This window comes from Streptomyces sp. NPDC041129 (genome assembly GCF_055592265.1).
Window position 1 is genome coordinate 225921 of record NZ_JBVIYV010000007.1, and the last position, 56059, is coordinate 281979.

Genomic DNA, 56059 nt, shown 5'->3' on the forward strand with positions numbered 1-56059 from the left:
CGCCGAGCTGCTGCGCCTCATCGCGGCCGGTTACCGGCGCGAGGGCAAGCGGTACGTGACCATCGCCATCGGCTGTACCGGGGGCAAGCACCGCTCGGTGGCGATGTCGGAGAAACTCGCCGCGCGCCTCGTGGCCGAGGGCGTGGAGACGGTGGTCGTACACCGGGACATGGGACGGGAATGACGGCACGTACACGGCGGCTGAGCCGGCTGCGACGGATGGTGCCGGACAGCCGTTCCGGCCGCGCGACGGCCGACGGCGGGGCGGTCCGCCCCGCCGAGGCACGTGGCGGCCGGCCCCGCAGGCGCGGCGCCCAGCCCAAGGTCGTCGCCCTCGGCGGCGGCATGGGCCTGTCCGCCTCGCTCGCCGCGCTGCGCCGGATCACCGGTGACCTCACCGCCGTGGTCACGGTGGCCGACGACGGCGGCTCCAGCGGGCGCCTGCGCGACGAGCTGGGCGTGCTGCCGCCCGGTGACCTGCGCAAGGCGCTGGCCGCGCTGTGCGGGGACGACGACTGGGGCCAGACCTGGGCCCGGGTCATCCAGCACCGCTTCCAGTCCCAGGGCGACCTGCACGACCACGCGGTCGGCAATCTGCTGATCGTGGCCCTGTGGGAACAGCTCGGCGACCACGTCCAGGCCCTGGACCTGGTCGGCAGGCTGCTCGGCGCGCACGGGCGGGTGCTGCCCATGTCCGCCGTGCCACTGGAGCTGCAGGCCCTGGTCAAGGGGCACGACCCGGAGCGCCCCGAGGACGTGGACACCGTACGCGGCCAGGCGACGGTGGCCCTCACCCCGGGCGAGGTGCAGTCGGTGCACCTCGTGCCGCACGACCCGCCCGCCGTCCCGGAGGCCGTCGCCGCCGTCCTGGACGCGGACTGGGTGGTGCTGGGCCCCGGCTCCTGGTTCTCCTCGGTCATCCCGCATTTGCTCGTCCCCGAACTGCTGGACGCGCTGACCGCGACCAAGGCGCGCCGTGTACTGTCGCTGAACCTCGCCCCGCAGCCCGGAGAAACCGAGGGCTTCTCCCCGCAGCGTCATTTGGAGGTTTTGGGGCGACACGCCCCTAAACTCGCCCTGGACGTGGTGCTGGCCGACGAGGCCGCCGTGCCCGACCGCGACTCGCTCACCGAGGCCGCCAAGCGGCTCGGAGCCGCGGTCGAGCTGGCGCCGGTGGCCCGGACCGACGGAAGCCCCAGGCATGACCCGGAGCTGTTGGCCGCCGCGTACGACCGTATTTTTCGGATGCATGGAAGGATCGGCCCATGGCGATGACGGCAGCGGTGAAGGACGAGATCTCCCGGCTCCCCGTCACCCGGACCTGCTGCAGGAAGGCGGAGGTCTCCGCCATTCTGCGGTTCGCCGGCGGCCTCCACCTGGTGAGCGGGCGCATCGTGATCGAGGCGGAGCTGGACACCGCGATGGCCGCCCGCCGGCTCAAGCGGGACATCCTGGAGATCTTCGGCCACAGTTCGGAACTGATCGTGATGGCGCCCGGCGGCCTGCGCCGCGGCTCGCGCTACGTGGTGCGGGTGGTGGCGGGCGGCGACCAGCTCGCCCGCCAGACCGGCCTCGTCGACGGCCGCGGCCGTCCGATCCGCGGCCTGCCCCCGCAGGTGGTCTCGGGGGCCACCTGCGACGCGGAGGCAGCGTGGCGCGGGGCGTTCCTGGCGCACGGCTCGCTGACCGAGCCGGGCCGCTCCTCCTCGCTGGAGGTGACCTGCCCCGGGCCGGAGGCCGCGCTCGCCCTGGTCGGTGCGGCCCGCCGGCTGTCCATCGCGGCCAAGGCCCGCGAGGTGCGCGGGGTGGACCGGGTGGTCGTCCGCGACGGTGACGCGATCGGCGCCCTGCTGACCCGGCTCGGCGCGCACGAGTCCGTGCTGGCCTGGGAGGAGCGCCGGATGCGGCGCGAGGTGCGGGCCACCGCCAACCGGCTGGCCAACTTCGACGACGCCAACCTGCGCCGCTCGGCCCGTGCCGCCGTGGCCGCCGGTGCCCGGGTCCAGCGGGCCCTGGAGATCCTCGGTGAGGAGGTGCCCGAGCACCTCGCCGCCGCCGGGCGCCTGCGCATGGAGCACAAGCAGGCCTCCTTGGAGGAGCTGGGCGCGCTCGCCGACCCGCCGCTCACCAAGGACGCGGTCGCGGGCCGGATCCGCCGGCTGCTGGCGATGGCCGACAAGCGCGCCTCCGACATGGGTATCCCGGGCACCGAGTCCAACCTCTCGGAGGAACTGGCGGACAACCTGGCGGGCTGACCCGCTCCACGCCAACTCGCCGATGCCGGCGCCCATTTGGGCTGCCGGCACCGGCGTTCCCGTGTCTATGAGGCGCCCTTGACTCGATCATGGAGTGACATGAACCTGGCAGCCTGGTCGCCGCTGTGGCGGTCAGGCCCTAGGGGGGTTCATGAGACACAGAGCGAGATCGATCCTCGCTGTCGGCGCGCTTCTCGCCGGAGCCGCGAGCCTCACACCCATCGCCCAGGCGCAGGGCGGCGGTTCCGCCCCGTCCCGCCCCGACGAGGTGAAGGTCTTCCGCGCCCAGGTCACCCGCCAGCAGTTACCCCTGCTCCTCGCGGCCGGCCAGGACGGCCGGGAGCTGTCCGAACAGGTGACCGCCGGCGGCCGGACCGCGGTCGAGGTCTACCTGACCGAGCGGCAGGCGAGGAGGCTCGAGCAGCAGGGCGTCCGGCTCACGGAGCACACCCTGTCGGCCCGGACCGAGAGCCGCCTGGAGGGCGCCGCCCAGGGCGTGTTCCGCCCGTACAGCGGCGACGGCGGCCTGAAGGAGGAGATCCTTCGGACGGCGCGGGCCAACCCCGGCCTGACCAAGGTCGAATCCATCGGGAGGACCGTCGGCGGCCAGGACATCCTCGCGCTCAGACTGACCAGAAACGCCAGGAAGTCGAAGGACGGCTCCAAGCCCTCCGTGCTGTACATGTCCAACCAGCACGCGCGCGAGTGGATCACGCCGGAGACGACCCGCCGCCTGATGCACTACTACCTGGACAACTACCGGACCGACCGGCGGATCAGGAGGATCGTCGACTCGACCGAGCTGTGGTTCGTCCTCTCGGCCAACCCCGACGGCTACGACTACACCTTCAAGAGCCCCGGCAACCGCCTGTGGCGCAAGAACCTCCGCGACGTCAACGGCGACGGTGTCATCAGCACCGGCGACGGCGTCGACCTCAACCGCAACTTCGCCTACAAGTGGGGCTACGACGACGAGGGTTCGTCCCCCAACCCCACCAGCCAGACCTACCGCGGCGCGAGCCCCGGGTCCGAGCCCGAGACCGCAGCCCTCGACGCCCTCGAGAAGCGGGTCGGCTTCAAGTACGCCGTCAACTACCACTCCGCCGCCGAACTCCTGCTGTACGGCGTCGGCTGGCAGGTGGCCACGCCCACCCCCGACGACGTCCTCTACCGGGCGCTCGCCGGCACCCCCGCCGAACCGGCGATTCCGGGGTACCACTCACAGCTCTCATCGGAGCTGTACACCACCAACGGCGAGGCGGACGGCCATGCCTCGAACGTCAACGGGGTCTCGATGTTCACCCCCGAGATGTCGACCTGCCAGACCGCCTCGGACGTCGATCCGGACGACGCCTGGAAGCCCCAGGACTGCCAGTCGGTGTTCAACTTCCCCGACGACGAGAAGCTGATCCAGGAGGAGTTCGCGAAGAACGTCCCCTTCGCGCTCTCCGTCGCCGAGACCGCCGCGCACCCGGACCGGCCGGTGTCCGCGGTCGGGCTCGACGCCGCCGACATCACCCCGGCCGCGTTCACCACGTCGTACTCCCGGGGCGCCGGCCAGGAGGTCTCGGCCGTCGTCCGCAGGGCGGTCCGCGACAAGAAGCTCAAGTACCGCGTCAACGGCGGCCGTACGCACGAGCGGCCGCTGCGGCCCTGGAAGGGCGGCCGGACCTACGGCGGTGAGGACAACCTCTACTTCGACGAGTACCGGGCCACGGTGCGCGACGGCAGGCCGGGCGACCGGGTCGAGGTGTGGTTCACCGGCGAGGCCGGCAAGGGCGGGAAGGTGACGGGCCCGCACTTCACGTACACCGTCGCCGACCGCTCCCGCGCGGACACCCTCGTCGTCGCCGAGGAGGGCGCGACCGCCGCCGAGGCACGGAAGTACGTGGACGCGCTCCGGGCGGCCGGGCACCGGGCGATCGTGTGGGACGTGGCCGGCCGGGGCGCCCCTGACGCCCTCGGCGTGCTGAAGCACTTCCGCACCGTCGTGCACTACTCGGGCACGGGCGGCCCGGGCAACGCCACCCAGCTCCAGCTGCGGGCCTACCTCAACGAGGGCGGGAAACTGATCGAGGCCGGCGAGCTGGCCGGCGGCAGCGTCGACCTCGGCGACGGCACCCTCTCGAACGACTTCAGCCAGTACTACCTGGGCGCCTACAGCCGTACCTCGACCAAGGGGGCCACCGGCTTCACCGGCTCCGGCGGCCTCGACGGCTACAGCGGCGCCCTCGGCGACGCGCCCGGCAACCCGCTGGACCGGGCCGGCACCTACGGCGTCACCTCCGACGAGCTGCCCCCGTCCACCTATCCGCAGTTCAGGAGCGAGGGCGCGGGCCGGTTCGCCGGCACCGTCAACCCCTACGGCCCGTACAGCGGCTCCGCCATGGCCGCCGCGGTGCACACCGACGACGCCTACAAGCGCCTCACCCGCACCATCGACCTCACCGGTGTCACCGCGGCGGAGCGGCCCACCCTCTCCACCCGCCTGCTGTGGGACACCGAACCCGGCTACGACCACGCGGTGATCGAGGCGCACACCGCGGGCGCCGACGACTGGACGACCCTGCCGGAGACGGGCGGGGCCACCACCGACTCCGTACCGGCCGATTGCGGGGCCGGCTTCCTGATCGGCGAGCACCCGTGGCTCGGGCACTACCTGACACTCGCGGACAACACCTGCGCCGCGACCGGGACCACCGGCTCGTGGCACAGCCTCACCGGCAGCTCCGGCGGCTGGCGGCAGACCGGCTTCGACCTCAGCGCCTACGCCGGGCGGACGGTGGAGGTCTCCATCGCCTACGTCACCGACCCGGGCAGCGGCGGACACGGCGTCCTCGCCGACGACGCCTCCCTCGTCGTCGGGGGCACGGCGAAGGACACCGAGGGATTCGAGTCGTCCCTCGGAGCCTGGAAGGTGTCCGGACCGCCCGCGGGCAGTCCCGCGGTGCTGAAGGACTGGACGCGGACCGGAACCCTGTTCCAGACCTACGGAGCGGTCACCACCGACGACACGGTGCTGCTCGGATTCGGCCTGGAACAGGTGCCGTCGGCCGCGGATCGGACAGCCGTGGTGAGGAAGGCGCTGGCCGCACTCGACAGGTGAGCGGAGCCCCCTCTCAACAGTGCGGCGGAGCTTGGTCATCAGGTGAGCCGACCCGCTCACGAACGAGTGAAAAAGGCTCCATCGGGCACTCGCATTCCGTAACAAATGAGAGTGAAACGAATGCCGATCCGGGCGGGTCCGTACCCTACTGACGGGTACGGACCGCCTGCCCGTGTATGCGGCATCTCGATGTCACCTCAGCTCCCCCAGAGGGGTAGGGTCGGGGGTGGTCGGGGACATCCCAAATACAGCTCGCCGGCACCGCATGGCCGGCGTACCAACGAGGAGATCGGTTCGTGACGATCCGCGTAGGCATCAACGGCTTCGGCCGCATCGGGCGTAACTACTTCCGCGCACTGCTGCAGCAGGGTGCGGACATCGAGGTCGTGGCCGTCAATGACCTGGGTGACACCGCGACCACCGCGCACCTGCTGAAGTACGACACGATCCTGGGCCGCCTCAAGCAGGAGGTCTCGCACACCGCCGACACGATCACCGTCGACGGCCACACCATCAAGGTGCTGTCGGAGCGCAACCCGGCCGACATCCCCTGGGGCGAGCTGGGCGTCGACATCGTCATCGAGTCGACCGGCATCTTCACCAAGAAGGAAGACGCCGCCAAGCACATCGCCGGCGGCGCCAAGAAGGTCCTCATCTCGGCTCCGGCCAAGGACGAGGACATCACCATCGTGATGGGCGTCAACCAGGACAAGTACGACCCGGCGAACCACCACGTCATCTCCAACGCCTCCTGCACCACCAACTGCGTGGCGCCGATGGCGAAGGTGCTCGACGAGAACTTCGGCATCGTCAAGGGCCTGATGACGACGGTGCACGCGTACACGAACGACCAGCGCATCCTTGACTTCCCGCACAAGGACCTGCGCCGCGCCCGTGCCGCCGCCGAGAACATCATCCCGACCACCACGGGCGCCGCCAAGGCCACCGCGCTGGTCCTGCCGCAGCTCAAGGGCAAGCTGGACGGCATCGCGATGCGCGTGCCGGTTCCCACCGGTTCCGCCACCGACCTCGTCGTGCAGCTCCAGCGCGAGGTCACCAAGGACGAGGTCAACGCCGCGTTCAAGAAGGCCTCCGAGGACGGCGACCTCAAGGGCTTCCTGGCCTACACCGAGGACGAGATCGTCTCCTCGGACATCGTCGGCGACCCGGCCTCCTGCACCTTCGACTCCTCCCTGACCATGGTTCAGGACGGCAACTCGGTGAAGATCCTCGGCTGGTACGACAACGAGTGGGGCTACTCCAACCGCCTCGTCGACCTCACGGCCTTCGTCGGCGACCAGCTCTGATCGCCCAAGATCACAGCAGCAGGACCTTGAAGTGAGAGCAGGGCTCGGGCAGCGCACCGTCGCGCTGTCCGGGCCCTGTCTCGCGTACGGACCACGCCCTCATACGATCAGGGGCATCAAGAGCCCTCCTCAGGAGTCCACCCCATGAAGACGATCGACGAACTTCTCGCCGACGGCGTGAGCGGAAAGCGGGTCTTCGTCCGCGCCGACCTCAACGTGCCGCTCGCCGACGGGACCATCACCGACGACGGCCGCATCCGCGCCGTCCTGCCCACCGTGAAGGCCCTCGCGGACGCGGGCGCCAAGGTGGTCGTCGCCTCGCACCTGGGCCGCCCCAAGGGCGCCCCGGACCCCGCCTTCTCCCTCGCCCCGGCAGCCTCCCGCCTCGGTGAACTCCTCGGCTCCGCCGTGGCCTTCGCGGCCGACACCGTGGGCCCGTCCGCCCAGGACACGGTCGCCGGTCTCGCCGACGGCCAGGTCGCCGTCCTGGAGAACCTCCGCTTCAACCCGGGCGAGACGGCCAAGGACGACGCCGAGCGCGGCGCGTTCGCCGACAGCCTCGCCGCCCTCGCCGACGTGTACGTCGGTGACGGCTTCGGCGCCGTGCACCGCAAGCACGCCTCCGTGTACGACCTCCCGGCCCGCCTGCCGCACTACGCCGGCTACCTCATCGCCACCGAGGTCGGCGTCCTGAAGAAGCTCACCGAGGACGTCAAGCGCCCCTACGTCGTCGCGCTCGGCGGCGCCAAGGTCTCCGACAAGCTCGCCGTCATCGACGAACTGCTCGGCAAGGCCGACCGCCTCCTCATCGGCGGCGGCATGGCCTACACCTTCCTCAAGGCCAAGGGCTACGAGGTCGGCATCTCCCTCCTGCAGGAGGACCAGATCCCGGCCGTCACCGAGTACATGGAGCGTGCGGAGAAGCAGGGCGTCGAGCTGCTGCTTCCCCTCGACGTCGTGGTCTCCCGGGAGTTCCCGGACCTCAAGGCCAAGGCCCCGACCGAGCACAGCGTGGTCGACGCGGACAAGATCCCCGCCGACCAGGAGGGCCTGGACATCGGCCCGAAGACCCGAGAGCTCTACGCCTCGAAGCTCGCCGACGCCGCGACCGTCTTCTGGAACGGTCCCATGGGCGTCTTCGAGCACCCCGACTACGCCGAGGGCACCAAGGCGGTCGCCCAGGCACTCGTGGAAACCGGCGGCTTCACCGTCGTCGGTGGCGGTGACTCCGCCGCGGCCGTGCGTACGCTCGGCTTCGACGAGAACGCATTCGGCCACATCTCGACCGGTGGCGGCGCCTCCCTCGAATACCTCGAGGGCAAGACGCTCCCCGGCCTCGCCGCACTGGAGGACTGAACCCGATGAGCACGCGCACGCCGCTGATGGCGGGCAACTGGAAGATGAACCTCAACCACCTCGAGGCCATCGCACACGTCCAGAAGCTCGCCTTCGCCCTGGCCGACAAGGACTACGAGGCCGTCGAGGTCGCCGTCCTGCCGCCCTTCACCGACCTGCGCTCCGTGCAGACCCTGGTCGACGGCGACAAGCTCAAGATCAAGTACGGTGCCCAGGACCTGTCGGCACAGGACTCCGGCGCCTACACCGGCGAGATCTCCGGCTCGATGCTGGCCAAGCTGAAGTGCACGTACGTGGCGATCGGCCACTCCGAGCGCCGGCAGTACCACAACGAGACCGACGACGTCGTCAACGCCAAGGTCAAAGCCGCCTACAGGCACGGCCTCACCCCGATCCTGTGCGTCGGCGAGGAGCTGGACGTCCGCGAGGCGGGCAACCACGTCGCTCACACCCTCGCCCAGGTCGAGGGCGGCCTGAAGGACCTCCCGGCCGAGCAGGCCGAGACGATCGTGATCGCCTACGAGCCCGTGTGGGCCATCGGCACCGGCAAGGTCTGCGGCGCCTCGGACGCCCAGGAGGTCTGCGCCGCCATCCGCGCCAAGCTCGCCGAGCTGTACTCCCAGGAGCTGGCCGACAAGATCCGCATCCAGTACGGCGGCTCGGTGAAGTCGGGCAACGTCGCCGAGATCATGGCGCAGGCCGACATCGACGGCGCCCTGGTCGGCGGTGCCTCGCTGGACGCCGACGAGTTCGTGAAGATCGTTCGGTTCCGCGATCAGTGATCCCTGCCGTGAGTAGGCGGTAACGGCGATTCGTCGTACCCTTGCGGGGGCACGGCCCCGGTGCTGTGCCCCCGTCGTCCATCCGATTCCGAGGAAGTTGGTCCAGCCGTGGTTCTGGGGTTCTCGATCGCCCTGATCGTCTTCAGCCTGCTGATGATGCTGCTGGTGCTGATGCACAAGGGAAAGGGCGGCGGCCTCTCCGACATGTTCGGTGGCGGCATGCAGTCCTCCGTCGGCGGCTCCTCGGTCGCCGAGCGCAACCTGGACCGGATCACCATCGTGGTCGGGCTCCTGTGGTTCGCCTGCATCATCGTCCTCGGCCTGCTGATGAAGTCGAACGGCTGATCCGCACCGCCCAGGTACATCCATTCCGTACGTAAGGCCCCATGTTCGGTACGCGCTCCTGTGCGCGGCCTATCATGGGGCTTGCGTCTAGGTGCGGGGCCGGTAACTCCAATCACTGGACGCGCGTTGGGCCTTACGTAGACTGAGGCGCTCGCAGCGAAGCGAAACGCCGACTCGCTTTGTGGCACCATCACGCAGGGAGTTACGACCGTGGCAAGTGGCAACGCGATCCGAGGTAGCCGGGTCGGGGCGGGGCCGATGGGCGAGGCCGAGCGCGGCGAGTCCGCGCCGCGTCTGCGCATCTCCTTCTGGTGCTCCAACGGGCATGAGACCCAGCCCAGCTTCGCCAGCGACGCGCAGGTGCCCGAGACCTGGGACTGCCCGCGCTGCGGCTTCCCGGCCGGCCAGGACCGGGACAACCCGCCGGACCCGCCGCGCACCGAGCCGTACAAGACGCACCTCGCGTACGTACGGGAGCGGCGCAGCGACGCGGACGGCGAGGCGATCCTCGCCGAGGCCCTCGCCAAACTGCGCGGCGAGATCTGAGACCTGCGACCGGCCGGGTGCCCATGGGCGCCCGGCCGCAGCCATAGCGGGGCCCTGCGCACGGCCGCCTTCCGCTCTCCCGTCGCCGTCGTGCTGACACCTGCCCGCAAGCGGGACGTACCTGTTGTTGCCCGCATGGACGTGCCACGAGCGCTCGTCCCCGGTGCTGATCAACTAGGTTGGGACCGGCAGCGGGGCAAGGTACACAGCAGGACAGGTCGCAGGAGAGAAGGCTGACGTCGATATGAACGCAGACGGCCGTACCAGGCTCAACCAGACGCCCGAGTGGAGCGCTCTCGCCAAGCACCGGGAGGAGCTGGCCGACACCCATCTGCGGGATCTGTTCGCCGCCGACCCGGAGCGCGGCGCCGGGTACACGCTGCGGGTCGGCGACCTGCACATCGACTACTCCAAGCACCTGGTCACCGACGACACGCTGCGGCTGCTGCGCGAGCTCGCCGCCGCGACGGACGTCTTCGGCCTGCGGGACGCCATGTTCCGCGGCGAGAAGATCAACACGACCGAGGACCGGGCGGTGCTGCACACCGCGCTGCGGGCCGCGCCGGACGCGGTGATCGAGGTCGACGGCGAGAACGTCGTACCGCGGGTGCACGCCGTGCTGGACAAGATGGCGGGCTTCGCCGACCGGGTCCGCTCCGGCGAGTGGACCGGCCACACCGGCAGGCGGATCCGCAACGTCGTCAACATCGGCATCGGCGGCTCCGACCTGGGCCCCGCCATGGCCTACGAGGTGCTGCGCGGCTTCACCGACCGCGACCTCACCGTCCGTTTCGTCTCCAACGTGGACGGCGCCGACCTGCACGAGGCGACCCGCGACCTGGACCCCGCCGAGACGCTGTTCATCATCGCCTCCAAGACGTTCACCACCATCGAGACGATCACCAACGCGACCTCCGCGCGCGCCTGGCTGCTGGACGCGCTCGGTGACGACTCCGCGGTGGCCCGGCACTTCGTCGCCCTGTCGACCAACGCCGAGAAGGTCACCGGGTTCGGTATCGACCCGGAGAACATGTTCGAGTTCTGGGACTGGGTCGGCGGCCGGTACTCCTACGACTCGGCGATCGGCCTGTCGCTGATGATCGCCATCGGCCCGGACCGGTTCCGCGAGATGCTCGACGGGTTCCGCCTGGTCGACGAGCACTTCCGCACCGCGCCCGCCGAGTCCAACGTCCCGCTGCTGATGGGCCTGCTGGGCATCTGGTACGGCAACTTCCACGACGCCCAGTCGCACGCGGTGCTGCCGTACAGCCACTACCTGTCGAAGTTCACCGCCTATCTCCAGCAGCTCGACATGGAGTCCAACGGCAAGTCGGTGCAGCGCGACGGGAGCCCGGTGCGGTGGCAGACCGGGCCGGTCGTCTGGGGCACGCCCGGCACCAACGGGCAGCACGCCTACTACCAGTTGATCCACCAGGGCACCAAGCTGATCCCGGCGGACTTCATCGGCTTCGCCCGCCCCGTCGACGAGCTGAGCGGTGAACTCGCGGCGCAGCACGACCTGTTGATGGCGAACTTCTTCGCCCAGACCCAGGCCCTCGCCTTCGGCAAGACCGCCGACGAGGTCCGCGCGGAGGGCGTGCCGGACGAACTCGTCCCGCACAAGACCTTCCCGGGCAACCGGCCGACGACCACCATCCTCGCCCGCGAGCTGACCCCGTCCGTGCTCGGCCAGCTCGTCGCCCTCTACGAGCACAAGGTGTTCGTGCAGGGCGCGGTGTGGAACATCGACTCCTTCGACCAGTGGGGCGTGGAGCTGGGCAAGGTCCTCGCCAAGCGGGTCGAACCGGCCCTGACCGAGGGCGCGGAGGTCCCCGGCCTGGACGCCTCCACCCAAGCGCTCGTCGCCAAGTACCGGGAACTGCGCGGCCGTAGCTGAACCGTGCGGTCCGCCGGCCGGAGGCGCGCCTTCGGCCCGGCGGACCGGCTCCGGTGCTCAGGCCACCGCGCTCAGCGTGTCCGCCTGCCGCCGGCGTGCCGCCCGGACGGCGGGCAGCGCGGTGAGGGCGGCGGCCCCCAGCACGGCGCCCGCCCCCAGCGCGAGCAGCAGACCGGGCGAGGGCGACTGGGCGATACCGGCGCCGATGCCGCTGGAGTCGCCCTGGGCGTCGATCAGCCGGTGCGCCAGCGGCAGCCCCAGCGCCGTACCGGCGACCACCGCCGCCAGCGCCGTACAGGTGGTCGCCGTGACGTTGATCGCGCCGATCTGCCGCGGTGACATGCCGATCGCCCGCAGGGCCAGCACGTCCCGCTCGCCCTCCCGGACGCCGCCGCCGATCGCGGTGAGCAGCTCGACCAGACCGATGAGGGCGAGCACCGCGACCAGACCGGCGACGACCGCGCGCAGCGGAGACAGGCCGTCGGCCGGGTTCGGCACGGCTGCCACGTCCAGGTGGCCGTGCCCGGCCGCGGCGAGGGCGGCCGCGACCCGCTGCGGATCGGCGCCGGGGCGCAGCCGGAGCTGGTAGAACGCGGGGGACAGGGCGGGGTCGTTCTCGCGCAGGGTGTCCACGGAGGTCGTCACGACCCGGCCGGCGTTCTGCGGTTCGAGGCTGCGGCCCACGATGTGCAGGATCTGCGGCCGCTCGCCCACCGTCATCCGCACCCAGTCACCGACCCGTACGTGCAGCAGGTCGAGCAGACCCTGACCGGCCACCGCCTCGTCCGGTCCGCGCGCGGCCCGGCCCTCGGCGAGCGCGTAGGGGTAGGGCCTGTCGTGGGTGCCGAGGCCGCGCAGGGCGATCGTCCCGGTCTGGCCGGGCACCAGCGCTGCCACCTCGACCCCCGGGTAGGCGGTGGCCACCCGGCGGTCGGCCGTCAGCACCGCCCGCACGCCCGCGTCGCCCAGGGCGCCGTCCGAACGGACCGCCAGGGCGGCCGGCAGCCCCACCCGCTCCGGGCTGCTGTGGAACCGGTCGATGGTCGTCCAGGCGCTGAGCGCCACCACGATCAGCGTCAGCGGCAGCGTCAGCCGGGCCACGCCGGCCAGCGACCGGCCGCGGCCCGCGAACGCCTTGTGGCAGCCGAGGACCAGCGCCGCCGGCAGCCGCAGCCCCAGGGCGCCGCGTGCCAGGCCGGTCAGCCGGCCGCCCGCCGGAGCGGACGGCCGCGGTACGGGCACCGGCGGCACCCGGCCCGCCCGCCAGGCCGCGAGCCCCGTCGTCAGGCCGATGAACAGCACCGCGCCCACGGGTACGGCGGACAGTGCCACGGTGTGCCCGGGCAGTGTCTGCCACACGCCCACCGCGTCGCCGAGCCGCCCCGGGACCAGGCTGCCGCACCCCTCGGTGAGCGCCGCCGCGGCCACCGCGCCGAGCGCCGCGTACGCCAGGTGCTGCAGCAGGAAGACCCGCACCACCTGGCCGGGCGTGAAGCCGATCGCCTTCAGTACCGAGATGTCCCGCAGATGGCCGCGGATACGGGTGCCGATCGCGCCGTGCACGGCGAACCCCGCGGCCGCCAGGGCGCCCAGCCCGAACAGGCCGAGCACCTGGCCGAGCAGCCGGTTCTCGCCCTGCGCCGCGGCCCGCGCCTGCTGCCAGGTGGAGACCTCGCCGACCGCGCCCGCGCCGAGCACGGTGACGGCGCGCTGCACCGCGTAGTCGGTGTCGGCCGGGTCGCCGAGGCGCAGCCCGGTCACCTGGCCGCCGGGGGCGCGCACGGCGGACGGCAGGGCCCAGACCAGGCCGGGCTGGGAACCGGGGCTGTATCCGGGCTCGGCGCTGTCCGCGATGCCGGCCACGGTGAGTGTCCGGGCGGTGCCGGGCAGCGTGAGGGTGTCGCCGGGCTCGGCCAGCAGCGCCCGGGCCAGACGGCTCTCCAGGACCACGCCGTCCGGCCGCCCGGGGTCCAGCCAGTGGCCCGCGGTGAGCACCGGGCGGCCGACCGAGGGCGGCCGCGGGGTGCCACGCAGCTCCACGGCTGCCCGGGTGCCGCGGCCGGCGACGGTGGCGGACTCGGTGGGGTAGGGGCCGGCGACGGACTCGACACCGTCCAGCCGGGCGAGCTCGCGGGCGTCCGCCGAGGCGGCGGTGTGGATCCACACATGGGCCCCGTGGGCCTGGGTGAAGGTCCGCTGCCAGGGGTTGGTGGCGTAGCCGAAGAGGGCGGCGGCGAGCAGCAGGGAGGCGACGATGCCGGCGGTGGCGAGCGTGATGAACAGCGCCTCGCCGCGGTGGGTGCGCAGATCGGAGTGGGCCCAGCGCAGGGTGGCTCGCACGGCTCAGTCCCCGGTCCCGTGGCCGTGCGGCCGGTGCGCCGCCGGCCGGTGGGCCGTCGGTCCGTGCGCTGTCGGTCGGTGCGCCATCAGTCCCTCAGCTCCAGCACGCCCGCCGTCCCGGGCTTCCGGGGCGGGGCGCCGGCGCCGTCCAGGACGGCGTCGTCGGCTATCCGGCCGTCGAAGAAGCTGATCACGCGGTCGGCGGCGCTGGCGAGCCGGGCGTCGTGGGTGACCAGGACGATGCTCTGCCCGCGTCCGTGGAAGCGGGACAGCAGCCGCATCACCTCGCGGGTGCCCTTGCTGTCCAGACTGCCGGCGGGCTCGTCGGCCAGCAGCAGCGGCGGATGGTTGACCAGGGCGCGGGCGAGCGCGACCCGCTGCTGCTCTCCGCCGGACAGCTCGCCGGGCATGCTGCGTTCCTTGCCCGCGAGACCCAGCTCGGCGAGGAGTTCCCCGCACTCGGCCCGGGCCCGCTTCGGGGGCACGCCGGCGAGCAGGGCGGGCAGCTCCACGTTGTCCGCGACCGACAGGTTCGACACCAGGTTGAAGAACTGGAAGACGATCCCGATGGCCTTGCGGCGCTCCACCGCCCAGCGCGCCTCGCTGAAGGAGTCCGTGCACCGGCCGTCGAGCCAGATGCTGCCCTTGTCCGGCCGCTGCAGCCCGCCGAGCAGGTGCAGCAGCGTGGACTTGCCGGCTCCGGACGGCCCGGTGATCGCCACGAACTCGCCGCGCGCCACGTTCAGGCCGACCCCGCGCACGGCGTGCGCGGGCGCGCCCTCGCCGTGGTGGGTCTTCACCAGTCCCTCGGCGCGCAGCAGCGGAACGGAGCCGTCGTTCACTCCAGTTCCTCCAGTTCCTCCTGGCACCGCTCCAGCCAGTCGAGGTCGGCCTGCAGATGCAGCATCGCGCCCTCGATGAGCAGCTGGGCGATTCGGTTGTCCCGGCTCTCGGCCGCGGCCAGTTTCGACAGATCGCGCATGGTGTTGAGGTACTGGCGCCGCTGCCTGTTGATGAGTGCGATCTGGTCGGCGAGACCGGTCCGCGGGGCCAGCGCGAGCTTCATGAAGAACTCGTCCCGTACCCGCGGCTCGTTCTCGGTCTCCTCGAACCAGGCGTGCAGCGCCTCCCGCCCGGCGTCGGTGAGGTGGTAGACCTTCTTGTTGGGTCGGCTCGACTGCTCGACGTCCTCGCCCTCGATCAGTCCCGTCTTCTCGAGGCGGCCGAGGGTCACGTAGATCTGGCCGACGTTCGGCTGAGGGTACGCGGAGCCCAGCAGTTGCTCAAGGTCCTGCTTCAGCTCGTAACCGTGGGCGGGGCCACGCGCGAGGAGTGCCAGGAGGGGCAGGCGCACTCGTGCTCTCCTCCAGTCTCCGGCAATGTGCTCCAGGCCCTAGTATCGCCCATACCTAACAGGTATACATGGCCTCTGACTCCCGGGCGAGGGCGCCCGGAGCCGGGTGTACGTGTTCAGGGAGGAACCTATGCGGTGGATGCGCGCCGCCGGTAGGGGGCTCCTGGTTCTCGCCGTGGTCCTGTCCGGGTACGTGGCCTCCGGCGCCCGCGCCGGCCAAGGCGGCACCGGCGGGCGCGGACCGCTCACCCTGGCCACCGCCGGCGACCTGACCGGTTACCTCGGCCCGCTCCTGCGGGGCTGGAACCGCACCCACCCCGGCGAGAAGGTGACCCTCGTCGAACTGCCGGACTCCGCCGACGAGACGTACGCGCAGATGACCACCGACCTGCGCGGCGGCGACCGCGGCCGGTTCGACGTCCTCAACATCGACGTCAACTGGACCGCCGAGTTCGCCGCGGCGGGCTGGATCCGCCCGCTGCCCGGCGACCGCTTCCCGCTCGGCAGCTTTCTGAGGCCGGTGGTGAGAACCGCCAAGTACGACGGGCGGCTGTACGCCGTCCCGTACGTCACCAACGCCGGGCTGCTGCTGTACCGCAAGGACGTCCTCGCCAAGGCCGGGGTGCCGCCGCCGCGCACCTGGGCCGAGCTGGAGCGCGACGCCAGGACCATCGCGCCCAGGTACGGGCTGGACGGCTACGCGGGCCAGTTCCTGCCGTACGAGGGCCTCACGGTCAACGCCGCCGAGGCGGTCTACTCGGCGGGCGGCACCATCCTCGGCGACGAGGGCACGCGCGTCACCGTGGACTCCGACGCGGCCCGCGAGGGCATCGCCTTCCTCGCCCGCGGCCTGCGCGAGGGCTGGATCCCCAAGGCGGCGCTGACGTACAAGGAGGAGGAGTCCAAGGAGGCCTTCCGGGACGGCAGGCTGCTCTTCCTGCGCAACTGGCCCTACGCCTACGCGGCCGCCTCGGCCCGGGGCTCCAAGGTCGCCGGCCGGGTCGGCGCGGTACCGCTGCCGGGACCCGACGGGCCGGGCAAGAGCGTCCTCGGCGGGTCCAACCTGGCTGTCAACACCCATGCGCGGCACCCGGATTCGGCCGCGCGTCTGATCGCCTACCTCACGAGCGAGCGCGTCCAGCGCCAGGTGCTGACGCGGGGTGCGCTGCCTCCCGTGCGCGCCGCCCTCTACGACGATCCGGCCCTGGTCGCGCGGTTCCCCTATCTGCCGACCCTGCGCGCCGCCGTGATGTCGGCCGAGCCGCGCCCCACGAGCCCGCACTACGACCAGGTCAGCCTGGTGGTCCAGGCCGTGGTGCACGACGCGCTGACCGGGCGGCAGACGCCCTCGGCCGCGGTGCGCCGACTGGCGCGGGAACTCGACGCCGTCGCCGGACGGTAGTCGCGTACTAGTTACTCGTTAAGTAACGCCAGCATCTCAACTGTTCTCAAGATGCCCGAATAGCTCCCTGTTTGCACACCCAACTCCACGGTAGCTTGCGTTCTTTTCATTGACACCCTCGCGACATGCCTACCTAACATGCATGCATAACTGCTGCCCTTCACAGAGACAGGCCCCAGGGTTGAACAGGCATCATTGGTGGCGTGACGCGGTGATCTACCAGGTCTACGTCCGCAGCTTCCTCGACAGCACCGGCGACGGCATCGGCGACCTGGCCGGCGTGCGCGCCGGACTGCCGTACCTGAAGAAGCTCGGCGTCGACGGGATCTGGCTGAGCCCGTTCTACCCCTCGCCCCAGCACGACCACGGCTACGACGTCGCCGACTACCGCGACGTCGACCCGCTCTTCGGCGACCTCGCCGAGTTCGACCTGCTGATGGCGGCCGCCCGGCGACTCGGGATCAGGGTCCTGCTGGACATCGTCCCCAACCACTGCTCCAGCGAGCACCCGTGGTTCCGCGAGGCGCTGGCCTCCGCGCCCGGCAGCCAGGCCCGTGCCCGCTTCCACTTCGCCGACGGGCGCGGCCCCGACGGCGGCGAACCGCCCAACAACTGGCACGCCATGTTCGGCGGCCCGGCCTGGACCAGGGTCACCGAGGCGGACGGCCGGCCCGGCCAGTGGTACCTGCACATGTTCACGCCCGAGCAGCCCGACTGGAACTGGCGGAACCCGGAGACGCCCGCGGAGTTCGACCGCACCTTGCGCTTCTGGCTCGACCGCGGCGTGGACGGCTTCCGCATCGATGTCGCCGCCGGACTGTTCAAGCACCCCGGGCTGCCCGACTCGGACGACCCGGAGGCCGACGCCCGCACCCGCGACTCGGTCAACCCGCTGGCCTGGAACCAGCCCGAGGTGCACGACGTGTGGCGGCAGTGGCGGGCCACCTGTGAGGAGTACACCGCCCGCGACGGCCGCGAGCGCCTGCTGGTCGGCGAGGTCTCCGTGCCCACCGCCCGCGAACACGCCCAGTACGTCCGCCCCGACGAACTCCACCAGGCGTTCTTCTTCGACCTGCTCGGCGCTCCCTGGGACGCCGACGCCTTCCGCAAGGTCGTCTCCGAGGCCATGCAGGACATCGCCGGCACCGGTTCGACCGTCACCTGGGTCCTCAACAACCACGACCAGGTGCGCACCGTCACCCGCTACGGCGAACCCGCCACCGGGGGCAGCGGCCTCGGTCCCGCCCGTGCCCGCGCCGCCGCGCTGCTGATGCTGGCCCTGCCCGGGGCCGCGTACATCTACCAGGGCGAGGAACTGGGCCTGCCCGAGGTCGTCGACCTGCCCGACGACGTGCTCACCGACCCGATCTTCCACCGCACGGGAAGCCGGGCCCGCATCCGCGACGGCTGCCGGGTGCCCCTGCCGTGGTCCGGGCAGGCCTCGCCGTTCGGCTTCACCTCCGGCGCTCAGAGCGCCAAGCCCTGGCTGCCGCAGCCGGAGTACTTCGCCGAGTACGCCACGGACCGCGCCCTCGCCGACACCCGCTCCTTCTGGCACCTGTACCGCGACGGCCTGCAACTGCGTTCCTCGCTGCCCCAGTTGGGCGAGGGCACGCTGTGCTGGCTGGACACCCCGCCCGGCGTCCTCGGCTTCGTCCGCGGCGACGGCCTGGTCTGCGCCGTCAACTTCACCGCCTCTCCCACGCCCGCACCGGCCTCCGGCACACCCCTGCTGTCCAGCGGGCCCTGCCCGGCCGGGGTGCTGCCCGGCTCGACGGCCGCCTGGTGGCTCACCGACCTCTGACCTCCCCCCGGCTCCACGTCAACTCCCACCTTTCCGAAGGGACATCAACGATGATGCGACGACGTACCACCCTGCTCACCAGCTGCACCGCCCTCGCCCTGGCCCTCGGCGCGACCGCCTGCGGCGGCGGCCCCGTCTCGGCCGGCGGCGGCGACAAGGCGCTCAGCGGCCAGACGGTCACCGTGGCCGGTGTCTGGTCCGGCAGCGAACAGAAGAACTTCCAGAAGGTGCTGGACGCCTTCACCGCGAAGACCGGCGCCAAGACCCAGTTCGTCTCCACCGGCGACAACGTCTCCACGGTCGTCGGCAGCAAGATCGAGGGCGGCAACGCGCCCGACGTGGTGATGGTCCCGCAGGTCGGCGTGCTCCAGCAGTTCGCGAAGAAGGGCTGGCTCGAGCCGCTGTCCGCCACCACGGGCAAGTCCGTGGACGCGGGCTACGCACCCGTGTGGAAGAAGTACGGCAGCGTCGACGGCACCCTCTACGGCCTCTACTTCAAGGCCGCCCACAAGTCGACCGTCTGGTACAGCCCCGACGCCCTCGCCCAGGCGGGGGTGAAGCCGCCGAAGACGTACGACGAGATGCTCAAGGCCGGGCACACCGTCTCGGACTCAGGCCTCGCCGCCTTCGCCGTCGCCGGGCAGGACGGCTGGACCCTCACCGACTGGTTCGAGAACATCTACCTCTCCCAGGCCGGCCCCGAGAAGTACGACGCCCTCGCCACGCACAAGCTGAAGTGGACGGACGCCTCCGTCGTCCGGGCGCTCGGCACCCTCGGCAAGCTGTTCAAGGACAAGCAGCTCATCGCGGGCGGCCAGAAGGGCGCCCTCAACACCGACTTCCCGGGCTCGGTGGAGAAGGTGTTCGGACCCGAGCCGCAGGCCGGCCTGGTCTACGAGGGCGACTTCGTCGCCGGTGTCGCCCACGACCAATTCCAGCGGACCATCGGCAAGGACGCGGACTTCTTCCCGTTCCCGGCGGTCGGCGGCGGCAAGGCACCGGTGGTCAGCGGCGGTGACGCGGCCGTCGTGCTCAAGGACGGCAAGAACGCGAAGGCCGGCATGAAGCTCCTGGAGTACCTGGCGACCCCCGAGGCCGCGGCCGTGTGGGCGAAGGCGGGCGGCTTCCTGTCCCCGAACAGGAAGCTCGACCTCGCCTCTTACGGTGACGACGTCACCCGCGCCACCGCCAAGTCCCTCGTCGGCGCCGGTGACTCGGTCCGCTTCGACATGTCCGACCAGGCCCCGGCGGCCTTCGGCGGCACCAAGGGCACCGGCGAGTGGAAGCTCCTGCAGGACTTCCTGCGCGACCCGTCCGACCCGAAGGGGGCCGCGGCGAAGCTCGAGGCCGCCGCGGCCAAGGCCTACCAGGACTGACCGGACCGATGACCGCCACCACACTCGTGTCCGAGGAGGCGGCCCCGCGCGCCGCCGGCGCGGCCCGGGGGCGCCGCAGCCGGCGGCGCGCCCGGACCGTCGCCCTGCTCTTCGTCTTCCCCGCCCTGCTCCTGCTCGGCGCGCTCGTCGTCTACCCGGTGCTGTTCTCCGTCGGCCGCAGCTTCTTCGACGCCTCCGGCACCCGGTTCGTCGGCGGCGGCAACTACGCCGAGATGTTCCGCGACCCGGCGACGCTGAAGGCCATCCGCAACTCCACCATCTGGGTGGTCGTGGCCCCGGCCCTGCTCACCGGCCTCGGCCTGATCCTGGCCGTCCTGGTGGAGAAGGTCCGCTGGGCCACGGCGTTCAAGCTGCTGCTGTTCATGCCGATGGCGGTCTCCTTCCTCGCCGCCGGCATCATCTTCCGGCTCGCCTACGACGAGGACCCGGACAAGGGCGTCCTCGACGCCGCCGTGGTCTCCGTGCACGACGCCTTCAAGGGGACCTCGTCGTATCCGACGGCACGGGGCCGCGAGGGGCTGCTGGACCAGGGCCGCGACGGGTCCTACCTCAGCCACGCGGCCGTCTCCCCGGGCGACTCGGTCACGCTGCCCATGGTCGGCGTGCTGCCGGGTGACCTGCCGCGGGACGCCTCAGCCGCCCGGCCGGCGGCGCGGCGCGGGGCCACCGCCGGTGAACTGCGCGGCGTCGTCTACCTGGACTTCACGCCCGGCGGGGGAGGGAAGCAGGGCCGGGTCGACCCGAGGGAGAGCGGCCTGCCCGGCATGAAGGTCGAGGCGCTCCGCGACGGAAGGACGGTCGCGAGCACCACCTCCTCCTCCGACGGCTCCTTCCGCTTCACCGGACTCCACGAGGGCTCGTACACGGTGAAGCTGCCCGCCTCCAACTTCGCGCCGCCCTACCAGGGAGTCTCCTGGCTCGGCCCGACGCTGGTCACCCCGGCGATCATCGGCGCCTACCTGTGGATCTGGACGGGCTTCGCGATGGTGCTGATCGGCGCGGGCCTGTCGAGTCTGCCCAGGGACGCGCTGGAGGCGGCGCGGATGGACGGCGCGAACGAGTGGCAGATCTTCCGCCGCATCACCGTGCCGCTGCTCGCCCCCGTGCTGACGGTCGTCTTCGTCACCCTCGTGATCAACGTGATGAAGGTGTTCGACCTCGTCTACATCATCGCGCCGGGACCGGTGCAGGAGGACGCCACCGTGCTCGCGACCCAGATGTGGCTGGTGTCGTTCGGCGGCGGCAACAACCAGGGGCTCGGCAGCGCCCTCGGTGTGCTGCTGCTCCTGCTGGTGATCCCCGCGATGGTCTTCAACGTCCGCCGCTTCCGAAGGAGTCAGCGATGAACGCGGTCAGGCGCGGCCTGGGCAACGGCCTGGTCCAGGCGTTCCTCGTGGTGATCGGCCTGGTCTGGGTGACCCCGCTCGCGGGACTGTTCCTGTCCTCCCTGCGCTCGGCCCGGGACACGGCGACGGGCGGCTGGTGGACGGCGCTGGCCAGCCCGGGGCAGCTGTCCTTCGACAACTACTCGGCGCTGCTGAAGAACGCCGGCATCACCCAGGCCTTCTGGAACACCGTGCTGATCTCGGTGCCGACGACCGTCCTGGTCGTCGTCATCGCGGCCCTCGCCGGATACGCCTTCGCCTGGCTGGACTTCCCGCTGCGGGAGCCGCTGTTCCTGCTGGTGGTGGCTCTGCTGGTGGTGCCGGTGCAGATCGGCCTGCTGCCGGTGGCCAAACTCTTCGGCCAGCTCGGCCTGTTCGGCACGATCCCCGGCGTGGTCCTCTTCCACGTCGCCTACGGCCTGCCCTTCGCGGTGTTCCTCCTGCGCAACTACTTCGCGGAGATGCCGAAGGAGATGCTGGAGGCGGCGCGGATGGACGGCGGCAGCGAGTGGCGCATCTTCACCCGCCTGGTCCTGCCGGTCGGGCGTCCCGCCATCGCCTCGCTCGCCATCTTCCAGTTCCTCTGGGTCTGGAACGACATGCTGGTCGCGCTCCTCTTCGCCGACAGCTCCTCCCAGCCCCTGACCGTCCAGCTCCAGTCCCAGATACGCCAGTTCGGCAGCAACATCGACGTTCTGGCTCCGGGCGCCTTCCTCTCCCTGATCGTCCCGGTGATCGTCTTCTTCGCCTTCCAGCGCCACTTCGTCCAGGGCGTGATGGCGGGCTCGGTCAAGTGACCCCACCTGACGGGGACGACGGAGGCGGCCGGCGACCCGGCCGCCTCCGTCGTGTGCGGGTCCGCCCCGGCGTCAGCCGTGGAAGGTGATGTAGCCGTTGCCGTCGCGGTCGTTGCCGGACCTGGTGTAGGCGTGGGTGTCCGCGTGGGCGCCGGAGGACTTGTACAGGCGGATGGTGTCCTTGTCGTTGTTCCAGATGAAGTTGCAGTTCTGGCGGTAGACGACGTTGCCGGCGTCCGAGTCGGTGCCGCGGCCCCCGCGCAGCTTCACGTAGTCGCCGGGCTCGAGATAGTGGTTCTTCGAGAAGGTGAACTTGTTGCTGCTGGTGGAGTCCCTGACCACGTAACCCTTGAGGTTCACGGTCGCGGTGCGCGAGTAGTTCCTGATCGTCACGTACTCGCTCCGGGTGTTGCCGGAGGAGCAGCTGTTGGAGTCCCGGCCCGGAGCGTCGTACTGGACGCCCTTGATCTTCAGGGCGGAGGAGTACTCGGCGGCCTGGGCCGGGGCGGCGACGGTGACGGCGAGCGCTCCGGCCGAGACGGTTGCGGCCAGCACGAAACGTATACGCATGAGGTCCCCCCTCAATGGTGCGAGTGATGCGGCCAGGAGCTTACACAAAAGATGACCGGTACATGTACGACCGGTGCAGAAAGTGTGAAAGCCGCAGTTGAGGGAGGGTCAGAAAGTGAAGGGGGCGGCGGGGAGTTGAATTCTCCCTGCCGCCCCCGTCCGTCACCGAGGGGCGAGCCTCACGGCGACGCCGGTGGATACATCGACCGCGGCAATCGCGAGGCCGCCGCGGAGTCCAGGAGCCACAGCGTCCGGCGCCGGCCGCGGGCGCCCGCCGCCGGCGCCTGCACCTCGCCCGCGCCCGACAGGGCGATGGCCACGGCCTGAGCCTTGTCCTCGCCGGCCGCTAGCAGCCAGACCTCGCGGGCCGAGCGGATCGCGGGAAGGGTCAGCGAGACCCTGGTCGGCGGCGGCTTCGGCGCGCCGTGCACACCGACCACCGTGCGCTCCGTCTCGCGGACCGCGGGCGACTCCGGGAAGAGCGAGGCCACATGGGTGTCCGGACCGACACCCAGCATCAGCACGTCGAAGGACGGCACCGGGCCGTGGTTCTCCGGCCCGGACGCCTTGGCCAGTTCCGCCGCGTAGGCCTCCGCCGCCGCCTCCACGTCCGTACCGTGGGGACCGTCGGACGCGGGCATGGCGTGCACGCGCTCCGGGTCCAGCGGTACCGCGTCCAGCAGCGCCTCGCGGGCCTGCGTGACATTGCGCTCGGGATCGCCCTCGGGCAGGTAGCGCTCGTCGCCCCACCACAGGTCCAGGCGGCCCCAGTCGATGGCGTCCCGGGCCGGTGCCGCCGCCAGCGCGGCCAGCAGGCCGTTGCCGTTGCGGCCGCCGGTCAGGACCACGGACGCGGTGCCCCGGGAGGCCTGCGCGTCCACGATCCGGGTGATCAGGCGGGCCGCGGCGGCCTGCGCCATCAGTTCCTTGTCGTGGTGCACGACCAGCTGCGGAGTGCTCACTTCGCCGCCGCCTTCTTCGCCGGAGCCTTCTTGGCGGCCGCCTTCTTCGCGGGCGCCTTCGCGGCCTCCTCCACCGGCCCGGCGACCGCGGCCGGCTCCGCCGCCGCGGGTTCCGGCACGGTGTTCAGCCGCTCCACGCCGTAGGCCAGCGCCGAGGCGTAGGTGTCGTCCGGGTCGAGCCGCCGCAGCTCCTCCGCGATCAACTCGGCGGTGTCCCGCCGCTTCAGCGCCACCGCACGGGCCGGCTGACCCTCGATGGACAGGGTGGCGAGCGAGCCGTCCGCCCGGTCCAGGGTGATGGGACCCTCGCTGGTGTCCATCCGCACGGCCGTCAGCCCCGGCCCCGCGGACAGCGAACGCCGGACGGGAACGTCCAGCCGGTCCGCGAGCCACATCGCCAGCAGCTCACAGCTCGGGTTGAACTCCTCGCCCTCCACCTCGACGGCCTTCACCTCGCACACCACCTGGTCCAGGGCCGCCGCGAGCATCGAGCGCCACGGCGTGATCCGGGTCCAGGACAGATCGGTGTCGCCGGGGGCGTAGGTCTCGGCGCGGGCGGACAGCTCCCGCACCGGCTGCTCGGCGGCGTAGGTGTCGGTCACCCGGCGCTGGGCCAGCGCGCCCAGCGGGTCGCCCGCCGGGTCCAGCGGCGCGTTCACCGGCCACCAGACCACCACCGGGGCGTCCGGCAGCAGCAGCGGCAGCACCACCGAGTCGGCCTGTTCGGACACCTCGCCGTACAGCCGCAGGACGACCGTCTCGCCGGTGCCCGCCTCCGCGCCCACCCGCACCTCGGCGTCGAGGCGCGAGGACGTGCGGTCGCGAGGGGAGCGGGAGACCCGCTTGATGACCACGAGCGTGCGCGAGGGGTGCTCGCGCGAGGCGTCGTTGGCGGCCTTGAGGGCGTCGTAGGCGTTCTCCTCGTCGGTGACGATGACCAGGGTCAGCACCATGCCGACGGCGGGGGTGCCGATGGCCCGGCGGCCCCGGACGAGCGCCTTGTTGATCGCGCCGGCGGTGGTGCCGGTCAGGTCTATCTTCATGGCCGGCGCCAGCTCCGTCCGTCTCGTGCCAGCATCTCGTCCGCCTCGACGGGCCCCCAGGTGCCCGACTTGTACTGCGCGGGCCTGCCGTGCCGGTCCCAGTACTCCTCGATCGGGTCGAGGATCTTCCAGGACAGCTCGACCTCCTCCGTGCGCGGGAACAGGTTGGCGTCGCCGAGCAGCACGTCCAGGATGAGCCGCTCGTACGCCTCCGGGCTGGATTCCGTGAACGACTCGCCGTAGGCGAAGTCCATGGACACGTCCCGGATCTCCATCGAGGTGCCCGGCACCTTGGAGCCGAAGCGGACCGTGATGCCCTCGTCCGGCTGCACCCGGATGACGACCGCGTTCGAGCCCAGCTCCTCCGTCGCCGTGTGGTCGAAGGGGGAGTGCGGGGCCCGCTGGAAGACCACCGCGATCTCGGTGACCCGGCGGCCCAGGCGCTTGCCGGTGCGCAGGTAGAAGGGGACGCCCGCCCAGCGGCGGTTGTCGATGCCCAGCTTGATCGCGGCGAAGGTGTCGGTCTTCGACTTTCCGTCGATGCCGTCCTCTTCGAGGTATCCGATGACCTTCTCGCCGCCCTGCCAGCCCGCCGCGTACTGCCCGCGCACGGTGCTGCGGCCCAGGTCCTTCGGCAGCCGTACGGCACCGAGCACCTTGGTCTTCTCCGCCGCCAGCGCGTCCGCGTCGAAGGAGGCGGGCTCCTCCATGGCCGTGAGGGCCATCAGCTGCAGCAGGTGGTTCTGGATGACGTCACGGGCGGCGCCGATGCCGTCGTAGTAGCCGGCGCGGCCGCCGACGCCGATGTCCTCGGCCATGGTGATCTGCACGTGGTCCACGAAGGACCGGTTCCAGATCGGCTCGAACATCGTGTTGGCGAAACGGAGCGCCAGGATGTTCTGGACGGTCTCCTTGCCGAGGTAGTGGTCGATCCGGAACACCTGGTCCGGCTCGAACACCTCGTGCACGACCTGGTTCAGCTCCTCGGCCGACTTCAGGTCGTGGCCGAACGGCTTCTCGATGACCGCGCGTCGCCAGGAACCGGAGGACTGGTCGGTCAGACCGTGCTTCTTCAGCTGCTGGATGACCACCGGGAAGGAACGCGGCGGCACCGACAGGTAGAAGGCGAAGTTGCCGCCCGTCCCCTGGGCCTTGTCCAGCTCCTCGATGGTGCCGCGCAGCCGCTCGAAGGCGTCGTCGTCGTCGAAGGTGCCCTGGACGAAACGCATCCCCTGGATGAGCTGCTGCCAGACCTCCTCACGGAACGGGGTCCGGGAGTGCTCCTTGACGGCCTCGTGGACCTCGGCGGCGAAGTCCTCGTGCGCCCACTCGCGCCGGGCGAAGCCGACCAGCGAGAAGCCCGGCGGCAGCAGACCCCGGTTGGCGAGGTCGTACACCGCGGGCATCAGCTTCTTGCGGGACAGGTCGCCCGTGACGCCGAAGATCACCAGGCCCGACGGCCCCGCGATGCGCGGGAGCCGTCGGTCGGCGGGGTCACGAAGCGGGTTCGCTCCGGAACCGGGAAGGCGTGACAACTCAGCCCTCCGAGGGGGCGAGGCGCTCGAGCTCCGCCTGGGTCGACTTCAGCAGGTCGTTCCAGGACGCCTCGAACTTCTCGACGCCCTCGTCCTCCAGCACCCGCACGACGTCGTCGTACGCGATCCCGAGCCGCTCCAGGGCGTCCAGGTCGGCACGCGCCTGCTCGTAGGTGCCGGCGACGGCGTCGCCACGGATCTCGCCGTGGTCCTCGACGGCCTCCAGGGTGGCCTCCGGCATGGTGTTGACCGTGTTCGGCGCGACCAGGTCGGTGACGTACATCGTGTCCTGGTACGCCGGGTCCTTCACGCCGGTCGAGGCCCACAGCGGACGCTGCCGGTTGGCGCCGGCGTTCTCCAGGGCGCTCCAGCGCTCGGAGCCGAACACCTCCTCGTACGCCTGGTAGGCGAGCCGGGCGTTGGCGACGGCGGCCTTGCCGCGCAGGGCCTTGGCCTCGTCGGTGCCGAGGGCGTCCAGCCGCTTGTCGATCTCGGTGTCCACGCGGGACACGAAGAACGACGCCACGGAGTGGATCTTCGACAGGTCCAGGCCGCGCTCCCTGGCCGTCTCCAGGCCGGAGACGTACGCGTCCATGACCTTGCGGTAGCGCTCCAGCGAGAAGATCAGCGTGACGTTCACGCTGATGCCGTTGCCGATCGTCTCGGCGATCGCCGGCAGACCCGCCTCGGTGGCCGGGATCTTGATCAGCGTGTTGGGGCGGTCCACCAGCCAGGCGAGCTGCTTGGCCTCGGCGATGGTCGCCTTGGTGTTGTGCGCCAGGCGCGGGTCGACCTCGATGGAGACCCGGCCGTCCTGGCCGTTCGTGGCCTCGAAGACCGGGTGCAGGATGTCGGCGGCGTCGCGGACGTCCGCCGTGGTGATCATGCGGATGGCCTCTTCGACGGTGACCTTGCGGGCGGCGAGGTCCGACAGCTGCTGGTCGTAGCCGTCACCCTGCGAGATCGCCTTCTGGAAGATCGTCGGGTTGGTGGTGACGCCCACGACGTGCTGCTGGTCGATCAGCTCGGCGAGGTTGCCGGACGTGATCCGCTTGCGCGACAGGTCGTCCAGCCAGATCGCCACGCCCTCCTCGGAGAGGCGCTTCAGTGCGTCTGTCATGGAATTACATCTCCTACGTGTCGTATATGAGCGTCAGCGCTGGGCGGCGGCCAGGGATTCCCGGGCCTTGGCGGCCACGTTCTCGGCGGTGAAGCCGAACTCGCGGAAGAGCACCTTGCCGTCGGCGGAAGCACCGAAGTGCTCCAGTGAGACGATGCGGCCGGCGTCCCCGACGTACTTGTGCCAGGTCAGGCCGATGCCCGCCTCCACGGCGACACGAGCTTTCACGGACGGCGGCAGCACGGAGTCCCGGTACCCCTGGTCCTGCTCCTCGAACCACTCCAGGGAGGGCATGGACACGACCCGCGTGGGCACGCCGTCGGCCTGCAGCCGCTCACGGGCCTCGACGGCCACGTGGACCTCGGAACCGGTGGCGATCAGCACGACCTGCGGCTCGCCGCCGTCGGCCTCCATCAGGACGTAACCGCCGCGCGCGGCCTCGTCGTTGGGCTCGTAGATCGGCACGCCCTGCCGGGTCAGCACCAGACCGTGCGGCTGCCCCTTGCCGAACTCCTTGGTGTAGCGCTTCAGGATCTCGCGCCAGGCGATCGCGGTCTCGTTGGCGTCCGCCGGGCGGACGACGTTCAGGCCGGGGATCGCGCGCAGCGAGGCCAGGTGCTCGACCGGCTGGTGGGTCGGGCCGTCCTCGCCGAGGCCGATGGAGTCGTGCGTCCACACGTACGTCACCGGCAGGTGCATCAGGGCCGAAAGACGCACCGCGTTACGCATGTAGTCGGAGAACACCAGGAAGGTGCCGCCGTAGACGCGGGTGTTGCCGTGCAGGGTGATGCCGTTCATCTCCGCGGCCATGGAGTGCTCGCGGATGCCGAAGTGGATCGTGCGGCCGTACGGGTTCGCCTCCGGCAGCGGGTTGCCCGCCGGCAGGAAGGAGCTGTCCTTGTCGATGGTCGTGTTGTTCGACCCGGCGAGGTCGGCGGAACCGCCCCACAGCTCCGGGATCACCGCGCCGAGGGCCTGCAGCACCTTGCCGGAGGCGGCACGCGTCGCGATGCCCTTGCCCGGCTCGAAGACCGGGAGCTTCTCCTCCCAGCCGACCGGCAGCTCGCCCTTGGCGATGCGGTCGAAATCGGCGGCGCGCTCGGTGTTGCCGTCCCGCCAGAGCTGCAGCGACTTCTCCCACTCGGCCTTCGCCTGCGCGCCCCGCTCCAGCGCCTTGCGGGTGTGCGCGAGGACCTCCTCCGCGACCTCGAAGCTCCGCTCCGGGTCGAAGCCGAGGACGCGCTTGGTGGCCGCGACCTCGTCGTCGCCGAGCGCCGAGCCGTGCGCGGCCTCGGTGTTCTGGGCGTTCGGGGCCGGCCAGGCGATGATCGAGCGCATCGCGATGAAGGACGGCCGGTCCGTGACCTGCTTCGCGGCCTCGATGGCGTCGTAGATCGCGTGCGGGTCGAGGTCGCCGTCCGGCTTCGGGGCGACCCGCTGCACGTGCCAGCCGTAGGCCTCGTACCGCTTGGCGGTGTCCTCGGAGACGGCGGTCTCGGTGTCGCCCTCGATCGAGATGTGGTTGTCGTCCCACAGCAGGATCAGGTTGCCGAGCTTCTGGTGACCGGCCAGTGAGGACGCCTCGGCGGAGATGCCCTCCTGGAGGCAGCCGTCACCGGCGATGCAGTAGATGAAGTGGTCGAAGGGCGACTCGCCCTGCGCGGCCTCCGGGTCGAACAGACCGCGCTCGTAGCGGGCGGCCATCGCCATGCCCACCGCGTTGGCCACACCCTGGCCCAGCGGGCCGGTCGTGGTCTCCACGCCCTTCGTGTGCCCGTACTCCGGGTGGCCCGGGGTCTTCGAACCCCAGGTGCGGAAGGACTCGAGGTCCTCCAGCTCCAGGCCGAAGCCGGCCAGGTAGAGCTGCGTGTAGAGGGTCAGGGACGAGTGGCCGGCGGACAGCACGAAGCGGTCGCGGCCCACCCACTCCGGGTCGGCCGGGTCGTGCCGCATCACCTTCTGGAAGAGGGTGTACGCGGCCGGGGCCAGGCTCATCGCCGTACCGGGATGGCCGTTGCCGACCTTCTGTACGGCGTCGGCGGCCAGGACCCGGGCGGTGTCCACGGCCCGCTGGTCCAGCTCGGTCCACTCAAGGTCTGTGGTGGTCGGCTTGGTGCTCACCCTGGGTCAGGGCTCCTCTCCACATGTCGGTCGCCGGCCCTGGGGGCATGCCCCCTCCCGGCCGCCGGTGTGCACTGACTGCCCACCGGCCGTCTCGAGCCTACCCCCGTAAGGACGTGCGTTTTTTCGAGTCATTACAGACTGCCGGGACTCTCGGACATCCGCCTCCCGACTGGCCGACAGCGCATTTGGCAGATGAATACGGAGCCGCTCATCCGACTGCTCAATCGAGCCCCACCCCACCTCGGACGCGCGGTCCGCCAACACGACCCCACCCCCGCGAAGGCCGGGGTATGGGCAACGTCTAAAGTGGCGTGGTACGCGCGAGCCTTTACCCGGCCTTCACGAGGGGAGGCTCGCTGGGAGTCTCTGTCAGGGGTGTGCGTGACGGCCGTCGAATCCCGTCCAGCGGGTGCGCTCGGTGCGAGCCAAAGCCCGGTTCACCGGCCGTTCGGGGCCCGTGTCAAGGCGTTCGTGGCGCTGACCAAGCCGCGGATCATCGAGCTGCTGCTCATCACCACCGTTCCGGTGATGTTCCTGGCTCAGCAGGGTGTGCCCGACCTGAAGCTGGTGCTGCTCACCTGCGTCGGCGGCTACCTCTCGGCGGGCGGCGCCAACGCGCTGAACATGTACATCGACCGGGACATCGACGCCCTGATGGACCGCACCTCGCAGCGGCCGCTGGTGACCGGCATGGTCAGCCCGCTCGAGTGCCTGGTCTTTGGCATCACCCTCGCCGTCGTCTCGACGCTGCTGTTCGGGCTCACCGTCAACTGGCTGTCCGCCTGGCTGTCACTCGGAGCGCTCCTCTTCTACGTCGTCGTCTACACGATGATCCTCAAGCGGCGCACCTCGCAGAACATCGTCTGGGGCGGTATCGCCGGCTGCCTGCCGGTACTGATCGGCTGGTCCTCGGTGACGAACTCGATGTCCTGGGCGCCGGTCGTCCTCTTCCTCGTCATGTTCTTCTGGACGCCGCCGCACTACTGGCCGCTGTCCATGAAGGTCAGGGAGGACTACGCGCGCGTGGGCGTGCCGATGCTCCCGGTCATCGCCTCCAACAAGGTGGTCGCCCGGCAGATCGTCATCTACAGCTGGGTGATGGTCGCCGTCTCCCTGCTGCTCACCCCCCTCGGCTACACCGGCTGGTTCTACACGGCGGTCGCCCTCGCGGCCGGCGGCTTCTGGCTGTGGGAGGCGCACGGGCTGCAGAACCGGGCGAAGGCCGAGGTCACGGGCGTGAAGCTCAAGGAGATGCGGCTGTTCCACTGGTCCATCACCTATGTCTCCATCCTGTTCGTCGCGGTCGCCGTCGACCCGTTCCTGCGCTGACCCGCGCCGGGCGTACGTCACAGGGCCCTGCTCTCGCCAGTCGATCTACCCGTGAGTAGCATCCTGTCCATGGCAGACACGCAGCAGGTTGACCCCAAGGACGAGCGCAGGGCGGCGAAGCTGGCCCGGCAGATCGGCGCCTTCGCCAAGGCCCACGGCGGCGCCGAGGGCCAGTTGGCCCACATCGGCGAGCGCGGCGCCCGCATCGTGCTCGTCGGCGAGGACGGCGGCTGGGGCGACCTGGTGGCGCCCAGCACCGCCGTCGCCGAGCAGGCCGTCGAGAAGGCGGGCATCACCGTCCACGAGTCCTTCGACGGCGAGTTCGCGGCGAAGGTGACCACCGGCCGCTACGAGTGGAGCCGGATGGCGGGCATCCAGGTCGGCGGCCCGGCCAACGGCTGACGTCTGGGGCCTTGAGTTCGAAGGACCCCGAGGCGGCACCGGATCCCGGGTTCACCCGTTAGGCCCTGCAAGAAGCGCAGCGCCTCCCCGGGGAGCCCGCATGATCGAAACGCCGTCCCTCGTGGACCAGTACTGCCACGGTGTACTGCGCACCGAGCTGGGCCTCGGCACCTTCGAGGCCCAGCTCGCGCGGACCGCGGGGCCGCCCGCGCCGGGCACCACCCTCTTCGACACCCAGACCGGCTTCGCCGTACGCCGCTGGTGCCCGCCCCTGCTCGGCCTGGAGCCGCACTGCCCGCCCGCCCGGTACCTGGCCCGGCGCCGGGAACTGGGCGTGCTGGAGGCGGGCCGTCGGCTGCTGCGGGGCAGCGGTATCACCACCTACCTGGTCGACACGGGCCTGCCCGGCGACCTCACGGGCCCGGCGGAGCTGGCGTCCGCGGGCGACGCCGAGGCCCACGAGATCGTCCGCCTGGAACTCCTCGCCGAGCAGGTCGCGGACACCTCGGGCACCGTCGAGTGCTTCCTCGCCAACCTCGCCGAGTCCGTGCACGGGGCCGCCGCGCAGGCGGTCGCCTTCACCTCCGTCGCCGGTCTCCGACACGGCCTGGCCCTCGCCCCCGAGCCGCCCGGCCCGGGCGAGGTGCGGGGCGCGGCGGGCCGCTGGCTGGCCGGACGGCGGGTGGGCGGGGCGCTGACCGACCCGGTGCTGCTGCGGCACCTGCTGTGGATCGCGGTCGCCTCGGGCCGGCCCCTCCAGCTCCACGCCGGGCTCGGCGAACCCGGCTCGCGGATCGACCGCACCGACCCGGTGCTGCTCACCGACTTCGTGCGCGCCACGGCCGGGCTCGGCACCGACCTGATCCTGCTGCACGGCTACCCGTACCACCGGCACGCCGCCCACCTCGCCGGAGCCTTCCCGCACGTGTACGCCGACTCCGGCGCGGCCCTCGTGCGCACCGGCGCCCGAGCGGTCACGGTCCTCGCCGAGATCCTCGAACTGGCGCCCTTCGGCAAGATCCTCTTCTCCAGCGGCGCCCACGGCCTGCCCGAGCTGCACGTCGTCGGCGCCCTGCTGTTCCGTGAGGCCCTGGGCCGGGTGCTGGGCGCCTGGGTCGCCGAGGACGCGTGGTCCCTGGACGACGCCCAGCGGGTGGCCCGGATGGTCGCGGCGGACAACGCGCGGCGTGTCTACGCGCTGGACTGAGGGGTGTCCGGCGGCGCGGGCCCCGTAGAAGACTGCTGCCATGCCGACCGAAGCGCTCCTCGCCCGTTTCCTGCGTGGCCTCGCTCCGCTGCGGCCGCTGGCCCTCTGGGCGCACGGCTCCCTGGCCGGCGGCGACTACCAGGAGGGCCGCAGCGACCTCGACCTGATCGCGGTGCTCCCGGACCCGATCGGCCTGGGCACCGTACGCGGGGTGATCCGCACGCACCGCCGGCTGCGCACCGAACCACTCGCGGCCGGGCTGCACTGCACCTATCTCACCCCGGCCGACGCGGCGGACCCCGGCCGGTCCCATCTGACCTGGGCGCACGGCCATGCGATGCGCCGGCCGGTCACCCCGGTGACCCGGCGCGAACTGCACGACTTCGGCCGGGTACTGCACGGCGCGCCGGCGGCCGTGCTGCTGCCGCCGGTGCCGGACCGGCAGCTCACGGAGTTCGTCGTACGGGACCAGCGGGACTACTGGCGGTTCCACGTGGACCGCGCACGGCTGTGGCGGCAGGACGTCTGGGTGGACCTCGGCCTGCTCACCTTCGCCCGCGCAACCGTCACCCTGCGCGACGGACGGCTGATCACGAAGCGGGAGGCACTGACCGAACTGACCGCTCTGGGCGCGCCCGACGAGGTCGTCGAGGACATCACCCGCCGGCGCTACGGCGCTCCCGCCCCGCGGGACGAGGCCTGGCTCGCCCGCCGCGCCGGGCTGACCCGGGCCTACCTGGGGCCGGGGATCGACGCCCTGGTCAGCGCGTACGCGTGACTCACGCGTGCGTGCCCACGGTCACCCCGGCCGAGGGGCCGGGCAGGTCGAGGGCGGCCCCGGGGCGCTCCCGGAGCGACAGCAGCACCCGCAGCACCCCGATCCACACCAGGCACGAGCCGAGCATGTGCACAGCGACGAGGACCTCGGGCAGGTGCGTGAAGTACTGCACGTAGCCGATGACACCCTGCCCGAGCAGGATCAGGAACAGCTCCCGGGTGCGTGCCAGGGGTCCGCCGGGCGCGTCCACCGCCTTGAGCACGAACCACAGCGCGAACGTCAGCGTCACCACGATCCACGCGAGCACGGCGTGCAGCTTGGAAACCGTCTCCCAGTCGATCGGGATCCGCTCGACCTCCGAGGAGTCCCCCGCGTGCGGGCCGGCCCCGGTCACCACCGTGCCGACCGCGATGAGCAGCACGGACGCGGCCACCAGGAACCACACGAGCTGCTGCACCGCCTTGCCGACCAGCGGTCGCGGCGTCCCGTCGCCCTCGCGGGCACGCTGCCACATCACCGTGGCGATGGCGATCAGCGCCGAGGAGAGCAGGAAGTGCGCGGCGACCGTGTACGGGTTCAGGCCGACCAGGACGACGATGCCGCCGAGCACCGCGTTGCCCATGACCACCCAGAACTGCGCCCAGCCCAGCCGGGTCAGGTTCCGCCGCCGCGGCTTCTCGGCACGCGCGGCGATGATCGCCCAGCCGACGGCCGCGCACAGCACGTACGTCAGCATGCGGTTGCCGAACTCGACGATCCCGTGGAAGCCCATGGCCCGGGTGGTGGTCAGCGAGTCGTCGGTGCAGGTCGGCCAGGTCGGGCAGCCGAGGCCCGAGCCGGTGAGGCGGACCGCGCCGCCGGTGACCACGATGATCACCGACATGACGAGCGCGGCGAGCGCCGCCCGCCGGACGGTCCGGGGATCCGGGGTCCAGCGGCCGGCGATGAAGGCGAGCGGGTTGCGCAGCGCCGCGATGGCTTCGGCGCGGGTCAGCTTTGGCACGTGCACCATGGTAGGCCGCCGCTTGTGCACGCTTTCACGAGGGTCCACCGCGGCCTCACTCCCAGCGGAAGAACTTCCCCGCCGCGGCCAGTCCCAGGACCGCCCACACCGCGAGGATCCCCAGGTCGCCCCAGGGCACCCCGGCCCCGTGCTGGAGGACGTCCCGCAGGCCGCCGGAGAGCGCCGAGATCGGCAGCAGCCCGAGCACGTGCTGACCGGCCGCGCCGAACTTCTCCAGCGGGACGACGACCCCGCCGCCGACGAGCAGCAGCAGGAAGACCAGGTTGGCGGCGGCCAGCGTGGCCTCGGCCTTCAGCGTGCCGGCCATCAGCAGGCCGAGCCCGGAGAAGGCCGCCGTGCCGAGGACCAGCAGAAGCAGTACGGCGAACGGGTTGCCGTGCGGTGACCAGCCGAGGGCGAACGCGATCGCGGTCAGCAGGATCACCTGGAGGATCTCCGTGACCAGCACCGACGCCGTCTTCGCCGCCATCAGGCCCCAGCGGGGCAGCGGCGAGGAGGCCAGCCGCTTGAGCACGCCGTAGCGGCGCTCGAAGCCCGTCGCGATGGCCTGCCCGGTGAACGCCGTGGACATCACGGCGAGGGCGAGGATGCCGGGCGCGAGGAAGTCCACGGCCTCGCCCTTGCCGGTGTCCACGATGTCCACGGAGCTGAAGAGCACCAGCAGCAGGGTCGGGATCACGACCGTCAGCAGCAGCTGCTCGCCGTTGCGCAGCAGCATCCGCGTCTCCAGCGCCGCCTGCGCCGCGATCATGCGGGGGAGCGGCGCCGCGCCCGGCTTGGGGGTGTAGGTACCCGACGCGGTGGTCATGAACGCAGCTCCTTGCCCGTGATCTCCAAAAAGACGTCCTCGAGGGTGTGCTGCTCCACCGAGATCCGGTCGGGCATCACCCCGTGCTGGGCGCACCACGAGGCCACCGTGGCCAGCAGCTGCGGGTTCACCTTGCCGGCGACCCGGTAGGCGCCCGGGGTCAGCTCGGCGGCCGTGCAGTCGGCGGGCAGCGCCTTCAGCAGCGAGGCCACGTCGAGGCCGGGGCGGCCGGTGAAGCGCAGGGTGTTCTCGGCGCCGCCCCTGCACAGCTCCTCCGGGGAGCCCTGGGCGATGACCCGGCCGCCGTCGATGATCGCCACGTCGTCGGCGAGCTGCTCGGCCTCTTCCATGTAGTGGGTGGTGAGGATCACCGAGACGCCGTCGGCGCGCAGGTCCCGCACCAGGTCCCAGGTGGCCCGGCGGGCCTGCGGGTCGAGGCCCGCGGTCGGCTCGTCCAGGAACACCAGCTCCGGGCGTCCGACCACGGCCATGGCGAGCGCGAGCCGCTGCTGCTGGCCGCCGGACAGCCGCCGGTAGGAGGTCCGGCCGCAGGAGCCGAGCCCGAGGCGCTCGATCAGCGCGTCCACGTCCAGCGGGTGCGCGTGCAGCTTCGCGACGTGGCGCAGCATCTCGTCGGCCCGGGCACCGGAGTACACGCCGCCGGACTGGAGCATCACGCCGATCCGGGGGCGCAGTTCCGCGGACTGCCGGACCGGGTCGAGGCCCAGGACGCGCACCGTGCCCGAATCAGGCTTCCGGTACCCCTCGCAGGTCTCGACCGTGGTCGTCTTCCCCGCCCCGTTGGGGCCGAGTACGGCGGTCACTCCCGCCCGGGCCACCAGGTCCAGCCCGTTCACCGCGGTCTTGTCGCCGTACCGCTTCATCAAGGCCTCGACCTGGACCACGGGCTCACTTCGCATGAACCCAGAGTCTAGGGACGCCGCCGGGCGTTCAGACGTGGGGGTGCTGGAACTCCTCCTCACGGGGCCGGTGCACCGGGAGCCACCGCTGCGCGTAGGCCACCGCGTCCGCCACCGGGAACAGACGTGCGTCGGCCGCGCCCACCTTCCCGCGGACGACGGGCCGGTCCCGTTCGAAGTCGTGGCCCAGTTCGGCGAAGCGGTCCGAGGTGATCGACACCTCGGTCACCGTCTCCCAGCCGCCGCCCGGCGCCGGCCGCCCGACGCTCACCAGCGGCGACGGTGTGCGGTACTCGGCCAGGTGGAAGCTGGTGCAGGCGTCGTAGCCCGCGCCGAGCAGCAGCACCCGGGCGCCGAGCCGCTCCAGCCGGGCCAGCGGGCTGCGCTCGCCGAGCCGGCAGTCGCGGGCGTGGCCGTCGACGATGCCGGCCGCGCGGGGGCCGAGGGCCGCGAAGGAGGTCTGCGGATGCGCGCTGCGCCGGGCGCCCGGCCAGGTCCGCACGGTCTCCGGTATCACGCCGACCCCGCGCGAGGGCGTGGTCGCGGGATCGTACGGGGGCATGGTGGCGCGGATGCGGTCCCACCACTCCTCGGGCACCGGCGGGTTCCCCCACACCGCCGGGTCGGACTGGTCGCCGGACTGGGTGGGGACGACGAGCGTGCCGGACGGGCCGAGCGCGTCGAGGAGCGCCTGGACGACGGCGACGGCGCCCCCGTTCACCCAGCCGAGGGAACTCAGCGAGGAGTGCGCCAGGAGGGTCTCGCCGCGCTCGACACCCAGTCGGCGCAGCTCCTCGGCCATGCTGTCCCGGGTGACGAGAGGGCCGGTCGGAGGGGGTGCGGACATGGTCCCGGAGTCTCCCCGACCAGGGGGTCCGGCGCCAGCGAATTGGCTGGCCGGGGCGGCTGGAACGATCGATCAGAAGATCGTTTCCGCAGGTCGGATTAGGTATGCCTAAGTGACGCAGGGCACCGGCGGGTGATCCGGACGGCGCTTGTCAGTCTCCGAGGAATTACGCAACAATGGCGTTGTGAAAAACGTCGGCGAGGCTCGGGAGACCCCGGTGGGGACCCCCCAGGAGGAACTCGCGACCGGGGAGCGCTCGACGCGCAACCGGGTCGCGCGGTCCATCCTGGACCACGGCCCGTCGACCGTCGCCGAGCTGGCCGGACGGCTGGGCCTGACCCAGGCCGCGGTACGCCGCCACCTGGACGCGCTCGTCGCCGACGACGTCGTCGAGGCCCGTGAGCAGCGCGTGTACGGCGCGCGCACGCGTGGCCGGCCCGCCAAGGTGTTCGCGCTCACCGACTGCGGCCGGGACGCCTTCGACCAGTCGTACGACAAGCTCGCCGCGGACGCGCTCCGCTGGATCGCCGAGCGGGAGGGCGGCCCGGAGGCGGTCGCCGCCTTCGCCCGGGCCCGGTTCGCCGCGCAGGCGAGGGCCTACCGCGAGGCGATCGAGAGCGTCGGCCCCGAGCTGCGCGCCGAGGCACTGGCCAAGGCCCTCACCGCGGACGGGTACGCTGCTGCGGCGCGCAGCGCGCCCCTCCCGCAGCAGGGTGAGCAGCTCTGCCAGCACCACTGCCCGGTCGCCCACGTGGCGGAGCAGTACCCGCAGCTGTGCGAGGCGGAGACGGAGATCTTCGCCGAGTTGCTGGGTACCCATGTGCAGCGGCTGGCGACCATCGCGCACGGCGACGGCGTCTGCACGACGTTCATCCCCAAGATTTCGAAGTCCGATCACCAGAGCCATCAAGCATCTGCAAGCACGGCCGGGAGGAACCCCGCATGACTCTCCCCACGGAGACTGCTCACCCCGAACTCGAGGGCCTGGGCAACTACGAATACGGCTGGGCCGACTCCGACGTCGCCGGTGCCTCTGCCAGGCGCGGTCTGAACGATGACGTCGTCCGCGACATCTCGGACAAGAAGTCCGAGCCGGAGTGGATGACGAAGCTGCGCCTCAAGGGTCTGAAGCTCTTCGAGAAGAAGCCCATGCCGAACTGGGGCTCGGACCTGTCGGGCATCGACTTCGACAACATCAAGTACTTCGTGCGCTCCACGGAGAAGCAGGCGGAGTCCTGGGAGGACCTGCCCGAGGACATCAAGAACACCTACGACAAGCTGGGCATCCCGGAGGCCGAGAAGCAGCGCCTCGTCGCCGGTGTCGCCGCCCAGTACGAGTCGGAGGTCGTCTACCACCAGATCCGCGAGGACCTGGAGGAGCAGGGCGTCATCTTCCTCGACACCGACACCGCCCTGAAGGAGCACCCGGAGCTCTTCAAGGAGTACTTCGGCACGGTCATCCCCGCGGGTGACAACAAGTTCGCCTCGCTGAACACTGCCGTGTGGTCCGGCGGCTCCTTCATCTACGTGCCCAAGGGCGTCCACGTCGAGATCCCGCTGCAGGCCTACTTCCGTATCAACACGGAGAACATGGGCCAGTTCGAGCGGACCCTGATCATCGTCGACGAGGGTGCTTACGTGCACTACGTCGAGGGCTGCACCGCCCCGATCTACAAGTCGGACTCGCTGCACAGCGCGGTCGTCGAGATCATCGTCAAGAAGAACGCCCGCTGCCGTTACACGACCATCCAGAACTGGTCGAACAACGTCTACAACCTGGTCACCAAGCGCGCCGTGGCCTACGAGGGCGCGACCATGGAGTGGATCGACGGCAACATCGGCTCCAAGGTGACGATGAAGTACCCGGCCGTCTACCTGATGGGCGAGCACGCCAAGGGCGAGACCCTGTCCATCGCCTTCGCGGGCGAGGGCCAGCACCAGGACGCCGGTTCCAAGATGGTCCACATGGCGCCGAACACCTCGTCCAACATCGTCTCCAAGTCGGTGGCGCGCGGCGGCGGACGCACCTCGTACCGCGGCCTGGTCGAGATCGGCGAGGGCGCCGCGGGCTCCAAGTCCAACGTGCTCTGCGACGCGCTGCTGGTCGACACCATCTCCCGCTCCGACACGTACCCCTACGTGGACGTCCGCGAGGACGACGTCTCCATGGGCCACGAGGCGACCGTCTCCAAGGTCTCCGAGGACCAGCTCTTCTACCTGATGAGCCGCGGTCTGTCCGAGTTCGAGGCGATGGCGATGATCGTGCGCGGCTTCGTCGAGCCGATCGCCAAGGAACTCCCCATGGAGTACGCCCTCGAGCTCAACCGGCTGATCGAGCTCCAGATGGAGGGCGCGGTCGGCTGACGCCACCGCCGCTCCCGTCAAGCCACTCACGCAAGAAAGCGAGCAGACCGACAGCCATGGCTGAGGCTCAGAACATCCCCGTGGGCTCGACCACCGCGGGCCAGATCGCGGTGGCCGCCGAGTCGACCGTCGCCACGCGCATGAGCGTGCCCCCGTCCTTCGACGTGGCGGACTTCCCGGTCCCGCACGGCCGCGAGGAGGAATGGCGGTTCACGCCGCTGGAGCGCCTGCGCGGCCTGCACGACGGCACCGCCGTCGCGACCGGCGCGGGCGTGAAGGTCGCCGTCGAGGCCCCCGAGGGCGTGACCGTCGAGACCGTCGGCCGCGACGACGCGCGGATCGGCCGGGCCGGTACCCCGGTGGACCGCGTCGCCGCCCAGGCGTACTCGGCGTTCGAGCAGGCCGGCGTGGTCACCGTCGCCAAGGAGACGGTGCTCACCGAGCCGATCCGCATCGCCGTGCACGGCGAGGGCGGGGTCGCCTTCGGCCACCAGGTGATCGAGCTGGGCGCCTTCGCCGAGGCCGTCGTGGTCATCGACCACACCGGTGACGCGGTCCTCGCCGCGAACGTGGACTACGTCCTGGGCGACGGTGCCAAGCTCACCGTCGTCTCCGTCCAGGACTGGGACGAGAAGGCCGTCCACGTGGCCCAGCACAACGCGCTGATCGGCCGGGACGCCTCCTTCAAGTCCGTGGTCGTCACCTTCGGCGGCGACGTGGTCCGGCTCCACCCGAGGGTCGAGTACGCCGGTCCCGGCGGCGAGGCCGAGCTGTTCGGCCTGTACTTCACCGACGCCGGGCAGCACCAGGAGCACCGCCTGCTGGTCACCCACAACACCCCGCACTGCAAGTCCAACGTCGTCTACAAGGGCGCGCTCCAGGGCGACGACGCGCACGCGGTCTGGATCGGCGACGTGCTCATCCAGGCCGCCGCCGAGGGCACGGACACCTACGAGATGAACCGCAACCTCGTCCTCACGGACGGCGCGCGCGTCGACTCGGTGCCGAACCTGGAGATCGAGACCGGCGAGATCGTCGGCGCCGGCCACGCCTCCGCCACCGGCCGCTTCGACGACGAGCAGCTCTTCTACCTGATGGCCCGCGGCATCCCCGAGCAGGACGCCCGCCGCCTGGTGGTCCGCGGCTTCTTCGCCGAGCTGGTCCAGCAGATCGGTGTCACGGACATCGAGGAGCGCCTGCTCGCCAAGATCGAGGAGGAGCTGGAGGCCTCGGTCGCATGACGTCCTTCGTACGCGCCTGTGGGCTGAGCGAGCTGGAGGAGGACACCCCGAAGCGGGTGGAACTCGACGGCACGCCGGTCTCGGTCGTGAAGACCGAGGGCGAGGTGTTCGCGATATACGACATCTGCTCGCACGCGAACGTCTCCCTCTCCGAGGGCGAGGTGGAGGACTGCCAGATCGAGTGCTGGCTGCACGGCTCCGCCTTCGACCTGCGCACCGGCAAGCCGTCCGGCCTCCCCGCGACGCGCCCCGTCCCCGTATACCCCGTAAAGATCGAAGGGGACGACGTTCTCGTCTCCCTCACCCAGGAGTCCTGAGGCACCCATGGCAACGCTTGAAATCCGAGACCTGCACGTCACCGTCGAGGCCGACAACGCCACGAAGGAGATCCTCAAGGGCGTCGACCTGACCGTGAAGCAGGGCGAGACGCACGCCATCATGGGCCCCAACGGCTCGGGCAAGTCGACGCTCGCCTACTCGCTCGCGGGTCACCCGAAGTACACGATCACCAGCGGCACCGTGCTGCTCGACGGCGAGGACGTCCTGGAGATGTCCGTCGACGAGCGCGCCCGCGCGGGCCTGTTCCTGGCGATGCAGTACCCGGTCGAGGTCCCCGGCGTCTCCGTCTCCAACTTCCTGCGCACCTCCGCCACCGCCGTCCGCGGCGAGGCCCCGAAGCTGCGCACCTGGGTGAAGGAGGTCAAGGGGGCCATGGAGCGCCTCAACATGGACCCGTCCTTCGCCGAGCGCAACGTCAACGAGGGCTTCTCCGGCGGTGAGAAGAAGCGGCACGAGATCCTCCAGCTCGAGCTGCTCAAGCCGAAGGTCGCGATCCTCGACGAGACGGACTCCGGTCTGGACGTCGACGCCCTCCGCATCGTCTCCGAGGGCGTCAACCGCGTCCGCGAGACCGGCGAGGTCGGCACCCTGCTGATCACGCACTACACGCGCATCCTGCGCTACATCAAGCCCGACTTCGTCCACGTCTTCTCCGCCGGCCGGATCGTGGAGTCCGGCGGCGCCGAGCTCGCCGACAAGCTGGAGGAAGAGGGCTACGAGGCTTACACGAAGGGTGGCGCATCCGCGTGACACAGCTGCCGGGCCTCCTCACTGAGTCCAATCTTCTTGGCGAGGCGATCCGCAAGGACTTCCCCATCCTGGACCGCGTGGTCCACGACGGCCGGAAGCTCGTGTACCTGGACAACGCGGCGACCTCGCAGAAGCCGCGCCAGGTGCTGGACGCCCTGAGCGAGTACTACGAGCGCTACAACGCCAACGTCCACCGCGGTGTGCATGTGCTCGCCGAGGAGGCCACGGCGCTGTACGAGGGCGCGCGCGACAAGGTCGCCGAGTTCATCAACGCGCCCAGCCGCGACGAGGTGATCTTCACCAAGAACGCCTCCGAGTCGCTGAACCTCGTGGCCAACATGCTGGGCTGGGCCGACGAGCCCTACCGCGTGGACCACGAGACCGAGATCGTCATCACGGAGATGGAGCACCACTCCAACATCGTGCCGTGGCAGCTGTTGGCGCAGCGCACGGGCGCGAAGCTGAAGTGGTTCGGCCTCACCGACGACGGCCGGCTCGACCTGTCCAACATCGACGAGGTCATCACCGAGAAGACGAAGATCGTCTCCTTCGTGCTGGTGTCCAACATCCTGGGCACGGTCAACCCGGTCGAGGCGATAGTCCGCCGCGCCCAGGAGGTCGGCGCGCTGGTGTGCATCGACGCCTCGCAGGCGGCGCCGCACATGCCGCTGGACGTCCAGGCCCTCCAGGCCGACTTCGTGGCCTTCACCGGCCACAAGATGTGCGGCCCGACCGGCATCGGTGTGCTGTGGGGCCGCCAGGAGCTGCTGGAGGACCTGCCTCCGTTCCTCGGCGGCGGCGAGATGATCGAGACGGTGTCGATGCACTCCTCGACCTACGCCCCGGCTCCGCACAAGTTCGAGGCGGGCACGCCGCCGATCGCCCAGGCCGTCGGTCTCGGCGCGGCGATCGACTACCTGAGCTCCATCGGCATGGACAAGATCCTCGCGCACGAGCACGCGCTCACCGAGTACGCGGTGAAGAGGCTCGCCGAGGTGCCGGACCTGCGGATCATCGGCCCGACCACGGCCGAGGACCGAGGCGCCGCGATCTCGTTCACGCTGGGCGACATCCACCCGCACGACGTGGGCCAGGTCCTCGACGAGCAGGGCATCGCGGTGCGCGTGGGCCATCACTGCGCGCGACCCGTCTGCCTGCGGTACGGAATTCCCGCGACCACGCGAGCGTCGTTCTATCTGTACTCCACGCCGGCGGAGATCGACGCTCTGGTCGACGGCCTGGAGCACGTACGGAACTTCTTCGGATGAAGGGCTGACGCGTGAAGCTGGACTCGATGTACCAGGAAGTCATCCTGGACCACTACAAGAACCCGCACGGGCGGGGCTTGCGGGATGGCGACGCCGAGGTGCACCACGTGAACCCCACGTGCGGCGACGAGATCACCCTCCGAGTGAAGTACGACGGCACGACGATCGCGGATGTCAGTTACGAGGGCCAGGGCTGTTCCATCAGTCAGGCCTCCGCCTCGGTGCTGAACGAGCTGCTGGTCGGCAAGGACCTGGCCGACGCGCAGAAGATCCAGGAGACCTTCCTGGAGCTGATGCAGTCCAAGGGCAGGATCGAGCCGGACGACGCCATGGAGGAGGTGCTGGAGGACGCGGTCGCGTTCGCCGGCGTCTCCAAGTACCCCGCCCGGGTCAAGTGCGCCCTCCTGAGCTGGATGGCGTGGAAGGACGCGACGGCCCAGGCGCTGGACGGCGCCGACGCCGAAAGGAAGACCGCATGAGCGACACCGTGGAGATGAAGCCCGCCTCGGAGGAGGAGCTTCGCGAGGCCCTGATGGACGTCGTCGACCCCGAGCTGGGCATCGACGTCGTCAACCTGGGCCTGATCTACGGCATCCACGTCGACGACGCGAACATCGCGACCGTCGACATGACCCTGACGTCCGCGGCCTGCCCGCTGACGGACGTCATCGAGGACCAGGCCAAGTCCGCCACGGACGGTCTGGTCAGCGAGTTGCGCATCAACTGGGTCTGGATGCCGCCGTGGGGCCCCGACAAGATCACGGACGACGGCCGCGAGCAGCTCCGGGCGCTCGGGTTCAACGTCTGACACGTCGCCTCGCGAAGGGGGCCGCGGCCGTGTGCCGCGGCCCCCTTCCGTATGCGCCCGGCCCGGAGGCGCGTCGATGTGTACGCTCGTACACATGGGATACCTGTGGCTCGCCGGCGCCATCGCCGCCGAGGTCGTCGCGACGACGGCGATGAAGTACGGCGAGGGCTTCAGCAGGCTCGTGCCCTCCCTCGTGACGGCTCTGGGCTACGTCGTCGCCTTCACGCTGCTCGCCCGTACCCTGCGGACCGTGTCCATCGGCACGGCGTACGCGATCTGGTCGGGCGCCGGGACGGCGACGGTCGCCGTCATCGGCCTGACGCTGTTCGGGGAGGGGCTGAGCGCCGCCAAAGTGGCCGGGATACTCCTGATCGTCGGGGGAGTGGTGGTGCTGAACCTGGGCGGTGCGCACTGATGCCCCGCCGTTACGACCCCGGCCGGCGGCAGCGGATCATCGACGCGGCGCTCCGGGTCGTGGGGGAGAAGGGCATCGCCGGCCTCAGCCATCGCTCGGTGGCCGCCGAGGCGGACGTCCCGCTCGGCTCCACGACGTACCACTTCGCCACCCTGGACGACCTGCTGGTGGCCGCTCTGGAGCAGGCCGGGGAGGGGTTCGGCGACGCGCTCGACGCCGACGGGATCCTCGCCGACCCGGACGCCGACCTCGCGGCCGGCCTCGCCCGTGCCCTCGGCGAGTGGCTGGGAGGCGACCGGCCGGGTGCGGAGCTGGAGTACGAGCTGTATCTCGCCGCGCTCAGACGCCCCGCCCTGCGTCCCGTCGCGGCGAGCTGGACGCGCCGGACGGCCGCGCGGCTGGCCGGGCGGACCGATCCGGAGACGGCCCGGGCGCTGCTGGCGCTGATGGACGGCATCTGCCTCCAGGTCCTGCTCACCGGCGGTTCCTACGACGAGGAGTACGCGCGCGGCGCGCTGGCCCGGATGATCCGCTGAGGCGGAGCCCGGCACGTGAGACACGGTTCGCTCCGGCACCCCCGCCCACGTTAGGTTTTCCCACATGACCGACACGACTGCTTCCCGCACCACCGGTGCCGTGGCCGCCGGCCTCGCCACCATCGCCTCCGACGGCACCGTTCTCGACACCTGGTTCCCGGCCCCCGAGCTGGTCGCGGACCCCGGCCCGGCCGGCACCGAGCGGCTGTCCGCCGAGCGGGCCGCGGAGCTGCTCGGCGGCGGTGCGACCGCGGCGACCGGCCCGGACGCCCGCCGGGGCGTCGAGGTGGTCGCGGTCCGTACGGTCATCGCCTCGCTGGACGAGAAGCCGATCGACGCGCACGACGTCTACCTGCGCCTGCACCTGCTCTCGCACCGCCTGGTCAAGCCGCACGGCCAGAGCCTGGACGGCATCTTCGGTCACCTCGCCAACGTCGCCTGGACCTCGCTCGGCCCGGTCGCCGTGGACGACATCGAGAAGGTGCGGCTGAACGCCCGCGCCGAGGGCCTGCACCTCCAGGTCACCTCGATCGACAAGTTCCCGCGCATGACGGACTACGTCGCCCCGAAGGGCGTGCGCATCGCCGACGCCGACCGGGTCCGCCTCGGTGCCCACCTCTCCGAGGGCACCACGGTGATGCACGAGGGCTTCGTCAACTTCAACGCCGGCACGCTCGGCACCTCCATGGTCGAGGGCCGCATCTCCGCGGGCGTCGTGGTCGGCGACGGCTCCGACATCGGCGGCGGCGCGTCCACCATGGGCACGCTGTCCGGCGGCGGCAACGTGATCATCTCCGTCGGCGAGCGCTGCCTGATCGGCGCCGAGGCGGGCGTCGGCATCGCGCTCGGCGACGAGTGCGTGGTGGAGGCCGGCCTGTACGTCACCGCGGGCACCCGCGTCACCATGCCCGACGGCCAGATCGTCAAGGCCCGCGAACTCAACGGCGCCTCCAACATCCTCTTCCGCCGCAACTCGGTCACCGGCGCGGTCGAGGCCCGCCCGAACAACGCGGTCTGGGGCGGCCTGAACGACATCCTGCACAGCCACAACTGATCGACGGCGGCCCATCGAGCGCCCTTCCACGGCTCCACCACGACGGCGGCCCGGGAGGGCGCTCGTGCGTGAGCCTCTTGTTTCACCTATCGAATGTCGATAGATTCTCATCGTAAGTCGATGGGAGGACATGGTCGTGGGAAAGCTGACAGTGCGTGCGCTGCGCGCCGTGCTCGTGGTGGTGCTCGCCGGCACCGTGTTCGTACAGGCGGGGATGGTGTGGGTGTTGGCCGCCGGGAGCGATCCGGAGGACGGGTCGCTCCCGCTGACCCCGCTGCGCGTGATCACGATTCTGGGCATGGTGTCGGCGCAGGTCGCCCTGGTCTGCGTGTGGCGGCTGGTGACCATGGTGCGACGCGGAACCGTGTTCTCCCACACCGCCTTCCGGTACGTGGACGGCGTGATCGGCGCCATCGTGGCGGCTGCCCTCCTGTGGTTCGCGGTCACCGCCCTCAACGCGCCGGGCCAGCGGGACGACCCGGGCGTCACCGTCATCATGGCCGGGGTCGGCGTGGCCATCCTGGGGGTCGCCCTCATCGTGCTCGTGCTGCGGACGCTGCTCGCCCAGGCCGTCGCGCGCGACGTCGAAGCGGCGCAGATGCAGGCCGAGTTGGACGAGGTCATCTGATGCCGATCGTCGTGGACGTCGACGTGATGCTGGCCAGGCGGAAGATGTCCGTGGGCGAGCTCGCGGACCGGGTGGGGATCACGCCCGCCAACCTCGCCGTACTCAAGAACGGCCGCGCCAAGGCGGTGCGTTTCGCGACCCTCGCCGCGCTCTGCGAGGTACTCGCCTGCCAGCCGGGCGACCTGCTCCGCTGGGAGGCCGAAGACGCGGCGGGCGGATGACGTGCCCCGGGGCGGACGTGAGCGCGCCTGGCACCAGCCGCCCGTGACACGGCACCTGGACGGCGCGGGTGTGGATCGCCGAATCCGGCTGAGCAACCGGCGCCGTCGTGCCTTCACCCGGGGCCCGTCACGCTCGGGGGAGACGGCAGGGCGGGTCGTTCCTGCCGTGCCGCCGAGGTGGGACGCCGGCCCTCACCGCCCCGTCGCGAGCCCGCCGAGCGCCTTCGCGAGCGCCGTGAAGTCCTGCGCTTGCAGGCCGACTCGCGGGTCGACGTGGTGCAGCAGTGCCGGTGCGGCGTGGTGGGCCGACACGTGGGCGGCGTCCGAGGGCCCCTGCTCGTCGTCCACCCAGGCGAAGGGGCGGCCCGCCGCGTGGGTCAGGATCGCCTCCGTCTTCCAGTGGACGCCGTCCGGCCGCTCGGCGAACAGGCAGTGCCCGAAGTCGACGTACGGCAGCTCGGGCAGCCCGACGACCGGCGCGATCCAGCGGTTGGCCTCCGCCATCCAGGTCGTGGCCCAGCACAGCTCGTAACCGAGCGCCAGCAGCGCCTGGCCGTGGGACGGGTTCAGCCACACGCGCAGCGGGCGCCCGGGGCGTACGGAGGCCCTGATCGTCACATGGCCCTCGGGGCGGCGTTCCGGCTTGGCCGCGTACGGGTTGAGCGGTCCGTCGACATCCAGGAAGAGAAGCGGGGGGGTCACACGGTCACCGTACGGCCGGGGCCCGGGTGGGGTGTGGGGGTTTCCGGGGGCCGGTTCAGGTCGCGAGGAGTTGTTCGTGCAGGGCCCGCAGTGCCTCGGTCGTCTCGTGGGGGGCGGGCAGCAGGGGTGGGCGTACCGGGCCCGCGGGGAGGCCGAGCCGGCCGAGCAGGGCCTTGGCGGTGACCGTGCCGGGCAGGCCAGCGGCCATCATCGCCTCGATCAACGGCATGGCGCCCGACTGGAGTTCGGCCGCGAGGGCCGTGTCGCCCGCGTCGAACGCGTCCAGGATGGCGGCGATCCGCCGTGGCACCGCGTTCGCGACCGTGCTCACGCAGCCAGCCCCGCCCACCGCGTACAGCGCGAGCACATGCTCGTCGCAGCCCGCGTAGTACGCCAGCTCCGTCCGCGCCAGCACCTTCTGGGTGCCGAGGAAGTCGTACGAGCAGTCCTTGACCGCGACGATCCCGGGGTGTTCGGCGAGCCGGATCATCGTCTCCGGCTCGATCCGGGTGCCGGTGCGGCCCGGGATGTCGTAGAGCATCACCGGCAGGCCGCTCGCGTCGGCGACCTGCCGGAAGTGCGCCTCCACCGCCTCCTGCGGCGGCCTGCTGTAGTACGGCGTCACCACCAGCACGCCGTCGGCGCCCGCCTTCTCCGCCGCGCGGGCCCCCTCGGCCGTGTGCCGGGTGTCCGCCGTGCCGACGCCCGCCACCAGCGCGGCCCGGTCGCCGACCGCGTCCCGGACGGCCGCGATCAGCTCCGCCTTCTCCGCGTCCGTGGTGGTCGGTGACTCGCCCGTGGTGCCGTTCAGCACCAGCCCGTCGCAGCCCTCGGCGACCAGCCGGTCCGCCAGCCGCCCGGCTCCCTCCAGGTCGAGCGCGCCCGCCTCGGTGAACGGGGTGATCATCGCGCACAGGGTGCGGCCGAAGGGTCTGCGTCGGATCGTCATAGAGGTAGTCTCGGCATCCCGATGGTGAAGCTCTACTTAATTCTTCTACGAGGTATCCGTAAGTGATGCTGACGGATCGGTGTGGTGGCCGAAGGTCCTGTGTCCAAGTCGGCCGACATGGGTCACTATGAGTCGGGACGGTCATTGACGTCGGTCATGGGAGGCACCATGAAGCTCGGCAAGGCACTGGCCACCGGAGTCGCCGAGGAGCGGCCCGTCGTCCACCAGGAGGAGCCGGAGCTCCCCGAGGAGATCACCCGCACCGCACCGGCCGAGCCGGCCCGCGAAGAGGTACCGGCGGCCCGATGAGGCTGCGGCTCCCGGTGGAACGCCCGACGGAGCCGCCGACCGGATACAAGATCGCCCACCCGGTGCTGTGGCAGGACGGCACCCGGGCCGGGTTCACCGGTGTGTCCCTGGGCGGCGCGCTGCCGTACGGCGTGCTCGACGACGCCTCCTGCGTCTACGGGCGCCGGCATCGCGCGCCCGCGCGCCTGTGCGACTGCGGCTTCCACTGCGTGCACGACCGCACGGCCGCCGAGGCCCTGCTGTGCACGGCCGAGCACCGGGCCGCGGTCCTGCTCGAGGTCTCCGTGCTCGGCGCCTACATCCGCTTCGAGCGCGGCTTCCGGTACGCCCGGCAACGGGTGCGCACGGCGACCGCGGGCCCGTGCGCCTGCGGGGCCGGCCCGGTCGCGCTCGCCGACGCCGGCTGGGGAAGACCCGGCTGGCAGGCCCTGGCACCCGCGTGCGCGGGCTGCGTGGGGGTGCGTACGTCCGTTCCGCTCGCCGCATTCGCCCGGCTGGCCGGAGAGGGGCTGCGGGTGGTGGCGGCAGCCGCCGCCCCGACCCCCGGGTTGACGGCCGACGGGGACCTGGGCGTACCCGAACTCGTGGCCGAGGCGGCCCTGTTGCAGGCCCGGCTGGACTGGTTCCAGACGCAACTCGCCCGGCTCGGCTCACCCGGGGAGAGGGGAGAGGGCAGAGGGTGACGGACCCGGGCCTGGGTACTCGGGGGATTCCGTACGGAGGAGGAGGCGGAACACGTGACCGTTACCTCGCAGACACGGCCCTCTGTCAACGGGCACCCTTCCACGGGTGAACTCGTCAGCCGGGCCACCGAACAGCTTTCCCGGCTCCTGCGGCAGGAGGTCGCCCTCGCCAAGGAGGAGCTGGCCGAGAAGGGGCGCCACGCCGGACGGGGCGGCGGACTGCTCGGTGCCGGGGGCGCCGTCGGCTACGTCGGCCTGATCACCCTGGCCGGCGCCGCCACCGCCGCGATCGCTCTCGCGCTGCCCGTGTGGGCGTCGGCGCTGATCGTCGCCGCGGTGTTCTTCGCCGTGGCCGGTCTGCTGGCCATGGCCGGACGGGCCCAGTTGCGCCGCGCCACCCCGCCCAAACCCGAGGTGACGCTCGGCAGCGTCAAGGCGGACGTCGACGTGATCAGGGAAAGGGCACACCGATGAGCCACAAGAACCCGCACGGCTCGGGCGCCAAGGGCCCCGACGAACTGCGGCACCAGATAGAGCAGACCCGCAGCCAGCTCGGCGACACCGTCGAACAACTCGTCGGCAAGGCCGATATGAAGGGCCGTGCCAAGGCCCGTGCCGCCGACCTGAAGGACAAGGCCGGCGCCATGACGGTGCAGCTCCGCTCCAGTGCCGCCCAGGCCGGGCACACAGTGCAGGAGCGGGCGGTCAGGACCGGGCACGCGATGCAGGAGCGCTCGAGCCACGCCCGGCACGCGATGCAGGACCGGTCCGGCCACGCCCGGCACGCGATGCAGGACCGCTCGGCCCCGGCCAAGCGCGCTCTTCAGGACCGCGCCACAAGTGCGAGGCACGCCCTGCAGGAGCAGGCCGCCAGTGCCGGGCACGCCCTGCAGGAGCAGGCCGCCAGCGCGGGGCACGCCCTGCAGGAGCAGGCGACCAGCGCCGGGCACGCCCTGCAGGAGCAGGCGAGCAGCGCCGGTCACGTTCTGCAGGAACGGCGTGCGCGGCACGCCGGCGGCGGCCTCCCGGAGTCCCTGCGCGGCGCGCTGGACGCGGGCAGGCGGCGCCCGGGGCCGGTCCTGGCCGCCGGTGCCCTCACCGCCGCGGCGATCGCGGGGGTCATCGCCTGGCGCCGGCAGCACAGCCGCTGTTCCTGACCCGCCCGGCCCACCGGCGAACGGGTCCCGCTGACCACCCTCACACCGAAAACTCCGTCCTCCTGGACAAAAAAAGTTTCCGGTGCGAGGGTGGTCGCATGTTGGACGTGACCGTGATCGAGGACCCCGAGGCCGCGGCCGTGTCGCTGGACCCGGTGAGGGCCCGGCTGCTCGCCGAGCTGGCCGCGGGACCGGCCTCCGCCGCCATGCTGGCCGGCCGGGTCGGACTGCCCCGGCAGAAGGTGAACTACCACCTCAAGGCGCTGGAGCGGCACGGCCTGGTCGAGCTGGCCGGGGAGCGCCGCAAGGGCAATGTCACCGAGCGGCTGATGCGGGCGACCGCCGCGTCGTACGTCATCTCGCCGGCCGCCCTCGCCGCCGTGCAGCCCGACCCGGACCGGTTCCGCGACCAGTTCTCCGCGAGGTGGCTGCTCGCGCTCGGCGCCCGCCTGGTACGGGACGTCGGCGAGCTGATCACCGGCGCGGCGAAGGCACGCAAGCGGCTGGCGACCTACGCCCTGGACGGCGAGGTCCGCTTCGCCTCCGCGGCCGACCGCGCCGCCTTCGCGCAGGAGCTGACGGCCGGCGTGAGCGCCCTGATCCGCAAGTACGACGCCCCCGGTGCCGAGGACGGCCGCGACCACCGGATCGTCGTCGCCCTCCACCCCACGGTCCGGGACCGGACCGCCCCCGAGAGCTGAGCAGGAGCCCCGCCATGCCCGAGGAATTCGAGATCGTCCGCGAATTCGAGGTCGACGCCCCGCCGGAGAAGGTCTGGGAGGCGATCACCACCGGAACCGGCGGCTATCTGTGGCCGATGGACCCGCCCGAGCCCCGGGAGGGCGGCCGGGGTCCCTTCGGGTCCACCGTCACCGTCTGGGACCCGCCCCACCGCTACACCAACCGCAGCGAGGACGTGGGCATGCCCACCCAGTCGCTCAACCAGCTCGACCACACCATCGAGCCCCGCGACGAGGGCCGCCGCGCCTGGGTGCGCTACGTCCACAGCGGCATCTTCACCGACGACTGGAACAACCAGTACGACGGCGCGAGCAAGCACACCAACTTCTATCTGCACACGCTGTGCGAGTACCTCACGCACTTCGCGCCCCGCCCGGTCGCGTTCGCGCAGGTGCACGGGCCCGCCGCCTCGGCGACGCCCAGGGCGCTCGCCGCCGTCGGCCGCGCCCTCGGTCTCGCGGACGGCACGGCCGCGGGCACGAAGGTGGGCGCCGAGGGGCCCGGCGGGCGGACCCTTGACGCCGTGCTCGACTACCGGACCCCGTACTTCATCGGGCTGCGCACCGACAACGCCCTCATCCGCTTCTTCGGACGCGGCCACTGGGGCGCCCCGCTCGGCATCAGCGTCCACGACTTCGCGCCCGACGCGGACGGCCGGGCGAACGAAGCCGCCTGGCAGGACTGGCTGAACGGCGTGTTCGGCCAGTCCTGATCCGGGACCGCGGCTACGGACGGAACCGCAGCACCTGCGGGTCGTGGTCGCTGATCTGGTCGTTGAACTCCGAGTTGACGTGCACGCTGTCGTACTCGAGGCCGCAGTCGCGCCGGATCGCCGGGCTCACCAGGATCTGGTCCAGGACCTGCTGGTTGCCCTGGTAGTCGTAGGTGTAACGCTCGCTCCTCGGCAGCGACTTGATCGCCGACCACAGCTCGCCCTCGCCCTCGAGGATCCGGGCGGTGCCGGAGAACTCGAAGTCGTTCATGTCGCCGAGCGCGATGACGTTCGCGTTCTTCTGCACCGACAGGATGTCCTTGACGAAGCCGTTCACCACGGTCGCCTGCGCGTGACGCTGGATCTCCGAGCTGCGCACCGGCGGCTGGTACTGGGACGTCAGACCCTGGTCGCCGCCCTTGGAGTTCAGGTGGTTGGCGATCACGAACACCGTCTTGCCGTGGAAGACGAACTCGCCGGCCAGCGGCTTGCGGCTGTTGGCCCAGGCCGCGTTCGCCGGGTCGATCCGGCCCGGGGAGACCGTCAGCCGCGCCTTGCCCTGCGCCTTGGTGACGCCGACCGCGGTGGTGGAGTCGCCGCCGGCGCGGTCCACGAAGGACACCCGCTCCGGGTTGAACAGGAAGGCCTGGCGGATGTTGCCGCCGGGCTCGCCGCCGTCCTGGTCGTTGACCGGGTCGATGGAACGCCAGTCGTACTTCGGGCCGCCGGCCGCGACGATCGCGTCGATCAGCTTGTTCACGGTCTGGCTCGCGTCGACCGTGCCGTCGTCCTTGGCGCCGTTGTTGTCCTGGATCTCCTCCAGGGACACGACGTCCGGCGACTGCAGGTTGTGCACGATCGCGGCGGCGTGCTGGTCGAAGGTGGCGTCCGACGGGTCGAGGTTCTCGACGTTGTACGTCGCCACCGCGAGCTCGCGGCCCGACTGCTTCTGCGTGGTCTCGCGCTGCAGGCCGCCGCTCTTCAGCGTGCCCAGCTCGCTCGCGACCAGGGTGTAGCCGCCGTACTGGTTGAAGTCCAGCGGGCCGGTGGTGCTGCCCTCCAGGGTGTCGCCGACGTTCGCCTTCGGGAAGTCGGCGGTCGGGCCCAGCGACTGGATCTGCAGCCGGCCGGTGTTCTGGGAGTCGTAGGAGCCGTAGACCGTGCCGCCGCGGCGGCTGGCGTGCTCGTGCGGCTTCACCGTGACCCACAGCTCGCTGTACGGGTCGGTCGCGGTGACCACCCGGGCGTCGGCGACCTGGACGTTCATGCCCTCCAGGGACTCGTAGTAGTCCAGGGCGTACTTCGACGGGTCCAGGGTGAGGCCGTTGACCGAGCCGGCCGCGGCGGTGTCGCCCGCGGGGGAGTAGGCGTCCGGCACCGCGTCCTCGTCGACGACGACCGGGGCCGGGACGGCGTTGCCGGCGGAGACGGCGGTGACCGTGGGCTTGGTGATCTCCGTCAGCGACTGGTTGCCGGAGGAGGCGCCGCCCGGGACGTACTCGGAGACCGTGCCGGTCACCGTGACCGAGTCGCCGACCGCGACCTTCGGCGTGGAGCTGGTGAAGACGAAGACGCCCTCGCTGGTGGCCGGGTTGTCGTCCGGCGTGGCGTCCTGCAGCCAGAAGCCCTTGGAGGAGCCGTAGGTGCGGGTGGCCGTGACGATGCCGGGAACGTCCGTGACCTTCTGCCCCGCGAACGGGGATATCCGGGTGGTGCCCTGGATGTCGTGGACGCGCACCGAGTCGGCGTGCGCCGGCGAGGTGAGGACGACGGCGGACGCCGCGCTGCAGACGGCGGCGACGGTGAGCGCGGCGAGGCGCGCGGAAGACCTGCTCGGCAAGGGGATCCCTCCGGGGACGTGACTGGGCGCCGGGACGAGGGTGTAACGGCAGCGTGTGGGACTCGTGGCCCTCTGTGACACGCGTAGAGCCGAGTGAACAGTTGTCCCCCCAACTTCTACGCGCGTCAATCTCCTGCCTGCGGCGGGGAGTTGTCAAGGTTTCGGCCATGTACGGTGCCCGGCGGGTAGATGAACCGGGCGGCATGGGTGGAAATCCGTCTAGGCTGAGCGGCTGAGCCCTTTCACGGTCCTAGGAGAGTCAGCCGATGTCAGACAGCTCCCCCCTGCCGCCCGTGCGGCTGCGTCCCGAAGCGGAGCTGGCGCGCGCCGCGCTGTCCACACCGTTGCTCTCCCGCGCCGCCCGCCTCGCCCGCTGGGCGGGGCCGGACACCCGGGTCGACGCCGGGGGCGGACTGGTCGAGGAGCAGCTTCCGGCCGCCGCCGAACTGCTCGGGCTGAGCGGGGACGACGCCGCCGCCCACGCGAGCGAGGCCTGGCGGGTGGCCGTGGACGCCGGTCTGGTCGCGGTCACCGACGAGGAGGCCGGGACCGTGGCCGCCGGGGAGGAACTGCCGCTGCTCACCGCCGGTTCCCCGCACGACGTGCTCACCGTGTGGCTCAGCGCCCTGGAGACGGTCGTCGCGGACGCGAGCGTGCCTGACCTGGACGGCCTGCTCGACGCCATGGACGAGGGCGGCGAGATCGATTTCGCGTCACTCGACTGGGACCCGGAGGCCGAGGCGGAGTTCCTCGACGGTGTCCTCGCCACCCTCTACGCACTGACGGTCAGTGAGGGCGGCTCGGGTGACGGCCCGGTACCGCTGCCCGCCCTGGCCGCGTCGGTGATCGTCCCCGGAGACATGGGCGAGCCCACCAACGACGTCCTGGAGCAGGTCTCCGACGCGATGATGCGCCTCGACGATCAGTTCCGGATGCTGGAGCCGGTCGGACTCGTCGAGTACCAGCCGGTGGACGAGGCACTGATGGCCGACGCCGACGAGGAACCCGCCGCACCGGTGGACGACACCGACGTCTCCCGCTACGGCATGGTCCGGCTGACCCCGCTCGGCGCGTACGGGCTGCGGGCACGGCTGCTGGAGGCCGGCTTCGAGGCGCCCGCGGTCGGCGAACTCGCCGACAAGGGCGCGGACGCGCTGCTCGACGGCACCTCCCGCTTCGGTCAGTCCGCCGCCCGCGCCGAGACCGAGCAGTGGCTGGCCCGGCGCGAACCGCTCGTCTCGGCCCGGGAGTTGCTGGCGGCGGCGCGCGGCACCGACCCCGGGGCACCGCTGCGCCGGCTGCGCTGCCAGCAGGCGCTGTCCCTGGTCGGCGCGGAGGCCGAGCCGGCGCTGCGGGACGTCCTCGACGACCCCGAACTGGGCGGGCTCGCCCGGGTCTGGCTCAGCGAACACGGCGCCTCCGGGGTGCCCGCGCCCTCCCAGGAGCTGGTGTTCTGGCTGACCGTCGACACCCTGGCCGCGCAGCTCCAGGCCGAGGGGAACTCCGAGGAACTGCAGGCCCTGGTGGAGGGACTGGCCGAGCAGCACACCGGGTTCTTCGCGGCGGCGTGGCGGGTGGACCACCCCGCGACCGCCGACGTGCTGGAGGCGATGGGTCGGCTGCATCCGGACAAGAAGGTGGCCAAGGAGGCGCGCAAGGCCGCCTTCAAGGCCCGCTCGCAGCACGGCGGCTGACAGCGGCCGCGGCCGGTTCCTTTACCGGCCATGGGGCAGTGCGTACGGATTCATGGAACAGGCCCCCCTGTAGCAGCCCGGCGTTCAACTCCCGTTCAGCACCGGACGGGAGCGTGAGCGCCGACCTCAGGACGCCACCCTCCACGGCACGCCCACTGTCACAGGAGACACCATGTCGCTCAGCCGCAGGGACTTCGCCAGAAAATCCGCGATCACCGGTGCCGGAGTCGCGCTCGCCGGCAGCGTCGGCGCCCTCGCCACCGCCCCCGGCGCCCTCGCCGCCACGGACACCGGCAGCGCGGACGGCGAGTCGGCGAGCGGGCACGGGCACCACGGCGTCGGCTACGGCCCCCTGCTCCCCGACCCCGACGGCATCCTCGCGCTGCCCGCCGGGTTCAAGTACCGGGTCATCACCTACAGCGGGAAGACCAGGCTGGAGTCGGGCGAGTTCACCCCGTCCAACCACGACGGCACCGCCACCTTCGACGGCCCGCGCGGCACCACGCTCCTCGTCAACAACCACGAACTCGCCGGGGCCCGCGCCCAGTGGCCGCACCCGGTGCCGCTCACCGAGGGCCTCGTCTACGACCCGGCCGCGGCCGGCGGCTGCACCGTCGTCGAGGTCCGGCGCGGCGGCGAGGTCGCCGAATGGGTGGGCATCGCCGGCACCGCCACCAACTGCGCGGGCGGCAGCACCCCGTGGGGCACCTGGCTGACCTGCGAGGAGACCGAGGACAAGGCCGGAAAGAACGGCTTCACCAAGGACCACGGCTACGTCTTCGAGGTCGACCCCGAGGACCGCCGGGCCAACCGCGACCCCAAGCCGGTCAAGGCCCTCGGCCGGTACGCCCACGAGGCCGTCGTCGTCGACCCCAAGCGCGGTCACCTCTACCTCACCGAGGACGC

The 56059-nt window shown here is 71.4% G+C and carries 56 protein-coding genes (2 of these 56 only partly in view); 40 read left to right on the top strand and 16 right to left on the bottom strand.

The window, feature by feature from the left end; genetic code table 11:
* The 10 genes from rapZ to pgi form a co-directional block, all read left to right on the top strand.
* Window positions 1-184: the 3' end of an RNase adapter RapZ gene (gene rapZ, locus ACZ6B1_RS23350; RefSeq protein WP_468781243.1), read on the top strand. It extends 842 nt beyond the left edge of the window; only the last 184 of its 1026 coding nucleotides appear in the window; its start codon lies beyond the left edge, outside the window; it ends in the stop codon at window positions 182-184.
* Entirely contained in the window at window positions 181-1275 is a 1095-nt protein-coding gene (locus ACZ6B1_RS23355) for a gluconeogenesis factor YvcK family protein (protein ID WP_468781245.1), read from the top strand. The genes rapZ and ACZ6B1_RS23355 overlap by 4 nt, the downstream gene beginning before the upstream one ends.
* Window positions 1266-2255 (top strand): DNA-binding protein WhiA, encoded by a 990-nt coding sequence (gene whiA / locus ACZ6B1_RS23360; protein ID WP_358939662.1) that lies wholly within the window; start codon window positions 1266-1268, stop codon window positions 2253-2255. The genes ACZ6B1_RS23355 and whiA overlap by 10 nt, the downstream gene beginning before the upstream one ends.
* A gap of 151 nt (window positions 2256-2406) precedes the next feature.
* Window positions 2407-5361 carry a M14 family metallopeptidase gene (locus ACZ6B1_RS23365; RefSeq protein ID WP_468781248.1) on the top strand — a complete coding sequence of 985 codons (2955 nt, stop codon included), beginning with the start codon at window positions 2407-2409 and terminating at the stop codon, window positions 5359-5361.
* A 296-nt stretch (window positions 5362-5657) separates the two neighbouring features.
* Window positions 5658-6668: a type I glyceraldehyde-3-phosphate dehydrogenase gene (gene gap / locus ACZ6B1_RS23370; protein ID WP_468781250.1), complete on the top strand. Its 1011-nt coding sequence runs from the start codon at window positions 5658-5660 to the stop codon at window positions 6666-6668.
* A gap of 144 nt (window positions 6669-6812) precedes the next feature.
* Window positions 6813-8024, top strand: coding sequence for a phosphoglycerate kinase (locus tag ACZ6B1_RS23375; protein ID WP_468781252.1), 1212 nt, complete (start codon window positions 6813-6815; stop codon window positions 8022-8024).
* Between the two features lie 5 nt (window positions 8025-8029).
* Window positions 8030-8806: a triose-phosphate isomerase gene (tpiA, locus tag ACZ6B1_RS23380; RefSeq protein ID WP_468781254.1), complete on the top strand. Its 777-nt coding sequence runs from the start codon at window positions 8030-8032 to the stop codon at window positions 8804-8806.
* Between the two features lie 108 nt (window positions 8807-8914).
* A complete protein-coding gene (gene secG, locus ACZ6B1_RS23385; RefSeq protein ID WP_451207015.1) occupies window positions 8915-9151 on the top strand; it encodes a preprotein translocase subunit SecG in 237 nt (78 codons plus the stop codon).
* Between the two features lie 210 nt (window positions 9152-9361).
* Window positions 9362-9697: an RNA polymerase-binding protein RbpA gene (locus ACZ6B1_RS23390; RefSeq protein WP_003976875.1), complete on the top strand. Its 336-nt coding sequence runs from the start codon at window positions 9362-9364 to the stop codon at window positions 9695-9697.
* Window positions 9698-9941: 244 nt separating this feature from the next.
* Complete coding sequence (gene pgi, locus ACZ6B1_RS23395) at window positions 9942-11594, top strand: glucose-6-phosphate isomerase (RefSeq protein ID WP_468781256.1); 1653 nt, start codon at window positions 9942-9944, stop codon at window positions 11592-11594.
* A gap of 57 nt (window positions 11595-11651) precedes the next feature.
* On the opposite strand, the gene ACZ6B1_RS23400 is transcribed toward pgi, so the two are convergent.
* The 3 genes from ACZ6B1_RS23400 to ACZ6B1_RS23410 all read right to left on the bottom strand — a co-directional run bounded on the left by ACZ6B1_RS23400 (window position 11652) and on the right by ACZ6B1_RS23410 (window position 15288).
* Window positions 11652-13934, bottom strand: coding sequence for an FtsX-like permease family protein (locus tag ACZ6B1_RS23400; RefSeq protein ID WP_468781258.1), 2283 nt, complete (start codon window positions 13932-13934; stop codon window positions 11652-11654).
* An 86-nt stretch (window positions 13935-14020) separates the two neighbouring features.
* Window positions 14021-14776: an ABC transporter ATP-binding protein gene (locus tag ACZ6B1_RS23405; RefSeq protein WP_468781260.1), complete on the bottom strand. Its 756-nt coding sequence runs from the start codon at window positions 14774-14776 to the stop codon at window positions 14021-14023.
* Entirely contained in the window at window positions 14773-15288 is a 516-nt protein-coding gene (locus ACZ6B1_RS23410; protein WP_468781261.1) for a PadR family transcriptional regulator, read from the bottom strand. Before ACZ6B1_RS23410 ends, ACZ6B1_RS23405 begins: the two co-directional genes overlap by 4 nt.
* Window positions 15289-15418: 130 nt before the next feature.
* Here ACZ6B1_RS23410 and ACZ6B1_RS23415 point away from each other — a divergent pair, with 130 nt between their 5' ends.
* The 5 genes from ACZ6B1_RS23415 (at window position 15419) to ACZ6B1_RS23435 (ending at window position 22073) form a co-directional block, all read left to right on the top strand.
* Entirely contained in the window at window positions 15419-16690 is a 1272-nt protein-coding gene (locus tag ACZ6B1_RS23415; protein ID WP_468781263.1) for an ABC transporter substrate-binding protein, read from the top strand.
* Window positions 16691-16832: 142 nt separating this feature from the next.
* A complete protein-coding gene (locus ACZ6B1_RS23420; RefSeq protein WP_468781265.1) occupies window positions 16833-18494 on the top strand; it encodes a glycoside hydrolase family 13 protein in 1662 nt (553 codons plus the stop codon).
* A 50-nt stretch (window positions 18495-18544) separates the two neighbouring features.
* A complete protein-coding gene (locus ACZ6B1_RS23425) occupies window positions 18545-19870 on the top strand; it encodes an ABC transporter substrate-binding protein (RefSeq protein ID WP_468781267.1) in 1326 nt (441 codons plus the stop codon).
* A gap of 8 nt (window positions 19871-19878) precedes the next feature.
* The gene (locus ACZ6B1_RS23430; RefSeq protein ID WP_468781269.1) at window positions 19879-21237 is read left to right on the top strand and encodes an ABC transporter permease; all 1359 of its coding nucleotides are present in this window, start codon (window positions 19879-19881) and stop codon (window positions 21235-21237) included.
* Window positions 21234-22073: a carbohydrate ABC transporter permease gene (locus ACZ6B1_RS23435; RefSeq protein ID WP_468781270.1), complete on the top strand. Its 840-nt coding sequence runs from the start codon at window positions 21234-21236 to the stop codon at window positions 22071-22073. The genes ACZ6B1_RS23430 and ACZ6B1_RS23435 overlap by 4 nt, the downstream gene beginning before the upstream one ends.
* Window positions 22074-22145: 72 nt before the next feature.
* Here the strand turns inward: ACZ6B1_RS23435 and ACZ6B1_RS23440 are convergent, their stop codons facing one another.
* From ACZ6B1_RS23440 to tkt, 6 genes are all read right to left on the bottom strand, one after another.
* Complete coding sequence (locus ACZ6B1_RS23440; protein WP_468781272.1) at window positions 22146-22643, bottom strand: lamin tail domain-containing protein; 498 nt, start codon at window positions 22641-22643, stop codon at window positions 22146-22148.
* Between the two features lie 179 nt (window positions 22644-22822).
* On the bottom strand, window positions 22823-23605 hold the full coding sequence (gene pgl, locus ACZ6B1_RS23445; RefSeq protein WP_468781274.1) for a 6-phosphogluconolactonase: 783 nt from the start codon (window positions 23603-23605) through the stop codon (window positions 22823-22825).
* A complete protein-coding gene (gene opcA, locus ACZ6B1_RS23450; protein ID WP_468781276.1) occupies window positions 23602-24648 on the bottom strand; it encodes a glucose-6-phosphate dehydrogenase assembly protein OpcA in 1047 nt (348 codons plus the stop codon). The genes pgl and opcA overlap by 4 nt, the downstream gene beginning before the upstream one ends.
* Window positions 24645-26183 (bottom strand): glucose-6-phosphate dehydrogenase, encoded by a 1539-nt coding sequence (gene zwf, locus ACZ6B1_RS23455; protein ID WP_468781278.1) that lies wholly within the window; start codon window positions 26181-26183, stop codon window positions 24645-24647. Before zwf ends, opcA begins: the two co-directional genes overlap by 4 nt.
* 1 nt (window position 26184) lies before the next feature.
* Window positions 26185-27303 carry a transaldolase gene (gene tal, locus ACZ6B1_RS23460; RefSeq protein WP_468781280.1) on the bottom strand — a complete coding sequence of 373 codons (1119 nt, stop codon included), beginning with the start codon at window positions 27301-27303 and terminating at the stop codon, window positions 26185-26187.
* A gap of 33 nt (window positions 27304-27336) precedes the next feature.
* On the bottom strand, window positions 27337-29424 hold the full coding sequence (gene tkt / locus ACZ6B1_RS23465; protein WP_468781282.1) for a transketolase: 2088 nt from the start codon (window positions 29422-29424) through the stop codon (window positions 27337-27339).
* A 378-nt stretch (window positions 29425-29802) separates the two neighbouring features.
* Here tkt and ACZ6B1_RS23470 point away from each other — a divergent pair, with 378 nt between their 5' ends.
* The 4 genes from ACZ6B1_RS23470 to ACZ6B1_RS23485 all read left to right on the top strand — a co-directional run bounded on the left by ACZ6B1_RS23470 (window position 29803) and on the right by ACZ6B1_RS23485 (window position 33143).
* On the top strand, window positions 29803-30756 hold the full coding sequence (locus ACZ6B1_RS23470) for a heme o synthase (RefSeq protein WP_468781284.1): 954 nt from the start codon (window positions 29803-29805) through the stop codon (window positions 30754-30756).
* A 69-nt stretch (window positions 30757-30825) separates the two neighbouring features.
* The gene (locus ACZ6B1_RS23475) at window positions 30826-31158 is read left to right on the top strand and encodes a hypothetical protein (protein ID WP_468781286.1); all 333 of its coding nucleotides are present in this window, start codon (window positions 30826-30828) and stop codon (window positions 31156-31158) included.
* Between the two features lie 100 nt (window positions 31159-31258).
* Complete coding sequence (locus ACZ6B1_RS23480; RefSeq protein ID WP_468781288.1) at window positions 31259-32365, top strand: amidohydrolase family protein; 1107 nt, start codon at window positions 31259-31261, stop codon at window positions 32363-32365.
* Between the two features lie 40 nt (window positions 32366-32405).
* Window positions 32406-33143 carry a nucleotidyltransferase gene (locus tag ACZ6B1_RS23485; RefSeq protein ID WP_468781290.1) on the top strand — a complete coding sequence of 246 codons (738 nt, stop codon included), beginning with the start codon at window positions 32406-32408 and terminating at the stop codon, window positions 33141-33143.
* Between the two features lies 1 nt (window position 33144).
* On the opposite strand, the gene ACZ6B1_RS23490 is transcribed toward ACZ6B1_RS23485, so the two are convergent.
* The 4 genes from ACZ6B1_RS23490 to ACZ6B1_RS23505 are packed head-to-tail and all read right to left on the bottom strand — an operon-like array spanning window position 33145 to window position 36742.
* On the bottom strand, window positions 33145-34155 hold the full coding sequence (locus ACZ6B1_RS23490; RefSeq protein WP_468781292.1) for a COX15/CtaA family protein: 1011 nt from the start codon (window positions 34153-34155) through the stop codon (window positions 33145-33147).
* A 46-nt stretch (window positions 34156-34201) separates the two neighbouring features.
* Window positions 34202-34975: an ABC transporter permease gene (locus tag ACZ6B1_RS23495; protein WP_468781294.1), complete on the bottom strand. Its 774-nt coding sequence runs from the start codon at window positions 34973-34975 to the stop codon at window positions 34202-34204.
* Window positions 34972-35895, bottom strand: a complete 924-nt coding sequence (locus ACZ6B1_RS23500; RefSeq protein WP_468781296.1) for an ABC transporter ATP-binding protein — start codon at window positions 35893-35895, stop codon at window positions 34972-34974. The genes ACZ6B1_RS23495 and ACZ6B1_RS23500 overlap by 4 nt, the downstream gene beginning before the upstream one ends.
* Window positions 35896-35926: 31 nt before the next feature.
* Entirely contained in the window at window positions 35927-36742 is an 816-nt protein-coding gene (locus ACZ6B1_RS23505) for an AAC(3) family N-acetyltransferase (RefSeq protein ID WP_468781297.1), read from the bottom strand.
* Between the two features lie 184 nt (window positions 36743-36926).
* Here ACZ6B1_RS23505 and ACZ6B1_RS23510 point away from each other — a divergent pair, with 184 nt between their 5' ends.
* From ACZ6B1_RS23510 to ACZ6B1_RS23570, 13 genes are all read left to right on the top strand, one after another.
* On the top strand, window positions 36927-37688 hold the full coding sequence (locus ACZ6B1_RS23510) for a helix-turn-helix transcriptional regulator (protein ID WP_468781299.1): 762 nt from the start codon (window positions 36927-36929) through the stop codon (window positions 37686-37688).
* Complete coding sequence (gene sufB, locus ACZ6B1_RS23515; protein ID WP_468781301.1) at window positions 37685-39106, top strand: Fe-S cluster assembly protein SufB; 1422 nt, start codon at window positions 37685-37687, stop codon at window positions 39104-39106. Before ACZ6B1_RS23510 ends, sufB begins: the two co-directional genes overlap by 4 nt.
* Before the next feature lie 56 nt (window positions 39107-39162).
* Window positions 39163-40347 (top strand): Fe-S cluster assembly protein SufD, encoded by a 1185-nt coding sequence (sufD, locus tag ACZ6B1_RS23520; RefSeq protein ID WP_468781302.1) that lies wholly within the window; start codon window positions 39163-39165, stop codon window positions 40345-40347.
* Window positions 40344-40664 carry a non-heme iron oxygenase ferredoxin subunit gene (locus tag ACZ6B1_RS23525; protein WP_014671978.1) on the top strand — a complete coding sequence of 107 codons (321 nt, stop codon included), beginning with the start codon at window positions 40344-40346 and terminating at the stop codon, window positions 40662-40664. The genes sufD and ACZ6B1_RS23525 overlap by 4 nt, the downstream gene beginning before the upstream one ends.
* Window positions 40665-40671: 7 nt before the next feature.
* The gene (gene sufC / locus ACZ6B1_RS23530) at window positions 40672-41436 is read left to right on the top strand and encodes a Fe-S cluster assembly ATPase SufC (protein WP_468781304.1); all 765 of its coding nucleotides are present in this window, start codon (window positions 40672-40674) and stop codon (window positions 41434-41436) included.
* Window positions 41433-42704, top strand: coding sequence for a cysteine desulfurase (locus tag ACZ6B1_RS23535; protein WP_468781306.1), 1272 nt, complete (start codon window positions 41433-41435; stop codon window positions 42702-42704). The genes sufC and ACZ6B1_RS23535 overlap by 4 nt, the downstream gene beginning before the upstream one ends.
* Window positions 42705-42715: 11 nt before the next feature.
* On the top strand, window positions 42716-43183 hold the full coding sequence (gene sufU, locus ACZ6B1_RS23540; protein ID WP_468781308.1) for a Fe-S cluster assembly sulfur transfer protein SufU: 468 nt from the start codon (window positions 42716-42718) through the stop codon (window positions 43181-43183).
* A complete protein-coding gene (locus tag ACZ6B1_RS23545) occupies window positions 43180-43512 on the top strand; it encodes a metal-sulfur cluster assembly factor (RefSeq protein ID WP_131569140.1) in 333 nt (110 codons plus the stop codon). Before sufU ends, ACZ6B1_RS23545 begins: the two co-directional genes overlap by 4 nt.
* Before the next feature lie 94 nt (window positions 43513-43606).
* Window positions 43607-43927 (top strand): DMT family transporter, encoded by a 321-nt coding sequence (locus ACZ6B1_RS23550; RefSeq protein WP_468781311.1) that lies wholly within the window; start codon window positions 43607-43609, stop codon window positions 43925-43927.
* Entirely contained in the window at window positions 43927-44463 is a 537-nt protein-coding gene (locus ACZ6B1_RS23555) for a TetR/AcrR family transcriptional regulator (RefSeq protein WP_468781313.1), read from the top strand. The genes ACZ6B1_RS23550 and ACZ6B1_RS23555 overlap by 1 nt, the downstream gene beginning before the upstream one ends.
* Before the next feature lie 64 nt (window positions 44464-44527).
* Entirely contained in the window at window positions 44528-45517 is a 990-nt protein-coding gene (gene dapD / locus ACZ6B1_RS23560) for a 2,3,4,5-tetrahydropyridine-2,6-dicarboxylate N-succinyltransferase (protein WP_468781314.1), read from the top strand.
* Between the two features lie 136 nt (window positions 45518-45653).
* Window positions 45654-46145, top strand: a complete 492-nt coding sequence (locus ACZ6B1_RS23565; RefSeq protein WP_468781316.1) for a DUF2975 domain-containing protein — start codon at window positions 45654-45656, stop codon at window positions 46143-46145.
* Window positions 46145-46366, top strand: a complete 222-nt coding sequence (locus tag ACZ6B1_RS23570; RefSeq protein WP_468781317.1) for a helix-turn-helix domain-containing protein — start codon at window positions 46145-46147, stop codon at window positions 46364-46366. The genes ACZ6B1_RS23565 and ACZ6B1_RS23570 overlap by 1 nt, the downstream gene beginning before the upstream one ends.
* Before the next feature lie 192 nt (window positions 46367-46558).
* On the opposite strand, the gene ACZ6B1_RS23575 is transcribed toward ACZ6B1_RS23570, so the two are convergent.
* Together ACZ6B1_RS23575 and dapA are read right to left on the bottom strand one after the other, a co-directional pair.
* The gene (locus tag ACZ6B1_RS23575; protein ID WP_468781318.1) at window positions 46559-47068 is read right to left on the bottom strand and encodes an HAD domain-containing protein; all 510 of its coding nucleotides are present in this window, start codon (window positions 47066-47068) and stop codon (window positions 46559-46561) included.
* Between the two features lie 55 nt (window positions 47069-47123).
* The gene (dapA, locus tag ACZ6B1_RS23580) at window positions 47124-48017 is read right to left on the bottom strand and encodes a 4-hydroxy-tetrahydrodipicolinate synthase (RefSeq protein WP_468781320.1); all 894 of its coding nucleotides are present in this window, start codon (window positions 48015-48017) and stop codon (window positions 47124-47126) included.
* 168 nt (window positions 48018-48185) lie between these two features.
* Between dapA and ACZ6B1_RS23585 the strand changes: the two genes are divergently transcribed.
* The 6 genes from ACZ6B1_RS23585 (at window position 48186) to ACZ6B1_RS23610 (ending at window position 51619) form a co-directional block, all read left to right on the top strand.
* Window positions 48186-48326, top strand: coding sequence for a hypothetical protein (locus tag ACZ6B1_RS23585; protein WP_468781322.1), 141 nt, complete (start codon window positions 48186-48188; stop codon window positions 48324-48326).
* Window positions 48323-49009, top strand: coding sequence for a hypothetical protein (locus ACZ6B1_RS23590; RefSeq protein WP_468781324.1), 687 nt, complete (start codon window positions 48323-48325; stop codon window positions 49007-49009). The genes ACZ6B1_RS23585 and ACZ6B1_RS23590 overlap by 4 nt, the downstream gene beginning before the upstream one ends.
* 54 nt (window positions 49010-49063) lie before the next feature.
* Complete coding sequence (locus ACZ6B1_RS23595) at window positions 49064-49483, top strand: phage holin family protein (protein ID WP_468781326.1); 420 nt, start codon at window positions 49064-49066, stop codon at window positions 49481-49483.
* Complete coding sequence (locus ACZ6B1_RS23600) at window positions 49480-50166, top strand: DUF3618 domain-containing protein (RefSeq protein ID WP_468781328.1); 687 nt, start codon at window positions 49480-49482, stop codon at window positions 50164-50166. The genes ACZ6B1_RS23595 and ACZ6B1_RS23600 overlap by 4 nt, the downstream gene beginning before the upstream one ends.
* Window positions 50167-50264: 98 nt before the next feature.
* Entirely contained in the window at window positions 50265-50867 is a 603-nt protein-coding gene (locus ACZ6B1_RS23605; RefSeq protein ID WP_451206927.1) for an ArsR/SmtB family transcription factor, read from the top strand.
* A gap of 14 nt (window positions 50868-50881) precedes the next feature.
* On the top strand, window positions 50882-51619 hold the full coding sequence (locus ACZ6B1_RS23610; protein ID WP_468781330.1) for an SRPBCC family protein: 738 nt from the start codon (window positions 50882-50884) through the stop codon (window positions 51617-51619).
* Window positions 51620-51632: 13 nt separating this feature from the next.
* Here ACZ6B1_RS23610 and ACZ6B1_RS23615 read toward each other — a convergent pair whose 3' ends face one another.
* A complete protein-coding gene (locus ACZ6B1_RS23615; RefSeq protein ID WP_468781332.1) occupies window positions 51633-53459 on the bottom strand; it encodes an endonuclease/exonuclease/phosphatase family protein in 1827 nt (608 codons plus the stop codon).
* A gap of 266 nt (window positions 53460-53725) precedes the next feature.
* Here ACZ6B1_RS23615 and ACZ6B1_RS23620 point away from each other — a divergent pair, with 266 nt between their 5' ends.
* Both ACZ6B1_RS23620 and ACZ6B1_RS23625 read left to right on the top strand, forming a co-directional pair.
* Window positions 53726-55153 (top strand): hypothetical protein, encoded by a 1428-nt coding sequence (locus ACZ6B1_RS23620; RefSeq protein WP_468781334.1) that lies wholly within the window; start codon window positions 53726-53728, stop codon window positions 55151-55153.
* A gap of 172 nt (window positions 55154-55325) precedes the next feature.
* Window positions 55326-56059: the 5' portion of an alkaline phosphatase PhoX gene (locus tag ACZ6B1_RS23625; RefSeq protein ID WP_468781336.1), read on the top strand. The gene runs 718 nt beyond the window's last position; the window shows 734 of its 1452 coding nt (coding positions 1-734); its start codon is at window positions 55326-55328; its stop codon lies off the right edge, out of view.

Excerpts from the sequence above, each read along its gene's own strand:
- ACZ6B1_RS23555 (WP_468781313.1), top strand. The coding sequence starts at position 43,927 with ATGCCCCGCCGTTACGACCCCGGCCGGCGGCAGCGGATCATCGACGCG.
- ACZ6B1_RS23490 (WP_468781292.1), bottom strand. The coding sequence starts at position 34,155 with ATGGTGCACGTGCCAAAGCTGACCCGCGCCGAAGCCATCGCGGCGCTG.
- ACZ6B1_RS23590 (WP_468781324.1), top strand. The coding sequence starts at position 48,323 with ATGAGGCTGCGGCTCCCGGTGGAACGCCCGACGGAGCCGCCGACCGGA.
- ACZ6B1_RS23620 (WP_468781334.1), top strand. The coding sequence starts at position 53,726 with ATGTCAGACAGCTCCCCCCTGCCGCCCGTGCGGCTGCGTCCCGAAGCG.
- sufC (WP_468781304.1), top strand. The coding sequence starts at position 40,672 with ATGGCAACGCTTGAAATCCGAGACCTGCACGTCACCGTCGAGGCCGAC.
- ACZ6B1_RS23430 (WP_468781269.1), top strand. The coding sequence starts at position 19,879 with ATGACCGCCACCACACTCGTGTCCGAGGAGGCGGCCCCGCGCGCCGCC.
- dapD (WP_468781314.1), top strand. The coding sequence starts at position 44,528 with ATGACCGACACGACTGCTTCCCGCACCACCGGTGCCGTGGCCGCCGGC.
- ACZ6B1_RS23505 (WP_468781297.1), bottom strand. The coding sequence starts at position 36,742 with ATGTCCGCACCCCCTCCGACCGGCCCTCTCGTCACCCGGGACAGCATG.
- ACZ6B1_RS23605 (WP_451206927.1), top strand. The coding sequence starts at position 50,265 with ATGTTGGACGTGACCGTGATCGAGGACCCCGAGGCCGCGGCCGTGTCG.
- ACZ6B1_RS23355 (WP_468781245.1), top strand. The coding sequence starts at position 181 with ATGACGGCACGTACACGGCGGCTGAGCCGGCTGCGACGGATGGTGCCG.
- whiA (WP_358939662.1), top strand. The coding sequence starts at position 1,266 with ATGGCGATGACGGCAGCGGTGAAGGACGAGATCTCCCGGCTCCCCGTC.
- ACZ6B1_RS23525 (WP_014671978.1), top strand. The coding sequence starts at position 40,344 with ATGACGTCCTTCGTACGCGCCTGTGGGCTGAGCGAGCTGGAGGAGGAC.
- ACZ6B1_RS23440 (WP_468781272.1), bottom strand. The coding sequence starts at position 22,643 with ATGCGTATACGTTTCGTGCTGGCCGCAACCGTCTCGGCCGGAGCGCTC.
- tal (WP_468781280.1), bottom strand. The coding sequence starts at position 27,303 with ATGACAGACGCACTGAAGCGCCTCTCCGAGGAGGGCGTGGCGATCTGG.
- ACZ6B1_RS23495 (WP_468781294.1), bottom strand. The coding sequence starts at position 34,975 with ATGACCACCGCGTCGGGTACCTACACCCCCAAGCCGGGCGCGGCGCCG.
- ACZ6B1_RS23365 (WP_468781248.1), top strand. The coding sequence starts at position 2,407 with ATGAGACACAGAGCGAGATCGATCCTCGCTGTCGGCGCGCTTCTCGCC.
- tpiA (WP_468781254.1), top strand. The coding sequence starts at position 8,030 with ATGAGCACGCGCACGCCGCTGATGGCGGGCAACTGGAAGATGAACCTC.
- ACZ6B1_RS23500 (WP_468781296.1), bottom strand. The coding sequence starts at position 35,895 with ATGCGAAGTGAGCCCGTGGTCCAGGTCGAGGCCTTGATGAAGCGGTAC.
- opcA (WP_468781276.1), bottom strand. The coding sequence starts at position 24,648 with ATGAAGATAGACCTGACCGGCACCACCGCCGGCGCGATCAACAAGGCG.
- sufD (WP_468781302.1), top strand. The coding sequence starts at position 39,163 with ATGGCTGAGGCTCAGAACATCCCCGTGGGCTCGACCACCGCGGGCCAG.
- ACZ6B1_RS23375 (WP_468781252.1), top strand. The coding sequence starts at position 6,813 with ATGAAGACGATCGACGAACTTCTCGCCGACGGCGTGAGCGGAAAGCGG.
- ACZ6B1_RS23475 (WP_468781286.1), top strand. The coding sequence starts at position 30,826 with ATGGCAGACACGCAGCAGGTTGACCCCAAGGACGAGCGCAGGGCGGCG.
- ACZ6B1_RS23425 (WP_468781267.1), top strand. The coding sequence starts at position 18,545 with ATGATGCGACGACGTACCACCCTGCTCACCAGCTGCACCGCCCTCGCC.
- dapA (WP_468781320.1), bottom strand. The coding sequence starts at position 48,017 with ATGACGATCCGACGCAGACCCTTCGGCCGCACCCTGTGCGCGATGATC.
- ACZ6B1_RS23415 (WP_468781263.1), top strand. The coding sequence starts at position 15,419 with ATGCGGTGGATGCGCGCCGCCGGTAGGGGGCTCCTGGTTCTCGCCGTG.
- ACZ6B1_RS23480 (WP_468781288.1), top strand. The coding sequence starts at position 31,259 with ATGATCGAAACGCCGTCCCTCGTGGACCAGTACTGCCACGGTGTACTG.
- ACZ6B1_RS23485 (WP_468781290.1), top strand. The coding sequence starts at position 32,406 with ATGCCGACCGAAGCGCTCCTCGCCCGTTTCCTGCGTGGCCTCGCTCCG.
- ACZ6B1_RS23550 (WP_468781311.1), top strand. The coding sequence starts at position 43,607 with ATGGGATACCTGTGGCTCGCCGGCGCCATCGCCGCCGAGGTCGTCGCG.
- ACZ6B1_RS23420 (WP_468781265.1), top strand. The coding sequence starts at position 16,833 with ATGCATAACTGCTGCCCTTCACAGAGACAGGCCCCAGGGTTGAACAGG.
- ACZ6B1_RS23610 (WP_468781330.1), top strand. The coding sequence starts at position 50,882 with ATGCCCGAGGAATTCGAGATCGTCCGCGAATTCGAGGTCGACGCCCCG.
- ACZ6B1_RS23435 (WP_468781270.1), top strand. The coding sequence starts at position 21,234 with ATGAACGCGGTCAGGCGCGGCCTGGGCAACGGCCTGGTCCAGGCGTTC.
- ACZ6B1_RS23570 (WP_468781317.1), top strand. The coding sequence starts at position 46,145 with ATGCCGATCGTCGTGGACGTCGACGTGATGCTGGCCAGGCGGAAGATG.
- sufB (WP_468781301.1), top strand. The coding sequence starts at position 37,685 with ATGACTCTCCCCACGGAGACTGCTCACCCCGAACTCGAGGGCCTGGGC.
- ACZ6B1_RS23600 (WP_468781328.1), top strand. The coding sequence starts at position 49,480 with ATGAGCCACAAGAACCCGCACGGCTCGGGCGCCAAGGGCCCCGACGAA.
- ACZ6B1_RS23585 (WP_468781322.1), top strand. The coding sequence starts at position 48,186 with ATGAAGCTCGGCAAGGCACTGGCCACCGGAGTCGCCGAGGAGCGGCCC.
- ACZ6B1_RS23545 (WP_131569140.1), top strand. The coding sequence starts at position 43,180 with ATGAGCGACACCGTGGAGATGAAGCCCGCCTCGGAGGAGGAGCTTCGC.
- pgi (WP_468781256.1), top strand. The coding sequence starts at position 9,942 with ATGAACGCAGACGGCCGTACCAGGCTCAACCAGACGCCCGAGTGGAGC.